Origin of the sequence: Kocuria tytonicola, from assembly GCF_003687175.1 — a bacterium.
Classification (GTDB): Bacteria; Actinomycetota; Actinomycetes; order Actinomycetales; family Micrococcaceae; genus Kocuria; species Kocuria tytonicola.
The window spans coordinates 57,672-115,342 of sequence record NZ_RDEX01000004.1 but is presented as its reverse complement, the minus strand read 5'-3'; the positions used below and the strand labels follow the sequence as shown (position 1 = coordinate 115,342).

Here is a 57,671-nt window from a genome sequence, read left to right as displayed (position 1 = left end):
TCCATCCTGCGGGCGGCCGAGCTGGTGCGCGGCGTGGACACCCCGCTGCTCGGGGTGAACCTCGGCCACGTGGGATTCCTCGCGGAGTCCGAGCGCTCGGGACTGAGTGAGACCGTGGAGGCCATCGTGGACGGGCGCTACACGGTGGAGCGCCGCATGGCCCTGGACGTCACCGTGTGGGAGCACCGGCGCAAGGTGCTGCACACGTGGGCCCTGAACGAGGCCTCGGTGGAGAAGGGCGACCGCGAGAAGATGATCGAGGTGGTCACGGAGGTGGACCGCCGCCCGCTGTCCACGTTCGGCTGCGACGGCGTGGTCATGGCCACCCCCACGGGGTCCACCGCCTACGCCTTCTCCGCGGGCGGGCCCGTGGTGTGGCCGGAGGTCGAGGCGCTGCTCATGGTGCCGCTGTCCGCGCACGCACTGTTCTCCCGCCCCCTGGTGATCTCCCCGCGCTCCATGATGGCCGTGGAGGTGCTCACCCGCACCGACGCCCGCGGGGTGCTGTGGTGCGACGGTCGCCGCACGGTGGACCTGCCGCCCGGATCCAGGATCGAGGTGCGGCGCTCCGAGAAGTCCGTGAACCTGGCCCGCATGCACGCCACGCCGTTCTCCGAGCGGCTCGTCAAGAAGTTCGAGCTCCCCATCGCGGGCTGGCGCGGTCCCATGCCCAGTGAGCAGGTGGAGACCATGACCACCGCGCTGCCCCTGGTCCAGCCGACCACCGCGGTGGTCGCCCACGACCCCGCACACCCCAAGCTCTCCGTGGGCCGCGAGATCCCGCACCACTCCGACGGCTCGTGCCGCTGCGCACCCGGGCAGGGCCAGGACCGCGCGGACGGCGGTGACCTCGCATGATTGAGGAGATCCACATCCACGACCTCGGCGTCATCCCCGACGCCGTCCTTCCCCTGGGCCCGGGGCTGTCGATCCTCTCCGGCGAGACCGGGGCGGGCAAGACCATGGTGGTCACCGCGCTCGGCATGCTGCTGGGCAACCGCGCGGACGCCGGTGCCGTGCGATCGGGCAGCGCCAAGGCGCTCGCGGAGGCCACCGTGCGTGTTCCCGCGGACCACGCGGCCGTCTCCCTCGTGGAGGAGTCCGGCGGAACGGTGGACCGCGAGGACGTGGGCGGCACGGAGGAGGCGCTGGTCCTGCTCTCCCGCACGGTCTCCGCGGAGGGGCGCAGCCGCGCCCACGTGGGTGGTCGCTCCGCCCCCGTGGGCACCCTGGGTGCAGTGGGGGAAACCCTCGTGGCCGTGCACGGCCAGTCGGACCAGCTGCGTCTGAAGTCGCCCGCGGCGCAGCGCAAGGCCCTGGACGACTACGCGGGCCAGCCCGTGGCGAGGGAACTCGCCGCCTTCCGGGAGAAGCTCGCCCGCTACCGCAGCGTCGTCGCGACCCTGCGCGCCGCGAAGGAGAACTCCCGGGAGCGCGCGCTGCAGGCCCAGAGCCTCACCACGGCGCTCGCGGAGATCGACGCCGTGGAGCCGGTGCCGGGCGAGGACGCGCAGCTCGACGCCGAGAGCGAGAAGCTCACCAACCTGGAGGCCCTGCGCGGCGCTGCCACCACCGCGCACACCGCCCTGAGCGGTTCCGACGCCGACGACGCCCCGGACCTCAACGCCGTGGCGTTGCTGTCCCAGGCGCAGCAGGCCCTGGAGGTCGAGTCGGACGCGGATCCCGAGCTCGCGGCCCTGGCCGCGCGGGTGGGGGAGCTCACGGTGGTCGCCGCCGACGTCGCCGCGGACCTCTCCGGGTACGCGAGCGGACTCGACGAGGACGGCCCCGCACGGCTGGCCGAGGTGGAGACCCGACGCAGCGCCCTGCGGCAGCTGACCAAGAAGTACGGTGCCACGATCGACGAGGTGCTGCAGTGGGCCGAGCAGGCCCGCGAGCAGCTGGACGGTCTCGTCGTGGATCCCCAGCGCGAGGAGGAGCTGCGCGCCGAGGGCGAAGCCCTGCACGCATCGCTGGCCGCCCATGCCGAGAAGCTGCTGACCCTGCGGCGGGCGGCCGCCGACAAGCTCGCGGCCGCTGTCAGCGCGGAACTCTCCGCGCTCGCCATGCCCAACGCCACGCTCGTGGTCGCGGTGGAGCCCTCCGAGCGCTTCACCGACGACGGCCGGGACACCATCGAGTTCATGCTCGCCCCGCACGCGAAGGCCACCCCGCGGCCGCTCGGCAAGGGCGCTTCCGGTGGTGAGCTCTCCCGCATCATGCTGGCGCTCGAGGTGGTGCTCTCCGAGGTGGACCCGGTGCCCACGTTCGTCTTCGACGAGGTGGACTCCGGCGTGGGCGGCAAGGCCGCCGTGGAGATCGGCCGGCGACTGAAGATGCTCGCCCGCAACGTGCAGGTGCTCGTGGTCACCCACCTCCCGCAGGTCGCGGCGTTCGCGGACCACCACGTGTTGGTGACCAAGTCCGCGGACTCCAGCGTCTCGGACGTGAAGGTGCTCACCGACGAGGAGCGCGTGGTGGAGCTCGCCCGCATGCTCGCCGGCCACGAGGACTCCAGCGCGGCGCGCGAGCACGCCCGTGAACTCCTGCGGGACGCCACCGCATGACCCGACAGCCCCGCAATCCCGACGAGACACGAATGGTAGGCTCGAATTCCGTGGTGAACGCTCAGGACGCCGCCCGCGAGGCAGGCACAGAAAAGAACAACGGCAAGGTGACCCGGCAGATCTTCGTCACGGGAGGTGTGGCCTCCTCCCTCGGGAAGGGCCTGACCGCGTCCTCGCTCGGCATGCTGCTGCGTGCGCGTGGACTCTCGGTGACCATGCAGAAACTCGATCCCTACCTCAACGTGGATCCGGGCACCATGAACCCCTTCCAGCACGGCGAGGTGTTCGTCACCGACGACGGCGCCGAGACCGACCTGGACATCGGGCACTACGAGCGCTTCCTGGACGAGAACCTCGACGCCTCCGCGAACGTGACCACCGGTCAGGTCTACTCCACCGTGATCGCCAAGGAGCGCCGCGGCGAGTACCTGGGGGACACCGTGCAGGTGATCCCCCACATCACGGACGAGCTCAAGCGCCGGATGCGCCGCCGCGCGGAGGACGAGAACGCCCCGGACATCATCATCACCGAGATCGGCGGCACCGTGGGCGACATCGAGTCGCAGCCGTTCATCGAGGCCGCGCGCCAGGTCCGCCAGGACGTGGGCCGGCGCAACGTGTTCTACCTGCACGTGTCCCTGATCCCGTTCATCGGCCCGTCCGGCGAGCTCAAGACCAAGCCCACCCAGCACTCCGTGGCCACGCTGCGCGGGCTCGGCATCCAGCCGGACGCCCTGGTGCTGCGCTGCGACCGGGACGTGCCCGACGCCATGCTCCGTAAGATCGGCAGCGCGTGCGACGTGGACCTGGACGCCGTGATCTCCTGCGCGGACGCCCCGAGCATCTACGACATCCCCAACACCCTGCACACCCAGGGCCTGGACACCTACATCCTGGACTACCTGGGCCTGGACTACCAGGACGCGGACCTGCGCCAGTGGTCCCGCCTGCTGACCGCCGTGCACGAGCCCGAGCACCAGGTCACCGTGGCGCTGGTGGGCAAGTACATCGACCTGCCGGACGCCTACCTCTCCGTGTCCGAGGCGCTGCGCGCGGGCGGGTTCGCGAACAACGCCAAGGTCAACCTGAAGTGGGTTGCCTCGGACCTGTGCGGCACCCCCGAGGGCGCGCAGCGCGAGCTCGGTGACGTGGACGCGATCTGCGTCCCCGGGGGCTTCGGCATCCGCGGGCTGGAGGGCAAGCTGGGTGCCCTGTCGTGGGCCCGCCAGCACAAGGTCCCCACCCTGGGGCTGTGCCTGGGCCTGCAGTGCATGGTCATCGAATACGCGCGCAACGAGGTGGGGCTCGCGAACGCGTCCTCCACCGAGTTCGACCCCGAGACCGACACCCCGGTGATCGCCACCATGGAGGAGCAGAAGCAGTTCGTGGAGGGCGCCGGGGACCTGGGCGGCACCATGCGACTGGGCCTGTACCCCGCGGCCCTCGCGGCGGGGTCCGTGGTCGCGGAGACCTACGGCACCACCGAGGTCTCCGAGCGCCACCGCCACCGCTACGAGGTCAACAACGCCTACCGGGACGCGCTGGCCGAGGCCGGGCTGCGGATCTCGGGCACGTCCCCGGAGGGCACCCTGGTGGAGTTCGTGGAGCTGCCCCGTGAGGAGCACCCCTACTACGTGGCCACCCAGGCCCACCCGGAGCTGGCCTCCCGACCCACGCGGCCGCACCCGCTGTTCGACGGTCTCGTGCGGGCCGCCCTGGAGCGGCGCGGGGTCCAGACGAACCGCTGACCTCGGCTCCGGACGAGGAACCGGGACGGACGAGCGAGGTGGCGGGGGCTCCGAGGGCGCGTGCGCCTCGGGGCCCCCGCGGTTCTGTCCACACCCACCGCCGCCGGACGCGGCAGAACGGAGACACCATGGAGTTCACGTCCATCACCGCAGAGCAGCTGCAGGACCGGCCGGATCCGCACGAGGTCACGGACGCGGAGACCGTCTACCGCGGTGCCATCTGGGACGTTGCTCGTGAGACGTTCCGCATGGCTGACCAGGACGAGCCGCTCGTCCGGGACTTCATCACGCACCCCGGGGCCGTGGCCGTGGTGGCGCTGGACGACCAGGACCGTGTCCTGCTCATCAACCAGTACCGGCACCCGGTGCGCACCCGCATGTGGGAGATCCCGGCCGGACTCCTGGACGTCTCCGGCGAGCCCGCACTGGCCGCCGCGCAGCGCGAACTGGGGGAAGAGGCGGACCTCGTGGCCGAGCACTGGGACACGCTCGTGGACTTCGAGAACTCCCCGGGGTCCTCGGCCGAGGCCAACCGCATCTTCCTGGCCCGCGGTCTGAGCGAGGTCCCGGATGCGGAGCGCTTCACACGGGAGGGGGAGGAGGCGGAGATCGTGGCCGGGTTCGCGGACCTCGACGACGCCGTGGCCGCCGTCCTCTCCGGGCGCCTCACCTCCCCGGCGGCCGCCCTCGGGATCCTGGCGGCCCACGTCGCGCGCTCCCGCGACTGGAGCACCCTGCGGGCCCCCGACGCCGCGTGGCCCGCTCGGCCCGGCCACGCGGGGTGAGCCCCGACCGCCCGGGGGCCACGGATGTGACGACCGACACGGCTCCGCTCCCGGTGGTCGCGCCCGCGCGGCAGGAGGGGACGCGGGAGAAGGAGACGCGTGCGGACGGCACCCGGCCGGCGTCGTCGGAGGCGGACGGTCCCGCACCGGAACTGGCCCGGGCCGTGGGGCGCTACCTGGACCACCTGGTGGTGGAGCGCGGACTCGCCGCGAACACGGTGACGGCCTACCGGCGGGACCTGAACCGCTATCTGGGGCACCTCACGGCCACGGCGCCGGACGTGCGTGTTCCGCGGGACATCACCTCGGACCATGTACGCGCGTTCGTGCGCGTGCTCCGCGAGGGGGACGAGGGTCATCCCGCACTGTCCGCCCGCAGCAGCGCCCGGGTGCTGGCGGCCGTCCGGGGCGCGCACGCCTTCTGGGCCACCGAGTCCACGGTGGACACGGACGTGGCCTCGCGGGTGAGCCCGCCGATGCCGCCGCAGCGCCTGCCCAAGGCCATCGGGGTGACGGAGGTGGAGAACCTGCTGGCCGCCCCGGATCCCGAGACCCCGGCGGGGCTGCGGGCCCGGGCGTTCCTGGAGCTGCTGTACGCCACGGGCGCGCGCATCTCGGAGGCCGTGGCCCTGGACGTGGACGACCTCGCCGGGCTGCACGAGGCGGAGCTCGCCCTGATCCGGGTGACCGGCAAGGGGAACAAGCAGCGGCTCGTGCCCGTGGGGTCGTTCGCGGTGGCAGCACTCGAGCGCTACCTGGTACGGGCACGACCGGAGCTCGCACGGCACGGGAAGGGCGGCCCGGCGGTGTTCCTCAACGCCCGCGGTGCACGGATCTCGCGGCAGACCGCCTGGAGCATGGTCAAGGAGGCCGCGCGGACCATCCACCAGGAGGAGCGGATCACCCCTCACACCCTCCGGCACTCGTTCGCCACACACCTGCTGGAGGGCGGCGCGGACCTGCGCGTGGTGCAGGAGCTGCTGGGGCACGCCTCGTTGGCAACCACCCAGATCTACACGCGGGTCTCCGTGGAGTCCCTCCGGGAGGTCTACGCGACGTCCCACCCCCGGGCGCACTGAGACGCGCGGGGTGCGCCGCGACGTCGTGCCCAGGGCGTGCTGTGGCCGGCCCCGACGAGGACCCGCGGGGCAGACCCGCGGGAACGCCCGGCCCGGAGCCCGACGACGACGGCCCGTTCCCCGAGGAGCGCACCTCACGGGAACGGGCCGACGTGCTGACCCCGGACGGAGCCCGGTGCGTCAGCCCAGGTGACGCTCGTCCGGGCCGTTGTAGGCGGAGAGTGGGCGGATCAGCGAGTTGTTCGCGCGCTGCTCCATGATGTGGGCCGTCCAGCCCGCGATCCGCGCACACACGAAGATGGGCGTGAACGTGGGGATGTCGAAGCCCATGAGCCAGTAGGTGGGACCGGCGGGGTAGTCGAGGTTGGGCTTGATGGACTTCGCCTCGTCCATGGACTTGGCCAGACCGTTGTAGAGCCCCAGGATCTCCTGGCGGTCGTAGTGCTCGAGCATGCGGAAGAGAGCCTCCTGCATGGTGGGCACGCGGGAGTCGCCGTGCTTGTAGACGCGGTGCCCGAAGCCCATGACCTTCTTCTTCTCCGCCAGGGCCTGGTCCATCCACTCCTTGGCGCGCTTCTCGGCCTCCTCGGCGGTCTCCTCCTTGCGGATGCCGAGCTCCTCGAAGGTGTGCATGACGGCTTCGTTGGCGCCCCCGTGCAGCGGGCCCTTGAGAGCGCCGATCGCCCCCGTGACGGCGGAGTGCATGTCCGAGAGCGTGGAGGTGATCACGCGAGCCGTGAACGTGGAGGCGTTGAACGAGTGCTCCGCGTACAGGATGATCGACACCCGGAACGCGTCGACCACCTCGGGCGCGGCCTCCTCGCCGAACGCCATCCACAGGAAGTTCTGGGCGTAGTCGAGGTCCTCGCGGGGCTCCACCACCTCCTGGCCGTGGCGGCGGCGCTGGTCGTAGCAGACCACGGCGGGCATCACGGCGAAGAGCTCCTGGGCCTTGCGCAGCTCGGCCTCGGGGGAGTTGTCCTCCGCGAGCGGGTGCTGGGCGCCGGTCACGGAGGCGGCGGTGCGGCACACGTCCATGGGGTGGCACGTGGTGGGGAGCTCGTCGATCACGCGCTTGAGCTCGGGAGTCAGGGCCCGGTTCTCGCGCTCCAGCGTGCGGAAGGCGGCGAGGTCGTCCTCGGACGGCAGCTCACCGGTCCACAGCAGCAGGGCGACCTCCTCCGCGGAGCACTTCTCGGCGAGCTCCTGCACGGGGTAGCCCCGGTAGAGCAGGGAGTTGGTCTCCGCGTTGACCTTGGACACGGCGGTGGCGTCCGCCACCACACCGGCAAGTCCCTTGCGGATTTCGGTATCGGCCACGATTGATCTCCTTCGACGGCTGTGGACTGGAAACGAATGTCGTTCCCACCCCACCACATCGGGCGGGGTGGGAACAGGGGGGTCAGGAGTTCGGGGTGCCGGGCACCTCGAAGTCGAAGACCCCGGAGTCGAACTGGTTGTACCCGTTGTAGTCCACCAGCTCGTACAGGCGCTTGCGGGTGAGCATGGTCTCCACCTGGGCCTGCTGCGTGCCGTCCTCGCGGATGGTGGTGAGCAGGCGCTCGATGGCGCCCATGGCCTGGCGCTCCAGGGACACGGGGTAGATCACCATCGACACCCCTGCGTCCTGCAGCTGCCGCGTGGTGAACAGCTCGGACTTCCCGAACTCGGTCATGTTCGCCAGGACGGGCACGTCCACCGCGGCGGCCATGCGCTCGAACTCGGAGAGGTCAGCCATGGCCTCCGGGAAGATGACGTCCGCGCCGGCGTCCACGAGCGCGCGCGCCCGCTCCACGGCGGCGTCGAACCCGTCCACCCCGCGGATGTCCGTGCGGGCCATGACCACGAAGTTCGGGTCCCGGCGGGCCTCCACGGCGGCGCGGATGCGCTTGACGGCGGTGGCGGTGTCCACCACGTTCTTGCCGTCCAGGTGCCCGCAGCGCTTGGGGTTGAACTGGTCCTCGATGTGGCAGCCGGCCAGTCCGGCGTCCTCGAGCTCCTGCACGGTGCGCGCCACGTTCATGGGCTCCCCGAAGCCGGTGTCCGCGTCCACGAGGCACGGCAGGTCCGTGCTGCGGGCGATCTGACCGGCGCGGGTGGCCACCTCGGTGAGCGTGGTGAGGCCGATGTCCGGCAGGCCCAGCTCGTTGGCGAGCACGCCGCCGGAGATGTAGACGCCCTCGAAGCCCTGCTCCTGGATGAGCTTGGTGGACAGCGGGGTGAACGCACCGGGGAACTGGGCGATCCCGGGTGCGGCCAGCAGCTCGCGGAAGCGCTCGCGCTTCTGCGCGGGGGTGGTGGTGGAGTACAGCATGATCAGAAGATTCCCTTCGGCGACTTCTCCAGGCCCACGGCCGCGGTGATGTTGAGCTGGCCCAGCTCCCCGGCCTTCAGCTCGGGCAGCCGCTGCACGGTGTCCAGGAACCGCTCGATCTCCTCGGGGGCCACGAGGCCCTCGGCCAGGGTGCGGAACTTGGTGACGTACTGCTCGCGGGCGAAGGGCCGCGCGCCGAGCGGGTGGGCGTCCGCCACGGCGATCTGGTCCGTGATCACGGTGCCGTCCGTGAGCGTGATCTCCACGGAGCCGCCGAACGCCTTCTCGGAGATGTCCAGCGAGTGGTAGCGGCGGGTCCACTCGGGATCCTCCTCGGTGGTCACCTTGTGCCACAGCTCCACGGTGTCCGGGCGCCCGGCGCGCTCGGGGGAGTAGGAGTCCACGTGGTGCCACGCACCGTCCTGCAGCGCGACCGTGAAGATGTAGGGGATCGAGTGGTCCAGGGTCTCGCGGGAGGCCTTCGGATCGTACTTCTGGGGGTCGTTGGCTCCGGAGCCGATCACGTAGTGGGTGTGGTGGGAGGTCTTGATGAGCACGGACTCCACGTTGGCGGGGTCCGTGACCTCGGGGTGCTCGCGGTGCAGCTTGCGGGCCAGGTCGATCCACGCCTGCGCCTGGTACTCCGCGGAGTGCTCCTTGGTGTAGGTGTCCAGGATGGCGCGCTTGGGCTCACCGGGAGCGGGCAGGGCCACCTCGTAGCGGGCCTCCGGGCCGGAGAGCAGCCACGCGATCACGCCGTCCTCGCCCTCGTAGATGGGGGTGGGGGAGGTCTGTCCGCGCATGGCACGGTCTACGGCCTCCACGGCCATCTTCCCGGCGAACGCGGGAGCGTGGGCCTTCCACGTGGAGATCTCGCCCTTGCGGGACTGCCGGGTCTGCGTGGTGGTGTGCAGGGCCTGGCCGATGGCCTGGAAGATCGTCTCGGTGCCCAGACCCAGCAGGGTGCCGATGCCCGCGGAGGCGGAGGGGCCGATGTGGGCGATGTGGTCGATCTTGTGCTCGTGCAGGCAGATGCCCTTCACGAGGTCCACCTGGACCTCGTAGCCCGTGGCGATCGCGCGCACCAGGTCCTCGCCGTTGCTGCCCACGTGCTGGGCGACGGCCAGGATCGGGGGGATGTTGTCCCCGGGGTGGGAGTACTCGGCGGAGAGGAACGTGTCGTGGTAGTCCAGCTCGCGCACGGCCACGCCGTTGGCCCACGCCGCCCACTCGGGCGAGACCGCGGCGTCGTCCTCCGGGGCGCCGAAGAGCAGCGCGCCCTGGCCGGAGAAGCCGGCGCCCGGGACCACCTTGTGGCACAGCGCCTGCGAGCGCGCCGAGACGATGGGCCCGCGGTTCAGGGACGCGATGGCCACGGAGGCGTTGTCCATGATGCGGTTGACCACCATGTCCACCACCTCGGGCTCCACGGCCACGGGGTCGGACGCCACGGCGGCGAGCTTGTGGGCGAGCTGCTCCTCGCGGGGCAGCTCCTCCTTGGACGAGTACGTGCGCACGGTGTGTGTGACGGTCACGGGCGTTCCTTCCGGTACGGGTCTTGCGGACGGTGGGTGGTTTCGGGGGCCGTGGAGCGGCGGGTCAGGAGGCGATCGGGGGCGCGGCGGTGAGTTCCGGGGTGCGCAGGGCGTTGCCGAGCGCGTTCTTCAGGTGCACGCGCGTGGTGGCGACGGCCAGAGCGGGGTCCCCGGCCGCAACGGCACGGGCGATCGCCTCGTGCTCGGCGGCGGCCACGGCGAGGCGCCGGGGGTTGGAGGTGGACAGCCGGCGCACGCGGGCGAGGTGCAGCCGCACGTTGGAAAGGGCCTGCTGCAGGTAGGGGTTCTGCGCGGCGGCGTCGATCTCGGCGTCCATCCGGTCAACGAGCGCGTAGTACGCCGCGTGGTCGGCGTCGTCGGCCAGGGTCTCCGCGGCGTGGGAGAGCTCGTCCGCGAGGGCGCGGAAGGTCTCCGCGTCACCGCGCTGCGCGGCCAGTTCGGCGGCGCGGCAGTCCAGCGTGTCCCGCAGCTCGTACAGCGCGCGGACGTCTTCGGCGGAGATCGCGCTGACGACGACGCCGCGTCCCGTGTGCGGCTCGGCCAGCCCGTCCGCGGTGAGGCGGGAGAGCGCTTCGCGCACGGGGGTGCGGGAGATCCCGAGGCGTTCGGAGAGGTCCACCTCGCCGAGCACCTGGCCCGGGAGCAGCCGCCAGGAGACGATGTCCGCCCGCAGCTCGCGGTACGCGCGCTCACCTGCTCGCATGACTCCTCCTGACGTGTTGGCCGTCCTCAGTGTATACACCTGCCCCACGGAGTCCAAGTGATTCCGGGCAGGACTCCGCGCAACGAGCAAGCTGTGTATACACAACTCTTGTGACGTGTGATGCAGACCACTAGCATGAACCTACGCCGACGACCGTCCCAGCACCACGTCCGGAGGAAGCCATGACGCAGCCCACCTACGAATCCGTCTACCGCGCGAGCGTGGAGGACCCCGAGGCGTTCTGGCTGGACGCAGCACGGGCCGTGGACTGGGTCACCCCGCCCACCCGTGCCCTCGACGACTCCGCAGCCCCGCTGTACCGGTGGTTCCCGGACGGTGAGCTGAACACGTGCGTCAACGCCGTGGACCGCCACGTGGCGGCCGGTCACGGGGAGCGCACCGCCCTGGTCTACGACTCCGCCGTGCTGGGGGTCCAGGAGCACATCAGCTACTCCCAGCTGCAGGAGCGTGTGGCCCGTTTCGCGGGTGCGCTCGCCGCCCAGGGGATTCGCAAAGGAGACCGTGTCCTGCTCTACATGCCCATGATCGCGGAGTCCGTGGTCGCCATGCTCGCCTGCGCCCGGATCGGTGCGGTGCACTCCGTGGTGTTCGGGGGCTTCGCGCCCAAGGAGCTCGCGAGCCGGATCGACGACTCGCAGCCCGTGGCCGTCGTCACCGCGTCCGGAGGGGTGGAGCCCAAGCGGCGGATCGAGTACCTGCCCGCGATCGAGGAGGCGCTGCAGCTGAGTGACCACGCGCCGTCGGCGGTGCTGGTGCACGAGCGGGACGGCTTCACCACGAGCGTCGCCGATGCCCGCGAGCGCGCGGGGGGCAACGGCGGGCCGGCCTGGCTCTCGTGGGCCGAGGCGCAGGACGGCGTGGAGCCGGCGGAGCCCGTGACCGTTAAGGCCACCGATCCGCTCTACATCCTCTACACGTCCGGGACCACGGGCAAGCCCAAGGGCGTGGTGCGGGACAACGGCGGCCACGCCGTGGCGCTGGCCTGGTCCATGGCGAACATCTACGACGTCCGGGCCAGGGACGTGATGTGGACGGCGTCGGATGTGGGGTGGGTGGTGGGCCACTCCTACATCGTCTACGCGCCCCTGCTCGCCGGGGCCACCACCGTGGTCTACGAGGGCAAGCCCGTGGGGACCCCGGATGCCGGCGCGTTCTGGAAGCGGGTGGAGGAGCACGGCGTGAAGGTGCTGTTCACCGCACCCACGGCGCTGCGGGCCATCCGGAAGGCGGATCCCGAGGGCGAGTTCGTGGCCCGGTACGACACCACCTCCCTGCAGGCCCTGTTCGTGGCGGGGGAGCGGCTCGACCCCGAGACCTACCACTGGGCGGCCCGGGTGCTCGGCGTTCCCGTGGTGGACCACTGGTGGCAGACCGAGACCGGGTGGGCCATCTGCTCCAACCCGTTCGGCATCGAGCGGCTGCCCATCGTCCCCGGCTCGCCCACGGTGCCCGTGCCGGGGTTCCACGTGGAGATCCTCGACCCCATCGGCGAGCCCCTGGGTCCGGGGGAGGAGGGCAACATCGCGGTGCGCCTGCCCCTGCCGCCCGGGACACTCGCCACGCTGTGGGGCAGCGACGAGCGCTTCGTCTCCTCCTACCTCGCCGCGTTCCCCGGCTACTACGCCACGGGCGACTCCGGGTACATCGACGAGAACGGCTACGTGTTCGTGATGGGCCGCACCGACGACGTCATCAACGTCTCCGGCCACCGGCTGTCCACCGGGCAGATGGAGCAGATCGTGGCCACCCACCCGGACGTCGCGGAGTGCGCGGTGATCGGCGTGAACGACCCCCTCAAGGGCCAGCGCCCCTCGGGGTACGTGGTGCTCAAGACCGGTGCCGAGATCACCCAGGAGCAGCTGCGGGAGGACCTGGTGTCCATGGTGCGCTCGCAGATCGGGCCGGTGGCGGACTTCAAGGACGTGGCGGTGGTCGAGGCCCTGCCCAAGACCCGCTCCGGCAAGATCCTGCGCAAGACCATGCGCCAGATGGCGGACGGCGAGCAGTACGTGGTGCCCTCCACCATTGAGGACCACTCGGTGCTCGAGGCGCTCAGCTCGATCCTCGCCCCCAAGGCCTGACGCGCGGGGTGGGCCGGTGCGTCATGCGCCGCCCACCCGGCGTGTGCGCCCGGCCCGGGGACCGCGGCGGGCGCACAATGTGAGGACCCCACCCCGTACGGCGTACCGGGTGGGGTCCGCACACCCATCTCCTCCACGACCTCCCAGGAGCCCTCCATGACCCAGGACCTCGCGTCAGCGTCGACGCCGGGTGGCGCACGGCCCGCGAAACCCTCCGGCAAGAAGCGCGACCGCACCCACTACCTCTACATCGCGGTGATCGCCGCAGTGGTGCTGGGCGTCGTCGTGGGACTGCTGTTCCCGTCCGTGGGGGTGGCGCTGAAGCCGATCGGAACGGGCTTCGTGGCGCTGATCAAGATGATCATCGCGCCCGTGATCTTCTGCACCATCGTGCTCGGCGTGGGATCGGTCGCCAAGGCGGCCACGGTGGGCAAGGTTGGTGGCCTCGCGCTGCTCTACTTCATCGTGATGTCCACGTTCGCGCTGGCCATCGGCCTGGTGGTGGGCAACATCGTGCAACCGGGCGAGGGCCTGGACCTGGCCAACGCCCACTTCGACCAGTCGTCCCTGGGCGCGGGCGGCCAGGAGTCCCACGGCGAGGGCACGGCGGGCTTCATCCTGGGCATCATCCCCACCACCATGTTCTCGGCACTGACCTCGGGGCAGATCCTGCAGACCCTGCTCGTGGCACTGCTCGTGGGCTTCGCCCTGCAGTCCATGGGCGCCGCGGGTCAGCCCGTGCTCAAGGCAGTGGGCTACCTCCAGGCCGTGGTGTTCAAGATCCTGTCCATGATCATGTGGCTCGCTCCCCTTGGTGCGTTCGGCGCGATCGCCGCCGTGGTGGGCGCCACCGGCATGAAGGCCGTGTTCTCCCTGCTGGGGCTCATGGTGGCCTTCTACATCACGTGCATCCTCTTCGTGGTGGTGGTACTGGGGCTGATCCTCAAACTGGTCTCCGGCGTGAACATCTTCAAGCTCATGAAGTACCTGGGCCGCGAGTACCTGCTGATCTTCTCCACCTCGTCCTCCGAGGCCGCCCTGCCGCGGCTGATCGCCAAGATGGAGCACCTGGGCGTGTCCCAGCCGGTCGTGGGCATCGTGGTCCCCACCGGGTACTCCTTCAACCTGGACGGCACCGCCATCTACCTGACCATGGGTGCCCTGTTCGTGGCGGACGCCCTGGGCAAGCCACTCGAGATCGGTGAGCAGATCGCCCTGCTGGTGTTCATGATCATTGCCTCCAAGGGCGCGGCCGGCGTCACCGGTGCGGGCATCGCCACGCTCGCCGCCGGTCTGCAGTCCCACCGCCCGGACCTGCTCGACGGCGTGGACCTGATCGTGGGCATCGACCGCTTCATGTCCGAGGCCCGCGCGCTGACCAACTTCTCCGGCAACGCGGTGGCCACCGTCGTGCTCGGCACGTGGGTCAAGGAGGTGGACAAGGACCGCGTGCAGCGCGTCCTCTCCGGCGCCGAGCCCTTCGACGAGGCCACCCTGGCGGTGGACTCCCATGTCACGGCCGGAACGCCGGAGCACACGGCGGCCGCGGGCGACGACGCCGCTCCCGCAGCAGGTGGGCGGTAGGGTAGGCCGGTGAGACCCGCACTCCGGACCCGGAAGGAAGGCAGTCGCCCGTGAGCAACGCCAGTGATGACAGGCCCCAGCAGACCCAGGCGGCGGCGTCGGACGCCGTAGGCCCCACCGGCCGCCCCGTGCGGACCTTCCCGGACCCGCCCGAGTTGGGCAGCCACGGGCCCGCGCGCATCATCGCGATGGTCAACCAGAAGGGCGGGGTGGGCAAGACCACCTCCACGATCAACCTGGGTGCGGCGCTCGCGGAACTGGGCCGCAAGGTGCTGCTCGTGGACTTCGACCCGCAGGGCGCGCTCTCCGCGGGCTTCGGCTCCAACCCCCACGAGCTGGACCTCACCGTCTACAACGTGATGATGGACCGCTCGGTGGACGTGTGGGACGTGGTGCAGCAGACGCATGTGGAGAACGTGGACCTGCTGCCCGCGAACATCGACCTCTCGGCCGCGGAGGTGCAGCTGGTCAACGAGGTGGCCCGTGAGCAGGTGCTCGCCTCCGCGTTGCGCAAGGTGGAGGACCACTACGACGTCATCCTCATCGACTGCCAGCCTTCCCTGGGGCTGCTCACCGTGAACGCCCTCACGGCCTCCCACGGTGTGATCATCCCGCTGATCTGCGAGTTCTTCGCCCTGCGCGCCGTGGCGCTGCTGGTGGACTCCATCTCCAAGGTGCAGGACCGGATCAACCCCAAGCTGCAGATCGACGGTGTGCTGGCCACCATGTTCGACTCTCGCACCCTGCACTCGCGCGAGGTGATCGCCCGGATCGTGGACGCGTTCGGGGACAAGGTCTTCGACACCGTCATCAAGCGGACCGTGAAGTTCCCTGACGCCACCGTGGCCGCCGAGCCGATCCTCGCGTTCGCCACCAACCACCCGGGAGCGGAGTCCTACCGCCAGCTCGCGCGCGAACTGATCTCGCGCGGCGGCGCGCCGTGACCTGCGGGGCCCGGCCGCGGCGGGGCGCGTGAGCGACGTCGCCGAGCTGGCCGCCGCGCCGGGAACGAGCACGGGGGACGGCGGCGGCGCGGGCGGCGGGTTCACCGTGGCCCTGGAGAACTTCCAGGGCCCGTTCGACGTCCTGCTGTCACTGATCGCCAAGCACGAGATGGACATCACCCAGGTGTCCCTCTCGGTGGTCACGGACGAGTTCATCCAGTACGTGGGCGCGCTGCAGGAGACCGCCTCGCCCAAGGCCCTGGACGAGGCCAGCGAGTTCCTGGTGGTCGCCGCCACCCTGCTGGACCTCAAGGCCGCCCGGCTGCTGCCGCGCGGCGAGGTGGAGGACGAGTACGACGTCGAACTTCTCGAGGCACGCGACCTGCTGTTCGCCCGGCTGCTGCAGTACAAGGCGTTCAAGGAGGTGGCCGGGCAGCTCAACGTGCGGTTCGCCGCCGAGTCCGTGCGCATCCCGCGCCAGGTGGACCTGGACCCCGCGGTGACCACGGCCCTGCCGCCGCTCACGTGGACGCTCACCCCGGAGCAGCTCGCCCACCTCGCGGTCACGGCGCTCGACCCCGAGCGCCATGTGCCGGCGGAGGTCGACGTCGCCCACCTCCACGGCGCGCAGGTGCGGGTGGCGGACGAGGCCGAGTCCCTGGCGGTCGCGCTGCGCGACGGCGCGGACCACGCGTTCAGCTCCCTGATCGCGGATGCCGAGTCCACGCTGGTGATCGTGGTGCGCTTCCTGGCGCTGCTGGAGATGTACCGGGACCGCGTGGTGCGCCTGCACCAGGAGGAGGTACTGGGCACGCTGCTCGTCACGTGGGACGGGCCGAGCGACTGGACCGCGGAGTCCCTGAGCAGCGAGTACACCGGTGCCGAACCCGATGCGGGTGGCAGCGACACCGCCGACACGGTGTTCTCCGGTGACGAACCCACCGGGGCGCAGAACCTGGGAGAATGAACCCGCACAGGATCGGTGTGAACCGTACCGAAGGAGATGATCGCCCCATGGCGGACCCCACCCCCGCCCCACCCCCCTCATCAGCCCCCACGAAGCAGTACGACGACCTCCACGCCCGGCTGGAAGCCGTCCTCATGGTCGCGGCGGCGCCGGTGTCCCTCGAGGAGTTCGCCCGCGTGACCGGGGAACCCGAGCACCGCGTGCGCAGCGCCCTGGAGCACCTCACCGCGGACTACGACGGCGTGATCGGAAACACCCTCGATGCTCCGCGCCAGGACGGATCCGCGGGATACGATGGACGGTCGGCCACGCGGGTCGGCGCCGCAGGCGCCCGCACCGGGCGGGTGCGCGGCTTCGAGCTGCGCGAGGTGGCCGGAGGATGGCGGATCTACTCCCGCAGCGACTACGCCCAGCTCGTCACGGACTTCGTGGTGGAGGGCAGCAGCTCGCGGCTCTCGCAGGCCGCGCTGGAGACGCTCGCCGTGGTGGCCTACCTGCAGCCGGTGTCCCGCTCCCGGGTCTCCGCCATCCGCGGCGTGAACGTGGACGGCGTCGTTCGGACCCTGGTGCAGCGCGGTCTGCTCACCGCACACGAACGCGAGGACGGCACGGGCTCCGTGCTGTACTCCACCACCCCGCTCTTCCTGGAAAAACTCGGTCTCGGCTCGCTGGACGAGCTCCCGGACATCGCACCGCTGCTGCCGGGAACCGACCAACTTGACGACATAGAGGACTGATCGACGCATGGCACCATCACACGGCAACTCGTCCCGCGGCGGCGGGGCCCGCGGCCCCCAGGGCCGCGGCAAGGGCTCCCAGGCCGGATCCAAGGGCGGCTTCCGCTCCGGACCCGGCAAGAAGTCCGGCGACGCCGCCGGCGGCCGCGGCTACGGCAAGACCACCGGCGCGAAGGGCCCATCCGCGGGACGGGGCAAGGGCCCCAACGCCAAGGGCCCGGGCAAGCCCAAGGCCGCGGCCGCGCAGAAAGGCCCCCAGAAGCCCCGCGCGTTCGCGGGCGTGGACAAGTACGAGCGCCGCGCCTCGGCGATCAAGGAGCACGGCCCGCACCGGCGGCGTCGTCCCAAGAACCCGCCCGTGGACCGGCTGGAGGTGCACGACGAGAACGGCGTGCGGCTGCAGAAGCTCATGGCGCAGGCGGGCGTGGCCAGCCGACGGGTGTGCGAGGAGATGATCCAGGACGGACGCGTGACCGTGGACGAGCAGGTCGTCACGGAGCTGGGCGTGCGCGTGGACCCCGCGCTGCAGGCCGTGCACGTGGACGGCATGCGCATCCAGACGGACGAGAAGCTCGTCTACTACGCGTTCAACAAGCCCGCCGGGGTGGTGTCCACCATGGAGGACCCGGACGGGCGCCGTTGCGTGAGCGACTACCTGGACCCGCGCAAGCACCAGCGCGTGTTCCACGTGGGCCGCCTGGACGTGGAGACCGAGGGCCTGCTGCTGCTCACGAACGACGGTGAGCTCACCAACCGGCTGACCCACCCCTCCTACGAGGTGCCCAAGACCTACCTGGTGCAGGTGCACGGGCCCGTGGAGAAGGGCATCGGCAACCAGATGAAGGAGGGCATCCGCCTCGAGGACGGCGTGGCGAAGGTGGACGACTTCCGCCTGGTGGACTCCACCCCCGGCCACGTGCTCATCGAGGTGGTGCTGCACTCCGGGCGCAACCGCATCGTGCGCCGCATGTTCGAGGCCGTGGAGCACCCCGTGGAGAAGCTGGCCCGCACCCACGTGGGCCCCATCGCGATCGGGGACCAGAAGCAGGGCACCGTGCGCAAGCTCTCGCACACCGAGGTGGGCAACCTCCTCGCGTCCGTGGGGATGTGAGCGTGGTCCCTGCGATCGCCTCCAGCACCGGTCCCGTGCTCGTGGTGGGCTCGGGCCTGCTCGGCGCGAGCATCGGGCTGGGTCTGCGGCACCTGGACGTGGAGGTCCTCATCCGGGACGCCTCGCCCACCACGGAGGCCGTGGCCCAGGACATCGGTGCCGGCCGCTCCGTGCGCGCCCTGCGGGACGCCGGGGAGCACGTGCCCGAGCCCACGCTCGTGGTGGTGGCCGCACCCCCGGACGTGGTGGCCGAGATCGTGGTGGACGCCCTCGCGCAGCACCCGCACGCCGTGGTCCTGGACATCGCCTCGGTCAAGGCCCCGATCCTCGACGCCGTCGCGGCGGCGGGCGCGGACCTCACCCGGTACGTGGGGACCCACCCCATGGCCGGGCGGGAGAAGTCCGGTCCGGTGGCCGCGCGCGGCGAGCTGTTCACCTCGATGCCGTGGGTGATCTGTCCCGGTCCCGCCACGGGAGCCGCGGCCATCGCCGCGGCCAAGAACCTCGCGGTGGACCTGGGGGCAACCCTGACCGTGATGGAGCCCGCGGAGCACGACGAGACCGTGGCGCTGATCTCCCACCTGCCGCAGGTGATGTCCTCGCTGCTGGCCTCCCGACTGCAGGACACCCCGCTGCACCACCTGTCCCTGGCGGGCCAGGGGCTGCGGGACACCACCCGGATCGCCGGATCGGACCCCGCGCTGTGGGTGCAGATCCTCGCGGCGAACGCGCGGCCCGTGGTGCAGTCCCTCTACGAGGTCCGGGAGGACGTGGAGCGGCTGATCGCCACCCTGGAGGACCCGGCCGGGGACGGTGCCCGCCTGGGCATCGCCCGGCTGATGGCCGAGGGCAATGCCGGTCAGGCCCGGATCCCGGGCAAGCACGGCGGTGCGCCCAAGGCCTTCGCCACGTTCACCGTGGCGGTGGACGACACCCCCGGCACGATCGCCCGGCTGCTCACGGAGATCGGCGAGATCGGGGTCAACCTGGAAGACATGCGCCTGGAGCACTCGCCCGGGCAGCCCGTGGGTCTCGTGACGGTCTCGGTGGAGCCGAACCGGTACGCGGACCTCGTGGAGGAGCTGCAGACACGCGGCTGGAAGGTGGTGCAGTGATGAACGCACGGGATGCGAACGCACGGCTCGTGATCGCGATCGACGGGCCCTCGGGGTCCGGGAAGTCCTCGGTGTCCAAGGAGGTGGCCCGCCGCTTCGGCCTGGCCTACCTGGACACGGGAGCCATGTACCGCGCGGTGACGTGGTGGTGCCTCGAGACCGGCGTGGACCTGCATGACGCGGACGCCGTGGTGGGTGCCGCCGAGACGGTGCCGCTGGAGCTGGGCACGGACCCCGACGAGGAGCGCATCCTCGTCAACGGGGAGGACGTCCGCGCGGCCATCCGTGGGGACCTCGTAACGGACCACGTCTCGCAGGTCTCCACCACGGTGCCCGCCCGCGAGGTGCTGGTGCGCATGCAGCAGGACATCATCCGGGACAGCGGGTTCCGGATCGTGGCCGAGGGCCGGGACATCACCACCGTGGTGGCCCCGGACGCGGACGTCCGGATCCTGCTGACCGCCTCGGAGGCCGCGCGGCTGGCGCGGCGGGGCAGGCAGCTGGGCGCGGCGGCGTCGTCGAACCTGGAGGCACAGGTGGTGGGCCGTGACGCGAAGGACTCCACCGTGGTGAACTTCACCCAGGCGCAGGACGGCGTGCAGCTGCTGGACTCCTCCGACCTGACCATGGAACAGACCGTGCAGGGCGTGATCGACCTGGTCATCCGCGCCACCGACAGCACAGACCACGGGGCCGGGACGGCCCCCGACGAGACGGGCGCTGACGCCCCCGAGGAAACGAGGCAAGCATGAGCGCACCCGACGAGCCCACGGTGGACTCCTACGAGCAGTCCGTGCTGGGCGGGGGCAACGAGGACATCTCGCAGCGTCTGGCGGCGATCGACGACACCGAGGCCGAGGCGCGCGCGCAGGCGCTGCGCGAAGGACTTGCGGACTACGAGCTGGACGACGAGGACGCGGCGCTGCTCGCGGACTGGATCGACGGCGAGGACGACCGCGACGCCCGCCGTCCCGACCCGGTCGTGGCCGTGGTGGGCCGCCCCAACGTGGGCAAGTCCACCCTGGTCAACCGTGTGATCGGCCGTCGCGAGGCCGTGGTGGAGGACACCCCGGGCGTGACCCGCGACCGCGTGTCCTACAAGGCGGAGTGGAACGGCAAGAACTTCACCCTGGTGGACACCGGTGGCTGGGAGCAGGACGCCAGGGGCATCCACAAGCGCGTGGCGGACCAGGCCGAGCTGGCCGTGGAGAACGCGGACGCCGTGCTGCTTGTGCTGGACGTGACCGTGGGCGTCACCGCGACCGACGAGGCCGTGGTGAGCATGCTGCGCCGCGTGAAGAAGCCCATCATCGTGGTGGCGAACAAGGCGGACTCCCCGCAGCTGGAGATCGAGGCGACCGCGCTGTGGTCCCTGGGCATGGGGGAGCCGTTCCCGGTGTCCGCGCTGCACGGCAAGGGCTCCGGCGACGCGCTGGACGCCCTGGTCAAGGCGCTGCCCGAGTTCTCCGAGGTGGCCGAGGCCGAGCTCGAGGGCGGCCCGCGCCGCGTGGCGCTGATCGGGCGGCCCAACGTGGGCAAGTCCTCGCTGCTGAACAAGCTGGCCGGGTCCGAGCGCGTGGTCGTGGACGAGACCGCGGGCACCACGCGTGATCCCGTGGACGAGATCGTGATGCTGGGCGGGGAACCGTGGCGCTTCATCGACACCGCCGGCATCCGCCGCCGCGTGCACCTGCAGCAGGGCGCGGACTTCTACGCCTCCCTGCGCACGCAGACCGCACTGGAACGCGCCGAGGTGGCCGTGGTGCTGCTCGCGGTGGACGAGGTGCTCTCGGAGCAGGACGTCCGCATCCTGCAGATGGCCGTGGACTCCGGGCGTGCCCTGGTGCTCGCGTTCAACAAGTGGGACACCCTGGACGACGAGCGCCGCTTCTACCTGGAGCGCGAGATCGAGCGGGACCTCGCGCACGTCTCCTGGGCCCCGCGGGTCAACATGTCCGCGAAGACCGGGTGGCACAAGGACAAGCTGGTTCCCGCGCTGCACACGTCCCTGGACTCGTGGGACCGCCGCATCCCCACCGGGCGCCTCAACGCGTTCCTGGGGGAGATCGTGGCGGCCCACCCCCACCCGGTGCGCGGTGGCAAGCAGCCCCGCATCCTGTTCGGCACGCAGGTGGCCTCGCGGCCGCCCAAGTTCGTGCTGTTCACCACGGGCTTCCTGGACCCCGGCTACCGCCGGTTCATCCAGCGCCGCATCCGCGAGACCTTCGGCTTCGAGGGCACCCCGCTGGAGGTCACCATGCGCGTGCGGGAGAAGCGCCAGCGCAAGCGCTGAGTCCCCGCCGTTGTGCTGACGGGCCGCTTCCCGGGCTTTCCGGGGACGGCCCGTTGCACTGCCCGGCGGGAGCGGGGGATGACGACGCCGCCCCAGCCCCCAGCGGGCCAGTCAGAATCCGCGCCGGTGAACCGCGCGGTCGATGTGAAAAACGGGACCGGGTGGGGTAATGTATCCCAAGTGTTCGGCACTGGTCCGCCAAGGCTGAGCGCGGTCGCGGGATGTGGCGCAGCTTGGTAGCGCACTTGACTGGGGGTCAAGGGGTCGCAGGTTCAAATCCTGTCATCCCGACCAAAAGTACTAGGTGACTAGTACGAACACCGTTTAGGTGGTGTGTTCAGGGACGGCTTACTGAGTCAACTGGACGCAAGCAAGGTGAAGAAGCCCCCGTTGCCTTCTGGCAGCGGGGGCTTCTTTTATGTGGGAACACAGCCGACCAGCCGGGCTGAGCAGATGAAGGCCGAGCGTGGCATGGCCATCTCACAATCAAGTGACACAGTAGCCGTCGTACGTGCCCAAGTGCCATCGCCGCATCTGGCCCGCATCTCCGACGCGCTGGGTGACGGGCCAGCCGGAGAGAACATGCGTTACAGGGGGCGCAGGCAACGCCCTTGTACACGCTGTAGACCTGCTCGAACCCACGCATATGCCTGCCGCCCCCGGGAGCAGCCTGCGGTGATTCAACCATTTCCTCCGTCGAGTGAGCGTGCGCCAACCCCGCGCGGGCGTCCATCCTGCTTGGCGCAGAGTCTGTACAAGTAGCATTCCGCTACGATTACGAGAACGGGCGGGATCTCGTGACGTTCCCATGTCCCTTGTGGCCCACTTAGTCGTATGACCGCGGTGGGCGCGTCACACGCGAGACACGCGATAGCAGGAAGAGCAGGTAAACCGGTATGGGAAATGAGAAGTCGACGGATCAGTTCGTCCGGGACATGTTGCGTGAGATTAAGGTCCCGCGACCGTGGGAACAGGACGGGGGACCGCAGTGGAAGCGAAGCGCTCTTCGAGCATCCTCCAAGTCGGCTTCGATGGCAGGCGAAGGCAAGCCAGAGTTCGTCTTCGAGTGCAATGGCCACGTAATCGTCATCGAGGACAAACGGGACGTTTCCAAGACACGATTGATCGTCGATGACGTCATTACGACGGAGTACCCGGCTCGTGCTGAGTACGCCCTCAACGGCGCCGTTCATTACGCTCAGTGCATGATGGCAAACGGCATTCCACAAGAGAAGGGCATCTTCGCTGTCGGCGTTGGCGGCGGGGAGACCCACTTCGAGATTGCCGTCGCACACGTGACCTCAACCCTCATTCGTCAGCTCGATGACCTAGACAATTTGGGAATTTTTGCCGAGGACCAGATCGACGAGTACTACGACGTGCAGGTCTGCGGTCAGCGTCCTCGCGCTGAGGCTCAGCTGGACGATGTCCGAGCTGCCGCCAAGAAGCTCCACGAAGGTATGCGTAACTACGGCAGTGTCGAAAATAATCGCAAGGCCCCATTGGTCTCCGCAATTCTTCTTGCTCTCCGTTACGAGTATTTCGACATTGGCGATTTGAAGGGACTCACTCCAGGTAATAACGCCAAGGTCTGGGATGGTCGCATAATTTACGACGCTGCCGAAGAGTATATGCGATCGGAGTCGTTGATGCCCAACCAAAAAATTGGAACCTTGCTCGACCAGTTCGCGTTTATCAGGAACTCCGTGGCGCTCAACCGAGTGCACGACGACCTCGGGGTGTCGCCTCTACGGTGGATGACTAGAATCCTCGAGAACCACGTTGCCCACGTGGTGTCTGACCCAAGTCTGACTGCATTTGATGTGCTCGGAAACTTCTATCACGAGTTCATTTCCTATGGCGGTGGTGATGGCTCCGGTCTCGGTATTGTCTTAACCCCTGACCACATCACGACTCTTATGGCTGAGCTCATTGACATCTCCGCCAGTGACTATGTGCTGGATCCCACGGCAGGTACTGCCTCGTTCCTGATAGCAGCTATGCAGCGCATGTTTGCCGACGCCGGAGATGACGAGCAGCTGAAAGAGACTATTCGTTCCGAGAGACTCCACGGCATCGAGCTACAAGACAAGTTATTTGCAATCGGGACAACAAATATGATCCTGCGCGGTGATGGCAAGGCTAATTTCCGCCGCGACAACATTTTCGACGCGCCCATGGCTGAGATGCGTGGAGACCGCGTCAAGAACGATCGGATTGTCCATGGACACGGATTTACAAAGGTGCTGCTCAACCCCCCATACAGTCAATCTAAGAGTGAGAATACCCGGGGTTTGTCAGAACTGGCATTCATTGAGAAGGCGCTCGAATATTTAAATCCGGGCGGGCGGCTGGCCGCAATTGTCCCCCAGTCCGCGATGGTGGGCAAGACGACGGCCGACAAAGCCCGAAAGCGCAAGATATTGCGTGGCCATACGCTTGAGACGGTTATTAGTATGAATGCGGCAACCTTCACCAACTCTGGCCACACCCCGAACACTGTAATCGCCATCATAACCGCAGGGCGGCCGCACCCCGCCGATGCCAAGGTGAAGTTCATCAACTTCGCAAAAGATGGTTATAAAGCACTGCCGCACCGAGGTTTGGTGGCCGACGGCACGGCTGATTCCCGTCGCAAACACTTATTCGAAGTACTCCGGGGCGATGCTCAAGACGATACTCGCTTCATAGTGCGCTCCACTATCACGCCTGAAGATGAATGGCAGCACTCGTATTTCTACTTCAACGACCAACCGCCGACAGAAGCCGAATTCATGTCCACGGTGGCAGACTACATAACCTGGCAGACCGACATGCAAACTCATGGCCACGGGGACCTCATCCAGCCCACCACCGATGGGGATGACGCATGAGTTTAGCAGCTGACGTGCACTTCGAGCCCGTAGCCATCACTGACGTCTTTCAGACAATGGAGGCATCCAAATCCTGGTACGACAAGGTGCATCTGGCGACGGGGGCGGGGCGTAATCTTTACCTTAGCCAAACCCTGAAAGGGAACAGTGTTTCAGGTATCGTCGCCAGACAGGCGACCGATCCAGAGCCCGGGAACTGTATCACGGTAACACTAAAGACGCAGGCGACGTTTTATCAGCCTGCCCCGTTCTACACCGCCCAGAACTTCCTCATTTTCCGCCATCCGGAAATGGATGTTCACTCCGGACTCGTGCTTGTCACCTGCATGCGCCAGGCCTTGAGAAAGTTTTCATGGGGTTACGGTGTGTCTATGGGCCGTCTTCGCCGCACTCGGATAATGGTGCCAGCAACGTTAGATTCCAGTGGTCTAGCCAGGGCTGATTGGGATGAAATGCGGAAAATGGGTACGCGAATGGTGACTGAGGCGTCCCAGAACATAATGCTCAAGAACCCCGGCGTGGACGCCAGCCAGACTCCGCCGTCCCTGAACTTCGCACCCGTGCTTCTTCCTGATGTGCTCGATTCAATGGGTTCCTCTAAGGCATGGTTCGATCGCTCTAAAATGACTAGAGAGGGAGACGCAATTTACCCCTTTGTGTCGCGCACTCGCAGAGCCAATGGCATCGACGGATTTTTTCCCCGTCAGGCAACCAAGGATCCTGAACCCGAGGGAGCAATCACGTTGGGGCTTGATACCCAGACGCTAGGGTTCCAAACCGTCCCTTTCTACACGAGCCAGAATATTCAGGTCATGCGTCACGCAGAGCTTGATGAATTCACCGCGCCCGTCCTCATGACTTTAATTTCCGCGCAGATGGGAAAGTTCAGTTGGGGCGGCAACGGTGCGACGCTGGGCCGACTGAAGCGAACTAGAATCATGGTTCCTGTGATGTGCGCTGCTGACGGGCCTCAGAAAGTTGATTGGGGCGGGATCCGACAGTACGGGAAGTGGTTACAGGCGCGGGTGCAAGCTCAGGTGAGGATCTAATGTGGTGCGATTGTGGTCGGGTAAGTGGGTCTGCCGAGAAGGATAATTTTGCCGCTCGGTAGCTGGCCTCTCCGAGTACGAGTTGCGAGGTGATGCCCCATCAGCCCTTGGGTCGGACGCTGCGTTTCCTGCGCTTGATTCAGTGGGGGCGGGCTCCACGAGGCCGTCGAAGTGATTGCCGGGCTCGTGGGGCCTTACACGTCCCGCAGACCCTGGGGTTCCTCCGCGACATGGCAGTCGGCGGGCCGTCGATGCTCGCGGGTTTCCTCCCTCGCTGCCGACGTCTCTTGAATTTCCCCGGCTGGCACGATACCGGGCCCTGGGCCGCGGAGAGGCCGACGGTCAGATCCCCTCAGCCGAATAGCCCCACTGAGCTACCCAGTGAGAATCCATTTGAGGCGCTGTAAGAAACTCTTCTTAGATAGCGTGTGCCCATCGAAACGAAGGATGTCCTCAACACGGGACATTGATCTGAATCCTAACCTCAGGAACCCCAAGACTGGTGTGATGCGATGCGGGTCGAGAACCTTGGCCGCGAACCTGTAGGTACGTGCCCACCTCACCAGATCCCACCTCGACCCTGGAGTCAAGGGTGTCTCCCCTTGCAGGTAGGCCACCTGCGCGTGCTTGTAGGCCGACGCGAAGTGTTTCAGGTTGCCTGCGGTTAAAGACGTCGCGTTGACGCCCAGTGGCGATAGCGTCGCATTGCCTGCATTGCGGGCGATCTTGGCGGCGGGCCCATACGTGGTCCGGGCGATAATCTCCAGGCACTCATCCTGCTTCCGAGCTAGATCTGCATCCGCTGGCAGCCCGCTCTGGAAGTCGTACATACGCAGAGCGTCAAGTTGCGTGGACGCTTTCGAGAACTCCCGTGCGACAACCTTCCGGGCCTCCGCGTCCGCCCGATGACGCTCACTTCTCCTTGTGGCGCAAAAGCGCCAGCCGACACCCCATGCTCCCAGAACTCCCGCGAGCATAAGGGGGATCCAGAAGTTGTCTATCCAGGCGCCGACGTCGAAAAACTGGTCCGGGAGCATCCTTTGTCCTTTGCGGTGTCGTCCGGGGGTTGCAGGTCGGTGGTCGGCTTGCGGACGGGGGGCCTGACACGCTACAGATCGGCTGTTGCCTGCGACCTGGCCCATGTCTCCACCTCCGATAGGCCGACGGCAGCGGCCGTGGCCGAGAAAGCTCCTGAGAGCGCACTGCTACGCCAGGAGGTTCGGGGCTGCTGCACGGTGGTCTTTTCTCGTGCGGTCTCCGGCCGGTTGCGGTCACAATCCTCGGGTGCTGGACGCTACCGGCCGTGGTGCGGCGAAGCCACTCACGTGTCCCGCGTGAGCCGCACCCACCCGTCGGACAGCGCGGCGCGCAGGCCCGCCGAGCGGGAGACCGCCGGCAGCGCGCGGGCGAGGCACTCCACGGCGTCGTAGCCCTCGTGGTCCACCCCGGGGAGGACGTGCAGGTGGGTGTCGAAGCCCGCCGCCCGGTAGGCCGCGACACCTTCTTCCGCGGCGCTCAGCGCGCTCCACTCCGGGGGGTTGGTGGCGCCGTCCACGTCCCGATCTCCCACCCACCAGTGCATGGCGGTGGACCCGATGCACGGGCGGGCCTTCTTCTTGGTGGCCACGGGATGGTTCGCGCCGCCACCCCCGATGATGATCGCCCCGCCGCTGGTCATGCCCTTGATGCCGCGGTCCAGCAGCTCGTACGTGATGAACTCCGCGCCCCCGCTGTAGCCGAGCAGCCAGATGTTCGAGGAGTCCACCCCGGGTTTCTGCGCCGCGAGGGGCTCGTGCAGCGCGCGGAAGTACCTGCCGTTGGCCTTGCAGTCCTCCCACCACGTGTAGCCGTCCCCGGAACCGTCCTCGTCCGGGGTGTTCACGGCCACGAACATGAGGTTCCGAGCCTGCGCGGCAATGGCCAGCCGGGCGAGGTCACCCTCCTCCGGCCAGTTGATCGAGGTGTCGTCCAGGTCCCAGTAGTCGCCGTCGAAGTAGTACAGGATCCCCGCGGTGCCCGTGCGCCACACGTGGTACCACGAGTTCAACCCGTTCGGAGCGGTGAAGTCGATGAACGTCTCCGGCGTCATGATCCCCCCAGATCGTCAGGCGGCGGCCCCGGCGGCGGTGCGTGTCCGGTGCCGTGTTTCCGCCAGTATGGCGCAGCCGGCTGGACGTCCTCGCTGACAACCCCGCTGACGACGCCGGTGCCTCACCTCCCGCTCCCGAGCCGCGAGACGAACGGGGTGCGCCGAGAAGCACGGAACGGACACGGGAGGGACGCCGCGGCGTCATGCTCCGTGTGTACCCGCGTGGGTGTGGCCGTGACGGGCCGCACCTGTCAGGCTGGGACCACCACGTCGCACCGAGAAGAGGAATCCCATGAGCAGCGTCATCAGCACGTATCTGCAGGACCACCACGCCGGATCGGCCGCGGGGGTGGATGCCTTCCGCCGCGTCGCCGAGTTCCACGGGGACGAGCGGGTGCGGGAGGAGGTGGGACGGTTGGCCGCGGAGGTCGAGGCGGACCAGACCGCCCTCGAGGAGATGATGGCCGCGCTGGGCGTGAAGCCGGCGCCCTTGAAGGACCTGCCGGCGCGGGCTGCGGAGAAGGTGGCGCGGCTGAAGCCGAACGAGCGGTTCAACCGGCGCTCGCCGCTGTCCGACGTCGAGGAGCTGGAGGCGCTGGTGGCCGCCGTGCACGCCAAGGGCCTGGGGTGGCGCTTGCTCTTGGAGGTCCCGGACGACAGGCTGGACTCGGACATGCTCCGGGACCTGCACGCGCGCGCCCTGGAGCAGGAGAGGACGCTGGAGCAGCTGCGGCTCGGACAGGCCGGGAAGCTCACGCAGTCCTGACGCCCGCAGCGCGCCCGGAAGGACCCCATGACCACCGCCGACCAGATGCCCTCCCTGCGCCGACGCACGAGCACCAAGTGGCGCAGCTACGCGGATGACGTCCTGCCCATGTTCATCGCGGAGATGGACTTCCCCACGCCGCCGCCGGTGAAGGCCGCGCTGGAGGCCGCGGTGGCGAACAACGACACGGGCTACGCCGCCACCGCGGACCGGGGAGCGGCCACGGCGTACGCGGACTTCGCGGCGGCACGCTGGGGCTGGCGCCCCGACCCGGAACGGATCATGTACACCACGGACGTCACCGTGGTGATCGTGGAATCCCTGCGCCGCCTCATCCGCCCCGGTGACGGCGTGATCCTCACCCCGCCGGTGTACGCCCCGTTCTACGCGCTCGTCGCGGAGGCCGGCGGGCACCCGGTGGAGGTGCCGCTGCAGGACGACGGTGCCGCGTACCGCCTGGATCTCGCGGGGATCGACGCCGCCCTGGCCGCCGGCGCCCGCGCGGTGCTGCTGTGCAACCCCCACAACCCGCTGGGCCTGGTGCACTCCCGCGAGGAGTTGGCCGAGCTCGCCCGGATCGTCGAGAAGCACGGCGCGCACGTGGTGAGCGACGAGATCCACGCGCCGCTCACGCACCACGGCGTCACGTTCACCCCGTACCTCTCGGTGTCCCAGGAGGCCCGGGGCCACGGGGTCGCGGCGGCCTCCGGGAGCAAGGCGTTCAACCTGGCGGGGCTCAAGGCCGCCATGTTCGTGGTGGACTCCGAACCCATGGCCGAGTGGCTCCGAAGCGTGCCGGACGCGGTGTCCTACCGCACCGGGATCATGGGGCTGCTGGCCACCCGGGAGGGCTTCCTGCACTGCACCGAGTGGCTGGACCGCACCGTGGAGGTCATCCAGGCCAACATCGACCTGCTGGAGCGGGAACTCGCCGCGAAGCTGCCGCAGGTCACCCTGCGGCGCGGCCGTGCCACGTACCTCGCGTGGCTGGACATGCGGGCCCTGGGATGGGGTGAGGACCCCGCCGCGCACGCCGTGGAGCACGCCCGGGTGGCGCTGTCCTCCGGGCCCACCTTCGGAACGGGTGGGGCGGGCTTCGCGCGGATGAACCTGGCGTGCGCCCCGGAGACGATCGTGGAGGCCGTGGACCGGCTGCGGGCGGCCGCGGAGAACTGAGGCGCACGGGCGGACAGCGACGCCGCGTGGCGGGTCCGCGCGCGGCGTCGCCAGTCCCTCAGTCGATGACCATGTTGCGGCGGTCCAGGAACTGCTGCGCGGCGTCGATGGTCTGGGAACGGTAGGCCCCGGAGGCCCGGGCGTCCAGGAGGGCGTCCTGCTGGGCCTCCAGCAGCTTGCGCTGCAGCTCCTGCTGCTCCTGGCGTGCGCTGGTCCAGACCTGCATGGTCTCGGTGGACACGGTCTCCGGGATCTTCCGCGTGCGCTGCCTGGTCAGCTCCAGGACCTTCTCGCTGTACGGCTGGCCGTCGTCCCGGTGCAGGGTGGGGGACTCCAGCAGGTCCTCCGAGGCCTCGGTGAGCGTGTTGACCAGGCGCGTCAGCTCGCGCTGCAGCTCCTCCTCGTCCGAGCCGCGGATGCCCAGGACGCGGATCAGCAGCGGCAGGGTGCCGCCCTGGACCACGAGCGTCACCACGGCCACGGTGAAGGCGATGAGGATCAGCTGGGGCCGGTACGGCAGGTCCTCCGGCAGGGTCTGGGCGGCGGCGACGGTCACCACCCCGCGCATTCCCGACCACGCGATCACGAAGCCGCCCCGCTTGCCGATGCCCTCGTTGCTGAAGAACGTGGCATCCGCCTGTTTGCGCGTGATCACGCGGCGCATCGTGGTCATCCGCCGCTCGGGGATCTCGGGGAGGGCGTCGAGCCGCTGGAAGGCGTCGTCGAACCACTGCGACTTCCCGCGGGCGCGCTCCTGCTGCCGGGACATCACCGCGATCATGGGTGCCACGAACGCGAAGCGGAGCACGAACAGCACCACCGTGACCAGCAGACCGAGCCACAGGGCGTCGCCCACGCTGAGGTGGGCGTCCTGCACCTCGTCCACGAGCACCGCGATCTGCAGCCCGAGCACCAGGAACACGCCGTGCTCCAGCAGCAGCAGGACCGTGCGCCAGTTGGTGCGCTCGGACACGCGTGCCTGGGAGGAGAGCAGCCGCGGGGATTTGATCCCCGTGACGATCCCCGCGACCACCACCGCGAGCACACCGGAGGCCTCGAGGTGCTCGGCGGGCATGAACGCGATGAACGGCACCACCAGGGAGATCGCCGTGCTGGTCACGGGCTGCTCCAGGTGCGCCCTGATCTGGATGGACACCCACCCCACCAGGACGCCGACGAGCACCGCCACGACCACGGCGTAGCCGAAGTCCGCGAGCACCCCGCCCACGCTGATGGCCCCGGCGGTGGCCACCACGGCCGAGCGCAGCATCACGAGGGCCGTGGCGTCGTTCACGAGACCCTCGCCCTCCAGGATCGTCACCAGACGGTTCGGCAGACCCAGGCGCTTGCCGATCGACGTCGCGGCCACGGCGTCCGGCGGGCTCACGACGGCTCCCAGCGCCACCGCGGCGGCAAGACCCAGGCCCGGCAGCAGCCACCACAGCAGCAGACCCACCGCGAAGGCGGAGGCGATGACGAGAACCACGGACAGGGCACTGATCGCGCCGCGATTGCGGCGGAAGTCCGTGGCGGGCATGTTCACGGCCGCGGCGTAGAGCAGCAGGGGCAGCACGACGTCCAGGATGACGTCCGGGTTCATCGTGACGGTGGGCACTCCGGGGATCAGGCTCAGGCCCACCCCCACGACCACCAGGAGGATGGGCGCGGCCACGCCGATGCGGTCGGAGATGGCGGTGACGGCCACCACCACGACCACCGCGAGCACGGCCAGCAGGGTCAGCTGGTCCACGGGCACCTCTTTCGTCGGAATCGCCCCGAGTGTATCCGCGGGCACGGCAGGGCACGGCGCACCTCCGGTAGCATCGACCACCCCCGCGGCCGCGTGCCGCGACCCCCGCGACCCACCTCAACCCGTGGAAAGGGAGACCGTGTCCCGGACCGTTCCCGTGCTGATCCTCACCGGCTACCTGGGGGCCGGCAAGACCACCGTGCTGAACCACCTGCTGGGCACGGGGCACGCGCGGATCGGGGTGGTGGTCAACGACTTCGGCGAGGTCGGTGTGGATGCGGGTCTCGTGGCCGGGCAGGTGGCCGAGCCGGTGTCCATTGCGGGCGGCTGCCTGTGCTGCATCGATGATCCCCGCCAGCTCGACGACGCCCTGCGCGCCCTGTCCCGGCCCGCCCTCGCGCTCGACGCTGTCGTGGTCGAGGGCTCGGGGATCGCCGAGCCCCCGGGGCTCATCCAGCTCGTGCTGGGCAGCGGCGTGGCCACGGTGCGCTTCGGCGGGCTCGTGGAGGTGGTGGACGCCGCCCAAGTGCCCCACGCCGAGTCCGGCGGCTGGGACCTCGAGCAGCATGTCAAGGCCGCCGCCATGGTGCTGCTCACCAAGACGGACCTCGCGTCCCCGGGCGATGTCGCGCAGCTGCGCGAGCGGATCCTGCGGGCCAACCCGCACACCACCGTGCTGGATGCACCCCACGGCGCCGTGGATCCGCGGCTGTTCTTCGACGCCGCCGAGCACACCGTTCCCGAGGGCGGCCAGCTGCCGCTCTGGGAGGTGGGGGAGTCCCTGGGGCAGCGGCACCACGAGCACCACGTCCACCACCGCGCCGCCACCCTGGAGGCCGACGCCGCGGTGGACCCCGCCGCGCTCGCGGACCTCCTGGAGGACCCGCCACGACAGGTGCACCGGGTCAAGGCCGTGGTGGACGTGCGCACCCCGCGCGGGCTCCAGCGGTTCGTGGCCCACTCGGTCGCGGGCTACGTCACGGTGGAGCGTGCCCCCCGGGCCCCGGACGCCCCGGCGCACTCGGTCGTGGTGGCCATCGGACCCGCCTGGGACGACGACGCCGCGGTGCAGCCCCTGCTCGACGCGCTCCCGCGCGCGGCGGGCGACGGCGTGCCCACGGCGCCCGAGCGGCGTCGGCTCACGCGCTTCGCGTGAGGAGTGCCCCTTTGGCGGGAACCGGCACCCGCGGACCGCTCGGGTTCCACGGGCGGGGCCCGGAGGCGCAGGGGCGCGCCGGGATTCAGGGGCCGGGGTCCGAGGCCCGGGACCGGCTCACGTCAGGTTGGAGAAGTGCTCGACCTTGCGGGTGGGCCCGGTGACCAGGATCTGGTCGTCGTCGTAGAGCATGGTGCCCGGCTCGATGGGCTCCCACTGGCCCCCGGGGCGGCACACCGCCACCACGGACACGCCCAGGCGGTGGCGCACGTTGAGCAGATCCATGGGGCGCTGCTGGATGGGCTCCGGCGGTGTGCAGCGCACCAGGGCGTAGCCGTCGTCGATCGGCACGAAGTCCAGGATGCGGTGCTGGATCAGGTGGGCGGCGCGCGCACCCATGTCGCTCTCCGGGTTCACCACGTGCTGCACGCCGATCTGCGTGAGGATCTCCGCGTGGGGGTCGGTGATGGCCTTGGCCCAGATGGCGGGGCAGCCGAACTTCACCAGCCGGGAGGCCGTGAGGATGCTCGCCTGGATGTCCGAGCCGATCCCCACCACGGCGCGGTCGAACTCGTTCACCGACAGCTCCCGCAGCACCTCCTCGTCCGTGGCGTCCGCGCGCACCACGGAGGTCAGCTTGCCGTTGAAGCGCTGCACCGTGGACTCGCTGTGGTCGATGCCCAGCACGTCCGTGCCGTTGCGCATGAGCTCCAGGGCCAGGGCGCCGCCGAAGCGGCCCAGCCCGATCACGGCCACGGCGTTGGACATGCCGCGGCCTTGGGACTCGGCGGGGTGGGATCCGAACATGGGACTTCCTTCGCGGTCGTGCGCACCTGCTGTGCGCTGTGCTGTGCCCGGGCCGCGGTGGCCCGGCGGTGGGAACGGATGGCAGAGGGGGACGGGGCGGGCGGGTGCGACGGCCGGGGAGTGGCCGTGCGGCGTCGTCCTGCGGGACGGCATCAGCCGATCAGCGGACGCTCCTTGGGCAGCTCGTAGGTGGGCGGGCGGCGGCCGAACGCGATGGCGGCGGCGACCGTGACGGGTCCGAGGCGGCCCATGAACATCAGCGCGATCAGCACGCACTGCGCGAACGGGGCGAGCGTGGGGGTGATCCCCGTGCTCAGTCCCACCGTGGAGAACGCCGAGACGGCCTCGTACAGCACCCGGTCCAGCCCCAGGCCGGTGTCCGTGAGCATGATGAGCATGGTCCCGCCGATCACCGCGCCGGTGGCCAGCACCACCACGGTGATGGCCTCGCGCTGCACGGAGCGGGAGAGCTGCTTGCCCAGCACGGGCACGGCCGCGCCACCGCGGATCTCCGTGAGCGCGATGAAGAACAGGACGCCGAACGTGGTGACCTTCAGGCCGCCGGCCGTGCCGGCCGGGCCGCCGCCGATGAACATGAGGATGTCCATGCCGAGCCACGAGACCGGGTGCATCTGTGAGATGTCGATGCTGTTGAAGCCCGCGGTGCGCGAGATGGTGGACTGGAAGAACGCGTTGAGCAGCTTGACCGGCGGGGCCTCGGGGCCGAGCGTCGCGGGGTTGTTCCACTCCAGCGCGAGCAGGAACACCGTGCCGCCGACCAGCAGGATGGGCGTGGCGAGCAGCACGAGCCGGGTGTTCATGCTCCAGCGGCGGGGCAGCCGGACGTGGCGGCGCAGCTCGTAGAGCACGGGGAAGCCCAGCCCGCCCAGGATCACGCACGCGGAGAGCGTGAGCAGCACCACGGCGTCGCCCGAGAAGTCCATGACGTTGAGCGAGTAGAGCGCGAAGCCCGCGTTGTTGAAGGCGGAAACGGCGTGGAACGCGCCGTGCGCCAGGGCCTGTCCCGGGGTGTAGTGGTAGTGGCCCCAGAACCACAGGAAGAGGACGCCCGCGGCCGTGGACTCGATGACCGCCGTGGTGCCCACGATGCGGGCCACCACCTGCCGGGCCCCGCCCCGGGACTTGGTCTCGGCGTTGGCCAGGAGCCGGGTGGAGAGCCCGAACTTCCGGGCCAGCAGGATGCCCAGCATGGTCGTGAACGTCATGACTCCCAGCCCGCCCACCTGGATGAGGCAGATGATGACCACCTGTCCGAAGGGCGTCCAGTAGGTGGCCGTGTCCACCGTGACCAGTCCCGTGACGCACAGTGCGGAGGTGGCGGTGAACGCGGCCGTGAGCAGGTCCGTCCCGCCCGGTGCCACGGTGGCGGGGGGAAGCATGAGCAGCCCGGTGCCCGTGAGCACGGCCAGCAGGAAGGCGGAGACGATCAACCGGGCGGAGCGCGCCGGCGTGAGCTCGTGGAGGTGGAAGGGGTCCGGCCGCGTCCTCATGACGGGCACGGTGCGGCGGATTCTGGACCCGTGCGTGTGTACGCGGATCGCGGCCTGGCGGAAAGCCTCGGTGATGGGCACCGGGCCAAAGTACACCCACCGGGGCCCGTGCTCCGGGCGCGACGGGTGCTCGTGGGCCCAGATGACGACACACCCGCGCTCCACGGACACGCGTGTGATGGGGACTACTGCGCCGCGGTGCCCTAAACTGACGCGCATGACCAACATTCCCGCGGAACTCGCGTACACCGAAGAGCACGAGTGGGTGCAGGACCTCCCGGAGGACGGCACCCTCCGGGTCGGCATCACGGACCACGCCCAGAACGAGCTGGGCGAGGTCGTCTTCGTCCAGCTGCCCGAGGTGGGTGACACCGTCACGGCGGGGGACGTGGTGGGAGAGATCGAGTCCACCAAGTCCGTGAGCGACCTCTTCGCTCCCGTGACCGGTGAGATCACAGCCGTCAACGACGAGTTGGCGGACAGCCCCGGCCTGCTGAACGAGGCGCCCTACGAGGGCGGCTGGCTCTTCACGGTGCGCGTCGACTCCGAGGACGCCACCTCCGGGCTGCTGGACGCCCAGGCCTACCAGCAGCTGCTGGACTGACCACGACCTGCACGTGAGGGGATCCCATGCCTAACAACGAGAACTCCGGCGCCCAGTCGGGACCTGAGACCACGTCCATCCAGATCGTCGCGGACGTGCTCTCCACTGCAGCGCACCACAAGCTCACCGAGGGTGAGCAGAACGCGGTGGCGTCGCTGCCCCCGGGATCGGCCCTGCTCCTGGAGACCAACGGCGGTCTCACCGGCGCCCGATTCCTGCTGGACCGGGACGAGGTGGTGGCCGGGCGCCACCCCGCGTGCTCGGTGTTCCTGGACGACGTCACCGTGTCCCGGCGCCACGCCGAGTTCATCCGGCGCGGCAGCACCTTCGAGGTGGTGGACCACGCGTCCCTGAACGGCACCTACGTCAACAGCGACCGCGTGAACACCAAGGTGCTCGAGAACGGCGACGAGGTGCAGATCGGCAAGTTCCGCTTCACCTTCTACCACTCGGTGCAGAACGGGTCCTGACGCGCTCCATGCCTGACACCGTTCGACCGCAGCCCTCCCGCATGGGGATCGGCGCGCTGCTGCGCCACCTGCAGCCGCGCTTCCCGGACCTCACCGCGTCCAAGGTGCGCTTCCTCGAGGACCAGGGCCTCGTGCACCCGCAGCGCACGGCCTCGGGGTACCGCAAGTACTCGGAGGAGGACGTCGAGCGGCTCAGCACCGTCCTCAGCCTTCAGCAGGAGCGCTACCTCCCGCTGCGGGTCATCCGGGAGCGGCTCGACCGGGGCGAGGACCCGGCCGCGGACTCCGAACCGCAGCAGGCGGCGTCGTCCGAGGTGGTTACCGCGGGCATCGAGGCCGGGGAGCCCGCGCCCGTCTCGTCGGCACGCTACTCCCTGCGGGAGCTGGCCGCGCGGTCGGGCACGGAGGTGACCGTGCTACGGGAGCTGCTTGCCCAGGGCCTGCTGGTGGAGCGTGAGGGCGCTTTCGACGAGCACGCGCTGGCCGTGGCCGTGGCCGTGGGGCGGCTCGGTGCCTACGGCATCGAACCCCGCCACCTCCGGGTGCTGCGTGGTGCGTCCGAGCGCGTGGTCGCCCTGGTGGAGGGCAGCATCTCACCGCTGCGCATCCGCCGTGACCCCGCCACGCGGCAGAAGGCGGTGCAGCGTGCGCGGGAGATCGCCGCCCTGTGCCTGTCCGTGATGTCCGCGGCGGTGCACACGCAGGTGGACGACACCGTCCGTTCCTTCGGCCCTCCGGACCCGGACGGCGGACGCCCGTGAGCGCGGACGTCCCCATGGAGATCGCGGGCGTCCGCATGGACGTGCCCACGGGTCAGCCCGTGGTGGTGCTGCGCGAGACCGGAGGTCCGCGCAGGCTTCCCATCTGGGTGGGCACGAACGAGGCCACGTCCATCGTCTTCGCGCTGCAGGGCATAGAGCCCCCGCGCCCCCTGACCCACGACCTGCTGCTCACGGTGGTGGACCAGCTCGGCCGGAGCATCACGGGCGTGACGGTGCACACCGTGGAGGACACCGTGTTCCACGCGGCCATCACCCTGGACGACTCCACCGTGGTGGACGCCCGGGCCTCGGACGCCCTTGCACTGGCAGCCCGCACGTCGTGCCCCATCCGCTGCGCCGCGGCGGTGCTGGACGAGGCGGGGCTGGTGCTCAGTGCCGACGGAGAGCTGCGGGAGCAGGCTCCGGACGGCCCCGGAGAGGCCGAGGCGCAGGTGCGCGAGTTCCGGGACTTCCTGGACCAGGTGGATCCGGAGGACTTCCAGACCTGATCCGGTGCTTCGGCCCGGGAGACGGGTAGGCTGACGACACGGCCACCCCTGCGCCAATGTCTTTGACCCGGTCCATCCCGGGGTTTACCGTCAGGGGAGCACCGCCCCGCGCCGGGGCACGGTGGGCCGCAGGACCCCACCCCACGCACGAGGAGGACGCTTGAGCAATCCGGAGCTGCCGCTGGACGCGGCACAGCTGCGTGCCTCCACCCTCGCGGGCGGGACGCAGGAGATGCTGTTCACCGATGACCTCACCGCGATCGACGAGACCGTGGGATTCCGCGGCCCCACCGCGTGCAAGGCCGCGGGGATCTCCTACCGCCAGCTGGACTACTGGGCCCGCACCAACCTGGTGGAACCCACCGTCCGCGGCGCCAAGGGCTCGGGGTCGCAACGGCTGTACAGCTTCCGCGACATCCTGGTGCTCAAGGTGGTCAAACGGCTGCTCGACACTGGGGTGTCCCTCCAGCAAATCCGCGCCGCCGTGGGCGCGCTGCGGCTGCGCGGCATCGAGGACCTCACCAAGCTCACCCTCATGTCCGACGGCGCGAGCGTCTACGAGTGCACCTCGCCCCACGAGGTCATCGACCTCGTCCAGGGCGGGCAGGGCGTCTTCGGCATCGCCGTGGGCCGTGTGTGGCGCGAGGTCGAGGCCACGCTCGCGTCCATGCCCGCCGAGCACGCCGCTCTCGACGGCGCCGCCGAGGCCGGGCCGTTCCCCGAGGACGAGCTCTCCGCGCGGCGCGCCCGCCGGAACAAGAAGAACGCGGTCTGAGCGCACCCTGGACGGCAACCCGGTGACCTGAGCACACGTCTCGGCGGCGGGAGAGGGCCCCCGGCGGCACCACGCCGCGCACCGTGCGGTGGCCGCCGGTCACCGCACCAGCGCGTCGTCGTGCTGTCCGCGTGCGCGTCGCGGGGGCATCCATCCGCAGCGGACAGTGGTGGCACGCCGTGGCGCGGCTCCCCGGACTCTCGTTCCAGTGCCGCCCGCCGGGTGCTCCGGTTCAGTGCGTGAGCCCCTGCAGAATGGCAGTGAAGCGCTCCGCGAGGTCCGCGGCCTCGGCGCCGGGCCAGCGGTGCACCGGCCACGCCGCCCCCTGTGCCTGCTGCATCACCGAGAGGTCCGGGAGTACAGGGTCCACCACGAGCGGGCCGAACAGCTCGCGCAGCTCCTGCATGCGGTGCCGCTGCTCCTGGGACGAGTCGCGCACGCGGTTGACCACGACCCCCGCCTCCGGCACGGCCCACACGCGCGAGCCCTCGAACTGGGCGAGCGCACTCATGGTGCGCTTGGTGCCGGCCACCGAGAACAGGGACGGCTCTGCCACAGAGAGCACCTTGTGGGAGGCTGCCCAGGCCATGCGGGTCAGGGCGGAGAGGGTGGGCGGGCAGTCGATCAGCACGAGCTCGTAGCGGTCCAGCCCGCGCAGGGCCTTCTCGAGCCGGGTCAGGTCCTTGGGGCGGAACGATGCGTGGTCCAGGTGCGACGACGCCGCGGAGCCGGGGGCCACGTCCAGCACCGGCCGCCGCGGCCTGCGGGCGTCGTCCGGTGCCCACTCGCGCACGGCGGCCTTCGCGGAGTCCGGTGTGATGGGGTGCTCGGTCCAGGGGGAGGGGGCGGCCACCTGGGCCAGGGCCCCCCTGCGCGGGCGGCGCAGCACGCTGCCCACCTCGTGCCCGGCGCGGGCGTGGACACCGAGGGCGGTGGAGGCATCCCCGTGCGGGTCCAGGTCCACCACCAGGGTGGGGACACGCGCTTCGAGTGCCGCGGAGGCCAGACCGAGGACCACGGAGGACTTGCCCACGCCGCCCTTGAGGCTGCTGATGCTGACGATCTGCACGGATCACCCTTCTGTCACCTGAAGTGGGGGCGGTCCGCCGCCCTGTTACATGCTAATGGGTGTATTTCCACTCGTGGGTGTCCCCTGACATGGGGGCGGTGCGTGCCGCACCGTGCCACGCGGTCGTCGCCCCGGCCCCGTGACACGATCTCCGGACGACGTCCCGGTGAGGCGCCGCTCACGTAAGCTCGGAGCCAGTATCACCTCCTCACCCAGCACACGGCGGCCGCAGCGCCCCGCGTGCGGAAACGGCAGACATGTTCTCCAAGATTTTGGTGGCCAACCGCGGCGAGATCGCGATCCGCGCCTTCCGCGCGGCGTACGAGCTCGGTGCCGGAACCGTGGCCGTGTTCCCCCAGGAAGACCGCAACTCCATCCACCGCCAGAAGGCGGACGAGGCCTACCACATCGGGGAGGAGGGGCATCCCGTCCGCGCCTACCTGGACGTGGCTGAGATCATCCGCGTGGCCAAGGAGGCGGGCGCGGACGCCATCTACCCGGGCTACGGATTCCTCTCCGAGAACCCGGAGCTGGCTCGGGCCGCGGCTGCCGAGGGGATCACGTTCGTGGGCCCGCGTGCGGAGATCCTCGAGCTCGCGGGCAACAAGGTGGAGGCGCTGCGTGCCGCCCGTCGCGCGGGCATCCCCACGCTGGACTCCTCGGACCCCTCCTCGGACAGGGACGAGCTGATCGCCGCCGCGGAGAAGATCGGCTACCCGGTCTTCGTGAAGGCCGTGGCCGGTGGTGGCGGTCGAGGCATGCGCCGCGTGGAGAGCGCCGAGGCGCTGCCGGGCGCCCTGGACGCCGCCATGCGCGAGGCGGACACCGCGTTCGGCGACCCCACCGTGTTCATCGAGCAGGCCGTGCTGCGCCCCCGCCACATCGAGGTGCAGATCCTGGCGGACAACGAGGGCAACATCGTGCACCTCTTCGAGCGGGACTGCTCGCTGCAACGCCGCCACCAGAAGGTCATCGAGATCGCCCCGGCCCCGCACCTGGACCCCGAGATCCGCGACGCCCTGCACCGGGATGCCGTGAAGTTCGCCAAGGAACTGGGCTACGTCAACGCCGGCACGGTGGAGTTCCTCGTGGACACGGCCGGTGAGCGCGCCGGACAGCACGTGTTCATCGAGATGAACCCGCGCATCCAGGTGGAGCACACCGTGACCGAGGAGATCACGGACGTGGACCTGGTGCAGTCCCAGCTGCGCATCGCCGCCGGGGAGACCCTCGACGACCTCGGCATCCACCAGGAGGACCTGCGGGTGCGCGGCGCGGCGATGCAGTGCCGCATCACCACGGAGGACCCCGCCAACGACTTCCGCCCGGACGTGGGCAAGGTCAGCGCGTACCGCTCCGCGGGCGGCGCGGGTGTCCGCCTGGACGGCGGCACGCTCTACGCCGGCGCGGAGATCTCCCCGCACTTCGACTCGATGCTCGTGAAGCTCACGTGCCGCGGCCGGGACTACCCCACGGCCGTGCTGCGTGCCCGCCGCGCGCTCGCCGAGTTCCGCATCCGCGGCATCGCCACGAACATCCAGTTCCTGCAGGCCGTGCTGCACAACCCGGACTTCCTGGCCGGGGACGTGGCCACGGACTTCATCGAGAACCACCCGGACCTGCTCAAGGGCAAGGGCTCGGCGGACCGCGGCACGCGCGCGCTGAACTACCTCGCGGACATCACGGTCAACAAGCCCAACGGCGAGCGTGTGAACGGCATCGACCCGCGCGACAAGCTTCCCCACTACCCCGGGGACAAGCGGGACGAGCCCTACCGCAGCCCGTTCGACGGCCCGTCGAAGCACGAGGTGCCCGCGGGCTGGCGCCAGGTGCTGCAGGAGAGGGGACCCGAGGGGTTCGCCCGTGCGCTGCGCGAGTACGAGCCGCTCGCGGTCACGTCCACCACGTTCCGTGACGCCCACCAGTCCCTGCTGGCCACGCGCGTGCGCACCCGCGACCTGCTCGCGGCGGCACCGGCGTACGCGCACCTGCTCCCGGGCCTGCTCTCGGTCGAGGCGTGGGGCGGTGCCACGTACGACGTCGCACTGCGCTTCCTGGGGGAGGACCCCTGGGAGCGACTGCGCCTGCTGCGCGAGGCCATGCCCAACATCCCCATCCAGATGCTGCTGCGGGGACGGAACACGGTGGGCTACACCCCGTACCCGGTGGAGGTCACCAACGCGTTCGTGGCCGAGGCCGCGGAGACCGGTGTGGACATCTTCCGCATCTTCGACGCCCTCAACGACGTGGATCAGATGCGTCCCGCGATCGAGGCCGTCCGTGCGACCGGCACCGCCGTGGCGGAGGTGGCCCTGTGCTACACGGGCAACCTGCTCGATCCCGAGGAGAGTGTCTACACGCTGGACTACTACCTCGACCTCGCGCAGCAGTGCGTGGACGCGGGCGCCCACATCCTGGCGATCAAGGACATGGCCGGTCTGCTGCGCCCGGAGGCGGCTCGCCGGCTGGTGACCGCCCTGCGTGAGCGCTTCGACCTGCCCGTGCACCTGCACACCCACGACACCGCGGGCGGCCAGCTGGCCACCCTCCTGGCGGCGTCGGAGGCCGGTGTGGACGCGGTGGACGCGGCGTCGGCGTCGATGGCGGGGACCACCTCGCAGGTCTCCGGCTCCGCGCTCGTGGCCGCACTCGAGAACACGGAGCGGGACACGACCCTCTCCCTGGACGCGGTCAGCGACATGGAGCCGTACTGGGAGGTGGTGCGCTCCATCTACAAGCCGTTCGAGTCCGGCCTCACGGGCCCCACGGGGCGCGTGTACCGCCACGAGATCCCGGGCGGCCAGCTCTCCAACCTGCGGCAGCAGGCCATTGCCCTGGGCCTCGGGGAGAAGTTCGAGGCCATCGAGGACATGTACCACGCCGCGGACCAGATGCTCGGCCACCTCGTGAAGGTGACCCCGTCCTCCAAGGTGGTGGGCGACCTCGCCCTGCAGCTCGTGGGCATGGACGTGGACCCGGCCGAGTTCGAGGCGGACCCCCGCAAGTTCGACATCCCGGACTCCGTGATCAACTTCCTCGCCGGTGAACTCGGCACCCCGCCCGCGGGCTGGCCCGAACCGTTCCGCACGAAGGCGCTGGAGGGGCGCACGGTGAACCTCGCCGACAAGGAGCTCAGCGACGAGGACCGCGCGGGTCTGGACGCGCCCGGCGCCACACGCCGCGCCACGCTGAACCGGCTGCTGTTCCCCGGTCCCACGAAGGAGTTCGAGAGCTCCCGCACGAAGTACGGTGACGTCTCGGTGCTGCACACCCGCGACTTCCTGTACGGCCTGGAGCAGGACCACGAGCACGTCATCTCACTGGGCAAGGGCGTGCGCCTGCTGGTCACCCTGCAGGCGATCTCCGAGCCGGACGAGAAGGGCATGCGCACGGTCATGGTCACCCTCAACGGCCAGCTGCGCCTGCTGGAGGTGCGGGACGAGTCCGTGACGTCCCAGGTGGTGGAGACCGAGAAGGCGGACACGTCCCGGCCCGGTCACGTGGCGGCGCCCTTCGCCGGTGCCGTCACCGTCACGGTCTCCGAGGGGGACACCGTCTCCGCCGGGGACGCTGTGGCCACGATCGAGGCCATGAAGATGGAGGCCTCCATCACCGCGCCCGTCGCGGGCACGGTCTCCCGCGTGGCACTGGCGGACACCGCGCACGTGAGCGGCGGAGACCTCGTGCTGGTGGTCGACCCGCAGTGAGCCACCCCGCCCCGCGTGCCCGCCACGCCGTGGGCTGAACGGACGCCGCCCCACGCTCCGCGTGCGGGGCGGCGTCCTAGCATGGGGCGCATGCGCTCATTCGATCTGATCATCGTCGGCTCCGGCTCGGGCAACTCCCTGCTCACCGACGAGTACAGGGGCCTGGACGTGGCCATCGTGGAACCCGGTCGCTTCGGCGGCACGTGCCTCAACGTGGGCTGCATCCCCACCAAGATGTACGTGTACCCGGCCACCGTGGCGGAGCAGGCCCGGGACGCCGCCCGGCTGGGGGTGGACGCGAGCATCGACCGCGTGGACTGGCGCGGCATGCGGGACAGGATCTTCGGCCGGATCGACGCGATCTCCGAGGGCGGCCTGCAGTTCCGGGAGTCCCTGGAGAACGTCACGGTCATCCGGGAGTACGTGCACCTCGTGGCGCCGCACGTCCTGGAGACGGACTCGGGTCAGCGGATCACCGCGCCGCGCATCGTGCTCGCCAACGGCTCCCGTGTGCGGCTGCCGGACGTGCCCGGCACGGACCTGCCCGGGGTCCACACCTCGGACACCGTGATGCGCCTGCCCGAGCAGCCCCGGGACGTGGTGGTGGTGGGCGGCGGGTACATTGCCGCCGAGTTCTGCCACGTGTTCCAGGGCCTGGGCTCCTCGGTCACCCAGCTCAACCGCTCCCACCGGCTGCTGCGCGCCCACGACGACACCATTGCCGAGCGGTTCGCACGCGAAGCCGCGCAGCAGTGGGACCTGCAGCTGGGGTGGAGCATCACGGGCATCGAGCGGGCCGCGGACGGGCGGCCCACGGTCGCGGCGCTCGCCACCGACGGGTCGGGGACGCGCTGGGAGCGCACCGCGGACGTGGTGCTGCTGGCCACGGGCCGCACCCCCAACGCGGACACGCTGGACCCGGCGGCAGCGCAGCTGGACGTGACCGACCGCGGTCTGCTGGCCGTGGACGAGCAACAGCGCGTGCTCTCCCAGGGGGAGCCCGTCGAGGGGCTGTGGGCCCTGGGGGACGTGTGCTCCCCGCACCAGCTCAAGCACGTGGCGAACGCCGAGGCGCGCGTGGTCTCCCACAACGTGGTCCACCCGGAGGACCCCCGCGCCATGGACCCCCGGGCCGTGCCGTCCGCCGTGTTCACGGAGCCGCAGATCGCGTCCGTGGGCATGACGGAGCGCGCCGCGCGCGAGTGGGCCCGCGAGCACGGCACGGAGATCACCGTGAAGGAGCAGGACTTCGGGGGCGTGGCCTACGGCTGGGCCATGGAGGACCACGTGGGCATCTGCAAACTGGTCGCGGACTCCCGCACCGGCGAGCTGCTGGGCGCCCACCTGATAGGGCGGGACGCCTCCAACCTGATCCAGCCGCTCGTGCAGGGCATGGCGTTCGGGCTGCGCGTGCACGAGATGGCGCGCGGACAGTACTGGATCCACCCCGCGCTCGCGGAGGTCGTGGAGAACGCCCTGCTGGGCCTGGACGTCCCCGGCCAGCGTCCGGACGCCTCCTGAGACCGCGTCCCGGACGGGACGACGACGCCGCCCGCACCCTGGCAGTCCAGGGTGCGGGCGGCATCGTCGTGGCCAGGGGCGGACGCTCGGGTGGCTACTTCGTGTACATGTCCTCGATCACGTCCGCGAAGTCCTCGGCAACCTTGGCGCGCTTGAGCTTGAGCGAGGGGGTCAGGTAGCCGTCGGCCACGGTGAGGTCACGGTCCAGGATCCGGAAGGCCCTGATGCTCTCGGCCCGGGACACCTTGGCGTTGGCGTGGTCCACGATGCGCTGCACGTGTTCGACCACCGCCTCCTCGCGGGAGGCCTCGGCGAGCGTGAGGCCGGGGTCCAGCCCGAGCGTGGGGAGGATCTTCGGCAGCGTCTCGGGGTCCAGGGTGACGAGGGCGGCCACGAACGGGCGGTTGTCCCCGACGGCCATGACCTGTCCCACCGTGGCGGAGGTGCGGATGGGGTCTTCGAGCTGGTTGGGGATCACGTTCTTCCCGCCGGCCGTGACGATGATCTCCTTCTTGCGGCCCGTGACGGTGAGCAGACCCTCGTCGTCCAGGTGGCCGAGGTCCCCGGTGGCGAACCAGCCGTCCCGGAACGCCTCGGCGGTCTTCTCCGGCAGACCGTTGTAGCGCTCGAAGACGTTCACACCGCGCACCAGGATCTCGCCGTCCTCGGCAATGGCCACCTCGTTGCCCGGCATGGGGTGGCCCACGGTGCCGAGCCTGTTGATGCTGGGGACGTTCGCGGAGATGGGTGCGGTGGTCTCGGTGAGCCCGTAGCCCTCCACCACGTACACGCCGATCCCGTTGAAGAAGTGCGCCATGTGCTCGCCGAGGGCCGCGCCGCCGGAGACGGCGTAGCGCACCTCCCCGCCCATGGCCTCCCGCAGCGTGGAGTAGACGAGCCTGTCGTAGAGCCGGTGGCGGGCTTCGAGCCACGGCGAGACCCGGCCATTCTGCGAGGCCTTGGACCACGCCGCGGCGGTGGCCACGGCGCGCTCGAAGATGAGCTTCTTCACGGGCGAGGCGGCCTGCGCCTTGAAGCGGGCACCCACCAGGATCTTCTCGAACACCCGCGGCACCGCGAGGATGAACGAGGGCTTGAACCGGGCGAGGTCGTCCATGAGCTGGGAGACGTCCGGGGTGTGCGCCAGGGCGATCCCGGCGTCCAGCGAGGTGACCTCCACGAAACGCGCGAAGACGTGGGCCAGGGGCAGGAACAGCAGGGTGCGCGCACCCTCGTGCATGAGCTCCCCGGCCACCTGGATCGTGTTCTGCGAGCACGCCACGAAGTTGCGGTGGGTGAGCTCGCAGCCCTTGGGCGGGCCGGTGGTGCCGGAGGTGTAGATGAGCGTGGCGGTGTCCTCCAGGCTCACGCCGTCGAACGGGTCCGCGAGGTCCTCCCGGTGGGCACCGGCGGCGACCACGGACTCCAGGGAGACGTCCGGGGTGTCGGTGTCGAACACACGGATGCGCTGCTCGGCGGGGAACGGGGTGATGCGCGCGGCCTCCCGGACGCGCTGCGCGAGCTCTTCCGACTCCACGAAGATCCCGGTGGCTTCGGAGTCCGAGAGGATCCAGGCGATCTGGTCCGGAGAGGACGTGTCGTACACCGGCACGGGCACCGCGCCGAGCCACCACAGGGCGAAGTCCACGAGGGACCACTCGTAGCGGGTGCGGCTCAGGATTCCCACGCGGTCCCCGGGCCGGACGCCCTGCTCGGCCATGCCGCGGGCGAGGCCCACGACCTCGTCCCGGAACTGCCGCGCGGTGACGTCCCGCTCCCGGCCCGCGGTCAGGACCGTGTAGAGCACGAGGTCGGGCTGCTCACGCGCGCGTTCCGCGAGGATGTGGGCGATTCCCGGGTACGGCAGGGGATTGACGAGGGCGGGGGCGCTGACGCGTCTCATGTAAAACCTTCCTGACGAGATTGCGTCTCAGTTTACGGTGTGTGCATCTTCACACCGTGCGGCCAGGTGACACGTCCGCGTCATGGGGCGGGGTCGTGCCCGTTCCCGGAGCGTCACGGCGGGCCCGGGAGCTGCCGTGCCGGTGCAGCTGCCACCGGAAGAGCGGACACGACGGGGCCCCGCGGTTCCTGGATCCCGGGTGGGCCGGTGTGCCGGGGCGGCTCACACGACGGCGCCGTCGTCGTCCTCCGGGGGATCGCTCGGCAGGGCGCGGAACACCAGGACGAGCGCGCCCACGAGACCCGCGAGAGCCGCGGTCCACACGAGCCCCGGGAGAGGCCCGGGCAGCAGGGACAGCCCGGTCACGACCACCACCACCGTGAGCACGGCGGACAGGGCCCGCAGCATGGCGGGGGAGATGCCGCCGGTCACGGGGCCGGGATCCGGGTCGTAGACCTCGTCCTCGGGATCCTCCCGCAGCTCCGGGGGAACGTCCTCGACGGGCTGCTCCGCCCCGCGCCACACGACGTCCTCGGCCCACGGGTCCAGATCCTCGTCGTCGCTGGGGATGTCGTCCCACGTGTTGCCGCGGATGATGCTCTCGAAGGGATCGTCCGAGGGCTCGCGCGGCGTCATGCGGGGGCCCCGCCCAGGAAGTCCTCCCCGCGGGAGAGCCGCTGCACCGCGTCCCGCGACATGCGCTCGATCAGCGGGGCGTCGTGGTCCAGCGTGGCCACGTGGTAGCTGTTGGGCAGCGCCACCACCCGCACCGGACCGGACGAGCGCTGGGCCACGAGCTCGGCGGAGTCCCCGGAGACCACGTGGTCCTCGTCGGAGCGGAACACCACGGTGGGCGCCGTGACCGCGGGCAGCGTGCGCACCGTGCGGTGCATCAGCACGTTGAGCTGGGCCACGGCGGCCAGCGGCGTGCGGTCGTACGCGGACTCCAGCGCGGTCTCGCTCCTGATGTCGCTCGCGATCCCGGCCAGCGACGGCACAGCGGGGCTCAGCAGCCTGCTGAAGCGGGCCATCCGGTTGACCAGCGCCAGCGCCGGGTTCACCAGGAGCACCCCGGCCACGTCCCGCCGGGCGGCGGTGTGCAGCGCCAGGGCACCACCCATGGACAGCCCGCACACCACCACGTGCTCGTGGTGGCGCCGCAGCCGCCAGTACTGCTCGTCCACGGCGTCGCGCCACGCCTGCCAGGGCTGCTCGGCGAGATCCTGCCACTGCGTCCCGTGCCCGGGCAGCAGCGGCACGCTCACGCCGGGGTGGGCCCCGGCGCCGTCGACCGCGCCGTGGAGGGCGCGCGCCCAGTCCCGCACCGACGCCGTGGTGGAGGTGAAGCCGTGGAGCACCAGGACACCCACGGAGGAGGTGCCGGGCAGGGTGAGGTGGCCGTGCTGATCCGATGACATGGCGCCATTGTGCCAGCCCCCGCGGGGGAGCATGAGACAATCGGCCGGGGAACGGCCCGGTCAGGGACGCCCTCCACCACACGTTCCGGGCCCTCGCCCGGCGCCCCCGGCAGCGACGAAAGGTCACCCGCTCATGGTGTACATGTTCCTCAGGAACTACGTGGTGGCCCCCGTGGTCAACCTGGTCTGCCGGCCCACCGTGATCGGCCTGGAGCACGTCCCCGCGCACGGCCCCGCGATCCTGGCGAGCAACCACCTCTCCGTGCCGGACACCATCTTCATGCCCGTGGCCGTGCCCCGGCAGGTGTACTTCCTGGCCAAGTCCGAGTACTTCACCACCCCGGGCGTCCGGGGCCGGATCGTGGCCGCGTTCTTCAGGGCGATCAACCAGATCCCCATGGACCGGCGCGGCGGCAGCGCGAGTGCCAAGTCCCTCAGTGCGGGTGGCCAGGCGCTCGCGGAGGGCAAGCTCGTGGGCATCTACCCCGAGGGCACCCGCTCCCCGGACGGGCGCCTCTACCGCGGGAAGGTGGGCGTGGCGCGCCTGGCGCTGGAAACCGGTGCGCCCGTGATCCCCGTGGCGATGATCGGCACGGACAAGATGCAGCCCCTGGGATCGCGGTTTCCGGACCCGCGGCGCGCCCGGATCACCACCATCTTCGGCGCGCCCCTGGACTTCTCCGAGCTGAAGGGCCGGCAGGGCGACCACGCGACCCTGCGGCGCGTCACGGACGAGATCATGGCGGCCATCCAGCAGCTCTCGGGCCAGGAGACCGCGGACGGCTACGCGTCCGAGCACAAGCGCCGTCTGGCGGAGGAGAGGTCCGCCGGTCTCAAGGCGCAGGCGCGGGACGTGGCCCAGGCCACCCGCGAACGCGGGCGCTCCGTCACGGACGCGGTCTCCCAGCAGGCGAGCACGCTCAACGCCAGGCTCCACGGCCGGACGCCGGAGGACACGGATGAGGGTTCCTCGGGGCCCACGTCCTAGACTGGTGGGATGAGTTCCGAGACCCTGCCTGAACAGTTCCGCTCCGTGACGACCCCCTCTCCCAGCGCCGCCGACTACCCCGGCCTGGACGAGTGGCGCGAGCGCAGCATCGGACAGCACCCGCAGTGGGCGGAGCACCCGGACTTCGCGGACTCCATCCAGGAGCTCAACGCGGTGCCGCCGCTGGTGTTCGCCGGCGAGGTGGACCGGTTGCGCTCCCGGCTGGCCCAGGTGGCCAACGGAGAGGCGTTCTTCCTGCAGGGCGGTGACTGCGCCGAGACCTTCGCGGGCGCCACCGCGGACAAGATCTCCGGCCGGGTCCGCACACTGCTGCAGATGGCGGTGGTCCTCACCTATGGCGCCTCGCTGCCCGTGGTGAAGATGGGCCGGATGGCCGGCCAGTTCTCCAAGCCGCGCTCCTCCAACGAGGAGACCCGGGACGGGGTGACCCTGCCGTCCTTCCGCGGCGAGATGGTCAACGGCTTCGACTTCACCGAGGAGTCCCGGGTCCACGACCCCAAGCGCATGCTGCGCGGCTACCACACCTCCGCCTCCACCCTGAACCTGATCCGGGCGTTCACCCAGGGCGGCTTCGCGGACCTCCGTCGTGTGCACGCCTGGAACATGGGCTTCGCCGCGAACCCCGCCTACGCGCGCTACGAGACGATGGCCCGGGAGATCGACCACGCGGTGAAGTTCATGGCCGCGTGCGGCTCGGACTTCGACGCGCTCAAGACCACCGAGTTCTTCGCGGGCCACGAGGCCCTGCTGCTCGACTACGAGCGGGCACTGACCCGCATCGACTCGCGCACCAACCTGCCGTACGGCACGTCCGCGCACTTCCTGTGGATCGGGGAGCGTACCCGCGACCTCGACGGCGCGCACGTGGACCTGCTGTCCAGGCTGCGCAACCCGATCGGCGTGAAGCTGGGTCCGGGCACCTCGGGCGAGGACGCGCTGCGCCTCATCGACGCCCTGGACCCGGAGCGGGAGCCCGGGCGGCTCACGTTCATCACCCGCATGGGCGCGAAGAACATCCGCGAGAAGCTGCCCCCGGTCATCCGGGCCGTGGAGGAGTCCGGCGCCAAGCCGGTGTGGGTCACGGACCCCATGCACGGCAACACCGTGTCCCTGCCGTCCGGGTACAAGACCCGCCGGTTCGAGGACGTGGTGGACGAGGTCCGCGGCTTCTTCGAGGTGCACCGTGAGCTCGGCACGTTCCCCGGCGGCATCCACGTGGAGATGACGGGTGACGACGTCGCCGAGTGCCTGGGCGGTTCGGACCCCGTGGCGGAGTCCTCGTTCGCCGAGCGCTACGAGACGCTGTGCGACCCCCGCCTGAACCACATGCAGTCGCTGGAGATCGCCTTCCTCGTGGCGGAGTACCTCTCCGAGCAGAACTGACGCGCCGCGGCGTCGTCGTGCCGCAGCCGGCCCCGACGACGCCGCCCGGCCGGGACCCGCTCACACGACGGTGAGCACCACGGTGGTCCCGTCCTGGCGCTGGCGCACCACGCGGTTGAGGTGGGAGCCCACCGGGGCGTCCACGCGCACGGTGAACCCCTTGTCCTCCAGTTCGGCCCGCGCGGCCTCCACGTCCTGGCCCACGACGGCCGGTGGTTCGCCCTGCGGGGTGCTGACGGCCACGGTGACCTCCACGGACGTGCCCTCGTCCACCTCGCTCCCCGCGGCGGTGGACTGCGAGAGCACCGTGCCCTGCGGCTGGGTGGAGTACTCGTTCGTCACGGCCCCCAGCGTCAGGCCCGCGGCCGAGGCGGCGCCGCGGGCGGTGTCGAGAGAGCTCCCCGTGAGCGCGGGAACCGACACCCGGGCGGGCCCCGAGGAGACCAGCAGGTTGACCTGCTCGATGCCTCGGACCGTGCTGGACTCCGCGGGATCCGTCGCGAGCACGATGCCCTCCGGCGTGTCCCTGCTGGTGGTGGTGCGCACGCCCACGTTGGAGATCCCGGCACCCGCGAGCTCGCGCTCCGCGGACGCCGTGTCCTGACCCGCCACGGGCGGCACGGTGGCGGAGGCCGTGCCCGGCGCGGAGCCCAGCCACCAGCCGAGGAATCCGGCCACGGTCAGCAGCAGCGCGAACACCACCACCGCCAGGGCGACGTGCAGGGGCTGCGGCTGCGGGTTGAGGCGGACCCGGGGTGCGTCGGGGGAGCGGCGGGCGGTGGAACCCGCTCCCGGTCCCACACGGGAGGTCGCGAGGGTCCCGGTGGCGTCGGGGTCGTAGCTCGGCAGGATGGGGGTGCCCCCGCCTGACGTGCCGAGGGCCTCGGTCGCCGCCTCGGCGGGCGTCCCGCCCGGGGCGGAACCCAGCGCCTCCGTCGGCGCGTCCGCGGTGGCCGCCCCCAGTGCCTCCGTCGGTGCGTCGGCGGGGGCGGGGCCCCCGGGGCTGTCCGCGCGAGTGGTTCCCGCGAGCACCTCCGTGGGGGCGCCGCTGAGGGACGGCGGGTCCACGGGATCGGGCAGGGACCGTCGGATGGCGAGCGCCAGGTCCAGGAGCTCGGCGGCGTCGACGGGCCGGTGGCCGGGGTCCCGGGACGTGGCGCGCAGCACGAACTCGTCCAGCGCGGGAGGCGTGCCCGGTGCCGCGCCGCTGGGCGCGGGCACGTCCCGGCTCACGTGCGCGTGCGCCACCTGCAGGGCCGTGCCCGTGTACGGCCGGGACCCCGTGAGCATCTCGTAGGCCATGATCCCCACCGCGTACACGTCGCTGCGCTGGTCCACGGGACCGTCGGCCACGAGCTCCGGGGCGGCGTAGCCCACGGTGCCGAGCACGGTGGAGGTGGCGGTGTGCTCGTCCACGGCGCGGGTGAGACCGAAGTCCGCGACCTTGACCTCCCCGTCCGCGGTGAGCAGCACGTTCTCGGGCTTCACGTCCCGGTGCACGAGGCCGATCCGGTGGGCCCGCGCGAGGCCACGCAGCACGGGGACCAGAAGGTCCAGGACCCGACGTGGGGGCATGGGGGCCTCACGGCCGATCACCTGGCGCAGCGTGGGCCCGTCCACGTACTCGAGCACGAGGTAGAGCACGCCGTCCGCGGTGCGGCCCTGGTCCAGCACCGAGACCACGTGGGGGTCGTGCAGCCGGGCCGCGGACCTCGCCTCGCGCTGGGCCCGTGCCGCGAAGGACGGGTCCTCTGCGATGTGCGGGTGGATGATCTTCAGGGCCACGGGACGTTCGAGGCGTTCGTCCAGGCCCTCGTGAACCGCAGCCGTGCCGCCGCGCGCGATCCTGCGCCCCACCAGGTAGCGGTTCTCGAGCAGGGTTCCCTCGCGGGGGTCGTTCGTGCTGCTACTGGGCAAATTTCCGTTCCTGTGCGCTCACGGCCTTGACGTACGCCTTGGTGTCCGGGTACATACCGTACGTCCGCACGCCGTGCAGACCCTGGTAGTAGGCACCGATGCCGGTGGCCTTGTCCGGCGCCCTGTCCTGCAGCTCCCGGATGACGGCGACGCCCGCGGTGATGTTGTCCTGCGGGTCCAGCAGATCCAGGTCCCGGCCCACCATGGCGGAGGCCCACTGCCCGGCGGACGGGATCACCTGCATGGTGCCCACGGCGTCCGCGGGGGAGACCACGTCGTGGCGGAAGCCCGACTCCTGGGAGGCGTGGGCCAGTGCGAGGGCGGGGTCCACGCCCATGGCGCGGGCGGTCCCGGCCACCATCTCGCGGATCTTCTCGGGGGAGGGGACTGCGCGCCGCTGCAGCTCGGCGTGGTGCCTGTTCGCGGACGCGGTCACCTCCCGGGGGTACTCCCGGCCGGCGAACGTGGTGCCCACGGCGGGCCGCGCGGCCTCCGCGGCCGGCTCGCCCGCGGCCCCGTCCTGCGGGGTGGCCTCCGCGCCGGACGACGCAGCCGGGGGCGCGGTGGCGGGTCCGCCCGGCACCGTGAGGGTGCGGCCCGGCCGCAGCACGGAGCCGGCCGAGAGGTCGTTGGCGGACATCAGCTGGGAGACGCTCACCCCGTACCGCTGGGAGAGCTCCCACAGGGTGTCGCCCGGGGCCACCGTGTGCCGACGGCCCGCGGGGGAACCGGACGGCGGCGTGGCGGAGCCCGAGGAGGAGCTCCGCGCCGCGGTGGTGGGGGTCCTCCGGGGCGCGGGTGCGGCGTCGTCGCCGGAGGCCGGTGCGTGCGGTGCTTTCCCGCTGCGCGGGGCGGCGGGGGAGCCGGGGACGGTGAGTCGCTGTCCCGGGCGCAGCATGCCGTGGGCGGGAACCGAGTTGGCGGCCATCAGCTCCTTGACCGTGACCCCGTGGGCGGTGGCCAGGGACCACAGGGAGTCACCGGGGGCCACCGTGATCTGGGACGGGCCGTGCTGCTGCGCCACGTGCACGGTCTGCGGGGAGGCGGGAGCGGCGTGCGCCGCCTGCAGGGGGCCCAGGGCGGTGAGCGCCGCGAGCGCGGCCGCGGACCCCTGTGCCGCACGGCGGGACCACGCGGAACGGGAGGAGGGGTGGTCCTGGGGCGGGTCAACCGGCATGTTCGCGACACCTGACTCGAGATGGGGGAAATGGGGAAGACCGCACGCACCCTCCGGTGCCGCGCGGTGCCCCCAGATTACCCGACCCCTGCCGCGCCCACGGGTTCTCGGCCGCGCGCGGGCCGTGGCACAGTAGTGCCCGTGAACTACTCAACCGATCTCACGCCCCAGGAATTCGCGGAACTCGACACGCTCGTGGGCGAGTGGACCCACCTCCCGGACATCGCGGAGGCCATGGACATCCAGATCACCCGGGTGCACCGGCTCATGGACGACGGCTCGCTGCTGGAGGTGCGCCGCCCGGAGGACCGGGTGCGGGTGGTACCCGCCGCGTTCATGGACGGCGCCCACCCCGTGGACTCCCTCAAGGGCACGGTGGCCGTGCTGCGGGACGCCGCCTTCACGGACGTCCAGGCCATCCGCTGGCTCTTCACCGAGGACGAGTCCCTCCCGGGCCGTCCCATCGACGCGCTGCGGCGCGGCCAGAAGACCGAGGTGCGGCGCCGGGCCCAGGCCCTGGGCTGGTGAGGCGCCGTCTGGTGCGTGCCGCCCCCTCGGGGGGGGGGGGGGGCACGCACCGGCGGAGACCGTCAGCGGGTGCGGCGCACGGCGGCGTCGGCCAGGGCGCGCAGCCCCGCGCGGGCGACGTCCGGCGCCGGAAGCGCTGCCAGGGCGGCGTCGGAGGTCGCCGCGAGGGAGGAGATGAGCTCCTCCGAGCGGTCGTGCGCCCCGCTCTCGTGCATGAGCGTGCGCACGCGGTCCACGTCCTCGTCCGAGAGCTCCGCGCTGCCCAGGACGGACTCCAGCCACTGCCGTGCGTGCGGCTCGAGGCCCGCCGTGCACAGTGCCACCAGGGCGGTGCGCTTGCCCTCCCGGATGTCGTCGCCGGCGGGTTTTCCGGTGGTGGCGGGATCGCCGAAGACTCCCAGCACGTCGTCGCGCAGCTGGAAGGCCTCCCCGAGCGGAAGGGCGAACGCCGAGCACTGCGCGCGGAACCCGGCGTCCGCGCCGGCGAGGGCGGCGCCCAGGGACACGGGGTGCTCCACCGAGTACTTGGCGGACTTGTAGCGCAGCACGGTCATGGCCCGCCCGAGCTGCTCCCGGGGATCCTCAGGGGGCGGTGCCACCTCGGCGTGGACGTCCAGGTACTGGCCCGCCATCACCTCGGTGCGCATGGTGGAGAAGATGTCGCGGGCGGCGGCGGACGCCTCGCGCGGGACGGCCGCGGCGGCCTCGGCGAAGAGCTGCTCCGCGAAGGACAGGCTCATGTCGCCGGTGAGCACCGCCGCGCTCACCCCGAAGTGCTCGGGGTCCGCACTCCACCCGGCGCCGCGGTGCAGGGACTCGAAGACCCGGTGCACGCTGGGACGCCCCCTGCGGGTGTCGGACCGGTCCAGGATGTCGTCGTGGATCAGCGCCGCGGTCTGGAACAGCTCCAGGGACGCGGCGGCCGCCACCGCCGTCTCCGAGACCTCCGACCCCCCGGCCGCCCGCCAGCCCCAGAAGCACAGGCGGGCCCGCAGCCGTTTGCCGCCCCCGGTGAGGTCCCCGATCGCCGAGACCAGCGGGACGGCGTGCGGCGAGATCGCGGCCACCCGCTCCGTCTCCCGCTCGAAGAAGGTCTGCAGCCTGGTGTCCAGCGCCGCGGCGAACGCGCGGTCCTGGAGGGCCGCGCTGGCATCGGGAGAGGTCATGGCCGGGTGCCTTCCAGTGGGCGAGGGTGTCGGGTGGAGCGGGGCCGCCCGCCGTGGTGGCGCCGACCCCGCGCAGGGACCCGCGCGGCGCGGTTCGTGGTCTGCCCACGACGCCGCCGGGCGGGCCCGTCCAGCCTAGCGTCACCACCCGGCGCGCTCGCCCCGGCATGTCGGTGCCCCCGCCTACCCTGGGCTGCAGCACGTCACGGCGAGGGAGGAGCGCGCATGGGCGGACCGAGTCCGCAGCAGCTGGAGCAGCTCCGGCGCTGCGCCGTCCTGCACGTGGACATGGACATGTTCTACGTGGGGGTGGAGCTGCTCGACGCTCCCCAGCACAGGGGCCGCCCCGTGATCGTCGCCGGGTCCGGACCGCGCTCCGTGGTGCTCTCGGCGTCCTACGAGGCCCGGCGGTTCGGGGTGCACTCCGCCATGCCCGTCTCGCAGGCCCGCGCCCGCTGCCCCTCGGCCGTGCTGCTGGAGCCCCACCGCGAGGCCTACGCCCACTATTCGCGGATCGTGATGGACATCTTCCGCTCGGTGACGGACCGCGTGGAGCAGCTGAGCGTGGACGAGGCCTTCCTCGACGTCTCGGGTGCCATCAGGCGATGCGGCCCTCCCGTGGAGATCGCGCGCGGGCTGCGCCGCACCATCCACGAGCGCACCGGGCTCACCGCCTCCGTGGGAGTGGCCGAGAACAAGACGGTGGCCAAGATCGCCTCGGCACACTGCAAGCCGGACGGGCTGCTCGTGGTGGCCCCTGAGCACACCGTGGCCTTTCTGGCCCAGCTGCCCGTGGACCGGCTGTGGGGGGTGGGGAAGCGGACCTCGCAGGTGCTGCAGGGCGCGGGCCTGGCCACCGTGGGAGACCTCGCCCGCACACCCCTGCCGCGCCTGCACGCACTGGTGGGCACGGCGGCCGGCACCCACCTCAAGCAGCTGGCCACGGGCCACGACCCCCGGCCGGTGACGCCCGTGCGCGAGGAGAAGAGCCTGGGCGCGGAGCGGACCTTCCAGGTGGACGTGGCGGAGACGGCTCAGCTGAAACGGGTGCTGCTGGGTCTCGCCCACGACACCGCGGTCCGGCTGCGCCGCCACGGCCTGCGCGCCGGCCGTGTGGGTCTCAAGCTGCGCTACGCGGACTTCTCCACCATTTCGCGATCCCGCACGCTCGGGCACCCCGTGAGCTCGGCGCACGACCTCTACACGGAGGCCGCCGCGCTGCTGGACGGACTGGGAAACCGCCCCCAGTCCGTGCGGCTGGTCGGCGTCCGCGCGGAGAAGCTCGTGGGCTCGGACCACGCGCTGCAGCTGAGTCTCGACGGCCGCGAGGCCGAGTGGGGTGCGGCGGAGGAGGCCATGGACAGGGTCCACCACAAGTTCGGGCCGGGGGTGCTCCGCCCGGCGAAACTCATGGACCCCGCGGTGCCAAACCGGCCGGCACGGGATATTCTGGACGGTACGTGAGCCGTGGACCACGCGTCCGCGCCTCGCACTCTCAACCCTCAGGAGGAATCGTGCCTCTCTCCGAGCACGAACAGCAGCTTCTCGCCCAGCTCGAGAAGCAGCTGCACGAAGAAGATCCCCGTTTCGCATCCAGCATGCACACCGAGACGGTGCGGGGGCGGGGGTCCATGCGCAACCTCGTGCTCGGCGTCGTGATCGCAGTGGTGGGCCTGGGTGTTCTGCTCGCCGGAGTTGCCACGCAGCTGATCGTGGTGGGGGTTCTGGGATTCGTCGTGATGGCCGGCGGCACCTTCGTGGCCACGCTGCGCAGCGGCACCACGGCACAGGCCCGGCCCGCGGCGGACGGTGCCACCACCCGCGCCACCTCCGGCCCCCGGAAGTCCTCCACTTTCCTCCAGGGACTCGAGGAGAAGTGGGAGAGGCGCAACCAGGGCGGGCAGTGAGGGCGCCCGGCCCGCACCGCCGAACACGTCTCGGCCACGAACTCCCCGGCGAACCGCCGGGGAGTTTTTTCATGCCCGAGCATGGGAACGCGCCGGCGTCGTCGCAGGTGGTGACCGGGATGGGTTGCCGGGACACCCGCGGCCCGTGTCCCCGGGCGGCGCGGCGCGGTGTGCAGATGCATTGACCGGGGAGGGGAGTGGAGTAAAGTGGAGGGCAGGAGAGAAGCGAGGGTCGGGCTGACCCTGATTCGGAGGCGGTGGCTGTGTTTCTCGGAACATACGAGCCGCGTCTGGACGACAAGGCCAGGCTGATCCTTCCGGCCAAGTTCAGGGCTGAAATGGCGGACGGACTCGTGCTGACCCGCGGGCAGGAACGCTGCCTGTACGTGTTCAGCGCCGAAGAGTTCGCCAGGGTGCACGAGCAGATGCGCGCCGCACCGCTGTCGTCGAAGCAGGCCCGGGACTACATCCGCGTTTTTCTCTCCGGGGCCTCGGACGAGACCCCGGACAAGCAGGGTCGCATCACCATTCCGGCCGCACTGCGCTCCTATGCAGGGCTGGACCGGGAACTGGCGGTGATCGGCGCGGGCAGCCGCGCCGAGATCTGGGATGCGGCCTCGTGGCAGCAGTACCTGGCGGAGAAGGAAGCGGCCTTCTCCGACACCGAGGACGAGGTCATTCCCGGGCTCTTCTAGGGCACGGTCGCGGGGCACCCGCGGGTGCGCCGTCGTGACCCCGGCCATGAGATCTCCAGCCGCCCGCGTCACCGTCCTGACTCGACTTCCCCCGAGTCAGGCCGGATTCGAGGGGCGAGTGGCGGATGGGGATCTGGTGGGCGGAACTCCGCGCGGCACACCGGGATCCCGTCCGCACCCGACCCTGCACCACCCGCGACAGACCAGGAGCCCCGGCATGGATGAGGCGCCCGCCGAGCAGCGGCACGTTCCCGTGATGCTGGACCGGTGCCTCGACCTCCTGGCCCCCGCGCTGGACACCGAAGCCCCCGTGGTCCTGGACGCCACCCTGGGAATGGGCGGGCACACCCACGCGATGCTCGAGCGCTTC

49 protein-coding genes and 1 tRNA gene (2 of these 50 cut by a window edge) are annotated in these 57,671 nt (G+C 70.6%); 34 read left to right on the top strand and 16 right to left on the bottom strand.

Going from position 1 to position 57,671, the window contains the following annotated elements; genetic code table 11:
- From EAE32_RS11595 to EAE32_RS11575, 5 genes are all read left to right on the top strand, one after another.
- Window positions 1-858: the 3' portion of an NAD kinase gene (locus EAE32_RS11595; protein ID WP_240625100.1), read on the top strand. Its footprint begins 207 nt before the window's first position; 858 of the gene's 1,065 nt are visible here — the last part of the coding sequence; its start codon lies beyond the left edge, outside the window; it ends in the stop codon at window positions 856-858.
- Entirely contained in the window at window positions 855-2,567 is a 1,713-nt protein-coding gene (recN, locus tag EAE32_RS11590) for a DNA repair protein RecN (RefSeq protein ID WP_121865275.1), read from the top strand. The genes EAE32_RS11595 and recN overlap by 4 nt, the downstream gene beginning before the upstream one ends.
- Window positions 2,568-2,599: 32 nt before the next feature.
- A complete protein-coding gene (locus EAE32_RS11585; RefSeq protein WP_121865274.1) occupies window positions 2,600-4,315 on the top strand; it encodes a CTP synthase in 1,716 nt (571 codons plus the stop codon).
- Window positions 4,316-4,443: 128 nt separating this feature from the next.
- Window positions 4,444-5,100 (top strand): NUDIX domain-containing protein, encoded by a 657-nt coding sequence (locus tag EAE32_RS11580; RefSeq protein ID WP_121865273.1) that lies wholly within the window; start codon window positions 4,444-4,446, stop codon window positions 5,098-5,100.
- Between the two features lie 164 nt (window positions 5,101-5,264).
- Window positions 5,265-6,179 (top strand): site-specific tyrosine recombinase XerD, encoded by a 915-nt coding sequence (locus EAE32_RS11575; protein ID WP_121865290.1) that lies wholly within the window; start codon window positions 5,265-5,267, stop codon window positions 6,177-6,179.
- Between the two features lie 180 nt (window positions 6,180-6,359).
- Here the strand turns inward: EAE32_RS11575 and EAE32_RS11570 are convergent, their stop codons facing one another.
- The 4 genes from EAE32_RS11570 to EAE32_RS11555 all read right to left on the bottom strand — a co-directional run bounded on the left by EAE32_RS11570 (window position 6,360) and on the right by EAE32_RS11555 (window position 10,752).
- Window positions 6,360-7,499: a bifunctional 2-methylcitrate synthase/citrate synthase gene (locus EAE32_RS11570; RefSeq protein ID WP_121865272.1), complete on the bottom strand. Its 1,140-nt coding sequence runs from the start codon at window positions 7,497-7,499 to the stop codon at window positions 6,360-6,362.
- Window positions 7,500-7,581: 82 nt separating this feature from the next.
- Complete coding sequence (prpB, locus tag EAE32_RS11565; RefSeq protein WP_121846060.1) at window positions 7,582-8,493, bottom strand: methylisocitrate lyase; 912 nt, start codon at window positions 8,491-8,493, stop codon at window positions 7,582-7,584.
- A gap of 2 nt (window positions 8,494-8,495) precedes the next feature.
- A complete protein-coding gene (locus EAE32_RS11560) occupies window positions 8,496-10,028 on the bottom strand; it encodes an MmgE/PrpD family protein (RefSeq protein WP_121865271.1) in 1,533 nt (510 codons plus the stop codon).
- 64 nt (window positions 10,029-10,092) lie between these two features.
- Window positions 10,093-10,752, bottom strand: coding sequence for a GntR family transcriptional regulator (locus tag EAE32_RS11555; protein WP_121865270.1), 660 nt, complete (start codon window positions 10,750-10,752; stop codon window positions 10,093-10,095).
- A 182-nt stretch (window positions 10,753-10,934) separates the two neighbouring features.
- On the opposite strand from EAE32_RS11555, the gene EAE32_RS11550 reads away from it, so the two are divergent.
- The 12 genes from EAE32_RS11550 (at window position 10,935) to EAE32_RS11910 (ending at window position 25,527) form a co-directional block, all read left to right on the top strand.
- Entirely contained in the window at window positions 10,935-12,854 is a 1,920-nt protein-coding gene (locus EAE32_RS11550; protein WP_121865269.1) for an acetate--CoA ligase, read from the top strand.
- A gap of 156 nt (window positions 12,855-13,010) precedes the next feature.
- A complete protein-coding gene (locus EAE32_RS11545) occupies window positions 13,011-14,438 on the top strand; it encodes a cation:dicarboxylate symporter family transporter (protein ID WP_121865268.1) in 1,428 nt (475 codons plus the stop codon).
- Between the two features lie 50 nt (window positions 14,439-14,488).
- Window positions 14,489-15,382 (top strand): ParA family protein, encoded by an 894-nt coding sequence (locus EAE32_RS11540; RefSeq protein WP_121846627.1) that lies wholly within the window; start codon window positions 14,489-14,491, stop codon window positions 15,380-15,382.
- A 28-nt stretch (window positions 15,383-15,410) separates the two neighbouring features.
- Entirely contained in the window at window positions 15,411-16,349 is a 939-nt protein-coding gene (locus EAE32_RS11535) for a segregation and condensation protein A (RefSeq protein WP_424321745.1), read from the top strand.
- A 47-nt stretch (window positions 16,350-16,396) separates the two neighbouring features.
- The gene (scpB, locus tag EAE32_RS11530) at window positions 16,397-17,086 is read left to right on the top strand and encodes an SMC-Scp complex subunit ScpB (RefSeq protein ID WP_121865267.1); all 690 of its coding nucleotides are present in this window, start codon (window positions 16,397-16,399) and stop codon (window positions 17,084-17,086) included.
- A gap of 7 nt (window positions 17,087-17,093) precedes the next feature.
- Entirely contained in the window at window positions 17,094-18,197 is a 1,104-nt protein-coding gene (locus EAE32_RS11525; RefSeq protein WP_121846471.1) for a pseudouridine synthase, read from the top strand.
- Complete coding sequence (locus EAE32_RS11520; RefSeq protein WP_121865266.1) at window positions 18,194-19,312, top strand: prephenate dehydrogenase; 1,119 nt, start codon at window positions 18,194-18,196, stop codon at window positions 19,310-19,312. Before EAE32_RS11525 ends, EAE32_RS11520 begins: the two co-directional genes overlap by 4 nt.
- Entirely contained in the window at window positions 19,312-20,064 is a 753-nt protein-coding gene (gene cmk / locus EAE32_RS11515; RefSeq protein WP_121865265.1) for a (d)CMP kinase, read from the top strand. Before EAE32_RS11520 ends, cmk begins: the two co-directional genes overlap by 1 nt.
- The gene (der, locus tag EAE32_RS11510) at window positions 20,061-21,605 is read left to right on the top strand and encodes a ribosome biogenesis GTPase Der (RefSeq protein ID WP_121865264.1); all 1,545 of its coding nucleotides are present in this window, start codon (window positions 20,061-20,063) and stop codon (window positions 21,603-21,605) included. Before cmk ends, der begins: the two co-directional genes overlap by 4 nt.
- Window positions 21,606-21,822: 217 nt before the next feature.
- Window positions 21,823-21,899, top strand: a tRNA-Pro gene (locus tag EAE32_RS11505).
- 602 nt (window positions 21,900-22,501) lie between these two features.
- Window positions 22,502-24,478, top strand: coding sequence for an HsdM family class I SAM-dependent methyltransferase (locus tag EAE32_RS11500; protein WP_121865263.1), 1,977 nt, complete (start codon window positions 22,502-22,504; stop codon window positions 24,476-24,478).
- Window positions 24,475-25,527: a restriction endonuclease subunit S gene (locus tag EAE32_RS11910; protein ID WP_207803892.1), complete on the top strand. Its 1,053-nt coding sequence runs from the start codon at window positions 24,475-24,477 to the stop codon at window positions 25,525-25,527. The genes EAE32_RS11500 and EAE32_RS11910 overlap by 4 nt, the downstream gene beginning before the upstream one ends.
- 374 nt (window positions 25,528-25,901) lie before the next feature.
- Here EAE32_RS11910 and EAE32_RS11490 read toward each other — a convergent pair whose 3' ends face one another.
- Together EAE32_RS11490 and EAE32_RS11485 are read right to left on the bottom strand one after the other, a co-directional pair.
- Window positions 25,902-26,564 (bottom strand): hypothetical protein, encoded by a 663-nt coding sequence (locus tag EAE32_RS11490; RefSeq protein WP_121865262.1) that lies wholly within the window; start codon window positions 26,562-26,564, stop codon window positions 25,902-25,904.
- A 284-nt stretch (window positions 26,565-26,848) separates the two neighbouring features.
- Window positions 26,849-27,616, bottom strand: coding sequence for an alpha/beta hydrolase (locus EAE32_RS11485; RefSeq protein WP_121865261.1), 768 nt, complete (start codon window positions 27,614-27,616; stop codon window positions 26,849-26,851).
- A gap of 292 nt (window positions 27,617-27,908) precedes the next feature.
- Here EAE32_RS11485 and EAE32_RS11480 point away from each other — a divergent pair, with 292 nt between their 5' ends.
- Together EAE32_RS11480 and EAE32_RS11475 are read left to right on the top strand one after the other, a co-directional pair.
- Entirely contained in the window at window positions 27,909-28,382 is a 474-nt protein-coding gene (locus tag EAE32_RS11480) for a hypothetical protein (protein ID WP_121846476.1), read from the top strand.
- Between the two features lie 27 nt (window positions 28,383-28,409).
- Complete coding sequence (locus EAE32_RS11475) at window positions 28,410-29,558, top strand: MalY/PatB family protein (protein ID WP_121846477.1); 1,149 nt, start codon at window positions 28,410-28,412, stop codon at window positions 29,556-29,558.
- A 58-nt stretch (window positions 29,559-29,616) separates the two neighbouring features.
- Here EAE32_RS11475 and EAE32_RS11470 read toward each other — a convergent pair whose 3' ends face one another.
- The gene (locus tag EAE32_RS11470; RefSeq protein ID WP_121865288.1) at window positions 29,617-31,308 is read right to left on the bottom strand and encodes a cation:proton antiporter; all 1,692 of its coding nucleotides are present in this window, start codon (window positions 31,306-31,308) and stop codon (window positions 29,617-29,619) included.
- A gap of 139 nt (window positions 31,309-31,447) precedes the next feature.
- Here EAE32_RS11470 and EAE32_RS11465 point away from each other — a divergent pair, with 139 nt between their 5' ends.
- Window positions 31,448-32,464 carry a CobW family GTP-binding protein gene (locus EAE32_RS11465; RefSeq protein WP_121865260.1) on the top strand — a complete coding sequence of 339 codons (1,017 nt, stop codon included), beginning with the start codon at window positions 31,448-31,450 and terminating at the stop codon, window positions 32,462-32,464.
- Window positions 32,465-32,581: 117 nt separating this feature from the next.
- Here EAE32_RS11465 and EAE32_RS11460 read toward each other — a convergent pair whose 3' ends face one another.
- Window positions 32,582-33,271 carry a potassium channel family protein gene (locus EAE32_RS11460; RefSeq protein WP_121846880.1) on the bottom strand — a complete coding sequence of 230 codons (690 nt, stop codon included), beginning with the start codon at window positions 33,269-33,271 and terminating at the stop codon, window positions 32,582-32,584.
- 152 nt (window positions 33,272-33,423) lie between these two features.
- On the bottom strand, window positions 33,424-34,782 hold the full coding sequence (locus EAE32_RS11455) for a TrkH family potassium uptake protein (RefSeq protein ID WP_121846745.1): 1,359 nt from the start codon (window positions 34,780-34,782) through the stop codon (window positions 33,424-33,426).
- Between the two features lie 217 nt (window positions 34,783-34,999).
- Between EAE32_RS11455 and gcvH the strand changes: the two genes are divergently transcribed.
- The 5 genes from gcvH (at window position 35,000) to EAE32_RS11430 (ending at window position 37,901) form a co-directional block, all read left to right on the top strand.
- Window positions 35,000-35,386, top strand: coding sequence for a glycine cleavage system protein GcvH (gene gcvH, locus EAE32_RS11450; protein WP_121846744.1), 387 nt, complete (start codon window positions 35,000-35,002; stop codon window positions 35,384-35,386).
- 26 nt (window positions 35,387-35,412) lie between these two features.
- Entirely contained in the window at window positions 35,413-35,856 is a 444-nt protein-coding gene (locus EAE32_RS11445; protein WP_121846743.1) for an FHA domain-containing protein, read from the top strand.
- 8 nt (window positions 35,857-35,864) lie between these two features.
- Window positions 35,865-36,617: a transcriptional regulator FtsR gene (gene ftsR / locus EAE32_RS11440; RefSeq protein WP_121865259.1), complete on the top strand. Its 753-nt coding sequence runs from the start codon at window positions 35,865-35,867 to the stop codon at window positions 36,615-36,617.
- Window positions 36,614-37,126, top strand: a complete 513-nt coding sequence (locus tag EAE32_RS11435; protein ID WP_121846741.1) for a bifunctional nuclease family protein — start codon at window positions 36,614-36,616, stop codon at window positions 37,124-37,126. Before ftsR ends, EAE32_RS11435 begins: the two co-directional genes overlap by 4 nt.
- A gap of 232 nt (window positions 37,127-37,358) precedes the next feature.
- Window positions 37,359-37,901 (top strand): MerR family transcriptional regulator, encoded by a 543-nt coding sequence (locus tag EAE32_RS11430; RefSeq protein ID WP_240625230.1) that lies wholly within the window; start codon window positions 37,359-37,361, stop codon window positions 37,899-37,901.
- A 232-nt stretch (window positions 37,902-38,133) separates the two neighbouring features.
- Here the strand turns inward: EAE32_RS11430 and EAE32_RS11425 are convergent, their stop codons facing one another.
- The gene (locus EAE32_RS11425) at window positions 38,134-38,970 is read right to left on the bottom strand and encodes a ParA family protein (protein WP_121865258.1); all 837 of its coding nucleotides are present in this window, start codon (window positions 38,968-38,970) and stop codon (window positions 38,134-38,136) included.
- A 257-nt stretch (window positions 38,971-39,227) separates the two neighbouring features.
- On the opposite strand from EAE32_RS11425, the gene EAE32_RS11420 reads away from it, so the two are divergent.
- Window positions 39,228-42,677 (top strand): pyruvate carboxylase, encoded by a 3,450-nt coding sequence (locus EAE32_RS11420; RefSeq protein ID WP_121865257.1) that lies wholly within the window; start codon window positions 39,228-39,230, stop codon window positions 42,675-42,677.
- Window positions 42,678-42,767: 90 nt separating this feature from the next.
- Window positions 42,768-44,198 carry a mycothione reductase gene (locus EAE32_RS11415; protein ID WP_121865287.1) on the top strand — a complete coding sequence of 477 codons (1,431 nt, stop codon included), beginning with the start codon at window positions 42,768-42,770 and terminating at the stop codon, window positions 44,196-44,198.
- 94 nt (window positions 44,199-44,292) lie between these two features.
- Here the strand turns inward: EAE32_RS11415 and EAE32_RS11410 are convergent, their stop codons facing one another.
- From EAE32_RS11410 to EAE32_RS11400, 3 genes are all read right to left on the bottom strand, one after another.
- The gene (locus EAE32_RS11410; RefSeq protein WP_121865256.1) at window positions 44,293-46,101 is read right to left on the bottom strand and encodes an AMP-dependent synthetase/ligase; all 1,809 of its coding nucleotides are present in this window, start codon (window positions 46,099-46,101) and stop codon (window positions 44,293-44,295) included.
- Between the two features lie 222 nt (window positions 46,102-46,323).
- A complete protein-coding gene (locus EAE32_RS11405; RefSeq protein WP_121865255.1) occupies window positions 46,324-46,737 on the bottom strand; it encodes a hypothetical protein in 414 nt (137 codons plus the stop codon).
- A complete protein-coding gene (locus EAE32_RS11400) occupies window positions 46,734-47,519 on the bottom strand; it encodes an alpha/beta hydrolase (protein WP_121865254.1) in 786 nt (261 codons plus the stop codon). Before EAE32_RS11400 ends, EAE32_RS11405 begins: the two co-directional genes overlap by 4 nt.
- Window positions 47,520-47,652: 133 nt before the next feature.
- Here EAE32_RS11400 and EAE32_RS11395 point away from each other — a divergent pair, with 133 nt between their 5' ends.
- Both EAE32_RS11395 and EAE32_RS11390 read left to right on the top strand, forming a co-directional pair.
- Window positions 47,653-48,507, top strand: a complete 855-nt coding sequence (locus EAE32_RS11395) for a lysophospholipid acyltransferase family protein (protein ID WP_121846281.1) — start codon at window positions 47,653-47,655, stop codon at window positions 48,505-48,507.
- A gap of 9 nt (window positions 48,508-48,516) precedes the next feature.
- The gene (locus tag EAE32_RS11390; RefSeq protein WP_207803891.1) at window positions 48,517-49,911 is read left to right on the top strand and encodes a class II 3-deoxy-7-phosphoheptulonate synthase; all 1,395 of its coding nucleotides are present in this window, start codon (window positions 48,517-48,519) and stop codon (window positions 49,909-49,911) included.
- Between the two features lie 60 nt (window positions 49,912-49,971).
- Here the strand turns inward: EAE32_RS11390 and pknB are convergent, their stop codons facing one another.
- Window positions 49,972-51,828 (bottom strand): Stk1 family PASTA domain-containing Ser/Thr kinase, encoded by a 1,857-nt coding sequence (pknB, locus tag EAE32_RS11385; RefSeq protein WP_121846282.1) that lies wholly within the window; start codon window positions 51,826-51,828, stop codon window positions 49,972-49,974.
- Entirely contained in the window at window positions 51,818-53,005 is a 1,188-nt protein-coding gene (locus EAE32_RS11380; protein ID WP_121865253.1) for a lytic transglycosylase, read from the bottom strand. The genes pknB and EAE32_RS11380 overlap by 11 nt, the downstream gene beginning before the upstream one ends.
- Before the next feature lie 135 nt (window positions 53,006-53,140).
- Between EAE32_RS11380 and EAE32_RS11375 the strand changes: the two genes are divergently transcribed.
- Window positions 53,141-53,533, top strand: a complete 393-nt coding sequence (locus EAE32_RS11375; protein ID WP_121846884.1) for an Rv2175c family DNA-binding protein — start codon at window positions 53,141-53,143, stop codon at window positions 53,531-53,533.
- A 62-nt stretch (window positions 53,534-53,595) separates the two neighbouring features.
- On the opposite strand, the gene EAE32_RS11370 is transcribed toward EAE32_RS11375, so the two are convergent.
- Complete coding sequence (locus EAE32_RS11370) at window positions 53,596-54,699, bottom strand: polyprenyl synthetase family protein (RefSeq protein WP_121865252.1); 1,104 nt, start codon at window positions 54,697-54,699, stop codon at window positions 53,596-53,598.
- 225 nt (window positions 54,700-54,924) lie between these two features.
- On the opposite strand from EAE32_RS11370, the gene dinB reads away from it, so the two are divergent.
- The 4 genes from dinB to rsmH all read left to right on the top strand — a co-directional run.
- Window positions 54,925-56,163: a DNA polymerase IV gene (dinB, locus tag EAE32_RS11365; protein WP_121846658.1), complete on the top strand. Its 1,239-nt coding sequence runs from the start codon at window positions 54,925-54,927 to the stop codon at window positions 56,161-56,163.
- Between the two features lie 50 nt (window positions 56,164-56,213).
- The gene (locus tag EAE32_RS11360) at window positions 56,214-56,606 is read left to right on the top strand and encodes a DUF3040 domain-containing protein (protein ID WP_121865251.1); all 393 of its coding nucleotides are present in this window, start codon (window positions 56,214-56,216) and stop codon (window positions 56,604-56,606) included.
- Window positions 56,607-56,869: 263 nt separating this feature from the next.
- The gene (gene mraZ, locus EAE32_RS11355; protein ID WP_121865250.1) at window positions 56,870-57,301 is read left to right on the top strand and encodes a division/cell wall cluster transcriptional repressor MraZ; all 432 of its coding nucleotides are present in this window, start codon (window positions 56,870-56,872) and stop codon (window positions 57,299-57,301) included.
- Window positions 57,302-57,518: 217 nt separating this feature from the next.
- On the top strand, window positions 57,519-57,671 hold the beginning of the coding sequence (gene rsmH, locus EAE32_RS11350) for a 16S rRNA (cytosine(1402)-N(4))-methyltransferase RsmH (protein WP_121865249.1). 831 nt of this gene lie beyond the right edge of the window; 153 of the gene's 984 nt are visible here — the first part of the coding sequence; it begins with the start codon at window positions 57,519-57,521; its stop codon lies off the right edge, out of view.

Bases quoted from the DNA above. Each gene is read 5' to 3' on its own strand.
- recN (WP_121865275.1), top strand. From the start codon at position 855: ATGATTGAGGAGATCCACATCCACGACCTCGGCGTCATCCCCGACGCC.
- EAE32_RS11585 (WP_121865274.1), top strand. From the start codon at position 2,600: ATGGTAGGCTCGAATTCCGTGGTGAACGCTCAGGACGCCGCCCGCGAG.
- EAE32_RS11580 (WP_121865273.1), top strand. From the start codon at position 4,444: ATGGAGTTCACGTCCATCACCGCAGAGCAGCTGCAGGACCGGCCGGAT.
- prpB (WP_121846060.1), bottom strand. From the start codon at position 8,493: ATGCTGTACTCCACCACCACCCCCGCGCAGAAGCGCGAGCGCTTCCGC.
- EAE32_RS11555 (WP_121865270.1), bottom strand. From the start codon at position 10,752: ATGCGAGCAGGTGAGCGCGCGTACCGCGAGCTGCGGGCGGACATCGTC.
- EAE32_RS11550 (WP_121865269.1), top strand. From the start codon at position 10,935: ATGACGCAGCCCACCTACGAATCCGTCTACCGCGCGAGCGTGGAGGAC.
- EAE32_RS11545 (WP_121865268.1), top strand. From the start codon at position 13,011: ATGACCCAGGACCTCGCGTCAGCGTCGACGCCGGGTGGCGCACGGCCC.
- scpB (WP_121865267.1), top strand. From the start codon at position 16,397: ATGGCGGACCCCACCCCCGCCCCACCCCCCTCATCAGCCCCCACGAAG.
- EAE32_RS11525 (WP_121846471.1), top strand. From the start codon at position 17,094: ATGGCACCATCACACGGCAACTCGTCCCGCGGCGGCGGGGCCCGCGGC.
- cmk (WP_121865265.1), top strand. From the start codon at position 19,312: ATGAACGCACGGGATGCGAACGCACGGCTCGTGATCGCGATCGACGGG.
- der (WP_121865264.1), top strand. From the start codon at position 20,061: ATGAGCGCACCCGACGAGCCCACGGTGGACTCCTACGAGCAGTCCGTG.
- EAE32_RS11500 (WP_121865263.1), top strand. From the start codon at position 22,502: ATGGGAAATGAGAAGTCGACGGATCAGTTCGTCCGGGACATGTTGCGT.
- EAE32_RS11910 (WP_207803892.1), top strand. From the start codon at position 24,475: ATGAGTTTAGCAGCTGACGTGCACTTCGAGCCCGTAGCCATCACTGAC.
- EAE32_RS11490 (WP_121865262.1), bottom strand. From the start codon at position 26,564: ATGCTCCCGGACCAGTTTTTCGACGTCGGCGCCTGGATAGACAACTTC.
- EAE32_RS11485 (WP_121865261.1), bottom strand. From the start codon at position 27,616: ATGACGCCGGAGACGTTCATCGACTTCACCGCTCCGAACGGGTTGAAC.
- EAE32_RS11480 (WP_121846476.1), top strand. From the start codon at position 27,909: ATGAGCAGCGTCATCAGCACGTATCTGCAGGACCACCACGCCGGATCG.
- EAE32_RS11475 (WP_121846477.1), top strand. From the start codon at position 28,410: ATGACCACCGCCGACCAGATGCCCTCCCTGCGCCGACGCACGAGCACC.
- EAE32_RS11460 (WP_121846880.1), bottom strand. From the start codon at position 33,271: ATGTTCGGATCCCACCCCGCCGAGTCCCAAGGCCGCGGCATGTCCAAC.
- EAE32_RS11455 (WP_121846745.1), bottom strand. From the start codon at position 34,782: ATGAGGACGCGGCCGGACCCCTTCCACCTCCACGAGCTCACGCCGGCG.
- gcvH (WP_121846744.1), top strand. From the start codon at position 35,000: ATGACCAACATTCCCGCGGAACTCGCGTACACCGAAGAGCACGAGTGG.
- EAE32_RS11445 (WP_121846743.1), top strand. From the start codon at position 35,413: ATGCCTAACAACGAGAACTCCGGCGCCCAGTCGGGACCTGAGACCACG.
- ftsR (WP_121865259.1), top strand. From the start codon at position 35,865: ATGCCTGACACCGTTCGACCGCAGCCCTCCCGCATGGGGATCGGCGCG.
- EAE32_RS11430 (WP_240625230.1), top strand. From the start codon at position 37,359: ATGCTGTTCACCGATGACCTCACCGCGATCGACGAGACCGTGGGATTC.
- EAE32_RS11420 (WP_121865257.1), top strand. From the start codon at position 39,228: ATGTTCTCCAAGATTTTGGTGGCCAACCGCGGCGAGATCGCGATCCGC.
- EAE32_RS11415 (WP_121865287.1), top strand. From the start codon at position 42,768: ATGCGCTCATTCGATCTGATCATCGTCGGCTCCGGCTCGGGCAACTCC.
- EAE32_RS11410 (WP_121865256.1), bottom strand. From the start codon at position 46,101: ATGAGACGCGTCAGCGCCCCCGCCCTCGTCAATCCCCTGCCGTACCCG.
- EAE32_RS11405 (WP_121865255.1), bottom strand. From the start codon at position 46,737: ATGACGCCGCGCGAGCCCTCGGACGATCCCTTCGAGAGCATCATCCGC.
- EAE32_RS11400 (WP_121865254.1), bottom strand. From the start codon at position 47,519: ATGTCATCGGATCAGCACGGCCACCTCACCCTGCCCGGCACCTCCTCC.
- EAE32_RS11395 (WP_121846281.1), top strand. From the start codon at position 47,653: ATGGTGTACATGTTCCTCAGGAACTACGTGGTGGCCCCCGTGGTCAAC.
- EAE32_RS11390 (WP_207803891.1), top strand. From the start codon at position 48,517: ATGAGTTCCGAGACCCTGCCTGAACAGTTCCGCTCCGTGACGACCCCC.
- EAE32_RS11380 (WP_121865253.1), bottom strand. From the start codon at position 53,005: ATGCCGGTTGACCCGCCCCAGGACCACCCCTCCTCCCGTTCCGCGTGG.
- EAE32_RS11370 (WP_121865252.1), bottom strand. From the start codon at position 54,699: ATGACCTCTCCCGATGCCAGCGCGGCCCTCCAGGACCGCGCGTTCGCC.
- dinB (WP_121846658.1), top strand. From the start codon at position 54,925: ATGGGCGGACCGAGTCCGCAGCAGCTGGAGCAGCTCCGGCGCTGCGCC.